Raw genomic sequence first — 57,671 nt, forward strand, 5'->3', positions numbered from 1 at the left:
GAGCGACGTCCGGACATTCTGGAAAGATTGAAAGCTGACGGTTTCAAAATAGAAAATGTAGAAGATTATTCGCATTATGAAAATGAAAACAAGTTTCTGGAGGCAACCGGAAGCATCATTTTCGACCACGACTACAAGATTGCCTACGGGTCAGTTTCTATGCGGCTTGACGAAGGGCTCTTCCGTGAACTTTGTGATAAAATGGGATACACGCCGGTGGTTTTTCATTCTTACCAAAATGCCGATGGCGAAAGATTACCGATTTATCACACCAATGTCATGATGTGCGTTGCTGACGGTTTTGTGGTGATTTGCCTGGACTGTATCGACAGCGAGCTGGAACGTGAAAAAGTGCAGGAAGTCATTAAATCTACCAATAAGGAAATCATTGAAATTTCCGAAGACCAGCTGCAGCAATTCGCGGGAAACATGCTGCAGGTGCAAAGTGAGGACGGGAAAAAATATTTGGTAATGAGCCAGACCGCCCACCAGTCGCTGAACGCCGAGCAAATTGAAAAAATCAGGAAATATTGCGAAATCTTATCAGCCGATTTAGCAACAATCGAAACCAACGGTGGCGGAAGCGCGCGATGCATGCTTGCAGAAGTGTTCTTGCCAAAAGTTTAAAAACAAATATCGTTTTACAACCACAAAATCCACGGCGCAAACCGTGGATTTTGTTTTATGAAAAATTTAGAAAAAATAACTTAGCGCGTCCTGCTTTTTACATCCTTGCTTGCATCTTCGATATCGCGGACTTTCTTCACTTTTTTGTTACCGAAATTATAGACAATTGTAGCTCCAAAATTCTGGCGGTAAGTGTCATTCAGGATGTAATTGAAGTTTCCGTTGGCCTGACGGTCATTTACCTCAACGACGTTGGTGCGGAACACATCATTTACATTTACGCTGAAGGTCCAGTCATTCCAGATCTTTTTAAGGTTAAGGTCCAGACTCATCATATTTTTGAGTAAACCGAGCTCGATTTGCTGTTTGTCAACATAGAAATAATTGAGACCCAGGAACCAGGTTTTCTTTTTGTCGAGCCTAATGGTATTGTTTGACTGGATGAACAGGCTGGTGGATTCGGTTTCGTTTGTATAAGTCACAAAATCACCATTGGCGTTGAGGAAACGGTCGCCTGTCGTAGGATCTACGCTTAGCGATCCACGGTTGATATTGTGCTGCATACCGATATTAAAATTCACCGAAACGGCCTGTTTAAAAAAGGATTTGTTCACTCCAAGTGCAGCGGACATCTCCTGCTGATCGCCAAAATTGGTTCGGATGTATCTCAGCTCGTTCACCGCTCCCACCGTACCATCGGGGCTAACCGGATAACCCTGAAGCGGAACCTGTGTGATGACATCTTTAAGGTAAGAATGATTCAGGACTATGAAATAAGAATTTTTGTACATATACGTCAGTTCCTGATTGTAGGTTGCAGAAGCCTTCACGAAAGGGTTGTTCTGCGTATAGTTGTATTCGGTCAACAGGTTTTTCACAGGATTCAGTTCCCAAAAACTTGGTCTGCGCATACGGCTTGAGAACGCGTAGGAAAGATTCTGGTTATCATTTATGGCATAATTAAGACTTAAATAGGGCAGGAAATTGCTGTACTCGCGCTCTATCCTGCGCAGCGCCGGATCCTTACTGTTATCCGAAGTTCCGAGGCTGCCTGTAATTTCATATCTGGCGCCCGCTTTCCCCGAAAATTTATCGGAAAACTTTTTCTCAAGTGTCAGATAAAAGCCATAAATGCTTTCATCATAGATAAAATGATTGGGTGTGGCGGTGGGATCTTTATCAATTAACTGACCCGTGCTGTCGTATATGAAATCTGTGGTTATACTCTGTATGTCGTTGTCTGTATTGGTCTTGTTGAAATTTGCGCCAACAGAAGCACTGAAATCATTTTCAAATTTCCGGTTATAATCTGCGGTTGCTGCAAAACTGTTGATGATCTGCGGTTGACTTTGCAAAACATTCTTCGTTGCATGCACGTCTGTACCGTCCGCATTGGCCAGAATAGTGTTATTGTCTCCGTGCTGGAAGCGTTTGTAATTGAGGTAAGCTGCATTCAGGTTCAGTTTACTGCCTAGCGAATCGGTTTTCACTTCATAGTTCAGATTCACATTGTTGTTGTACGATCTCGCATCTTCGCGGTTGCGGGAATTTGTGTATTCCGTGGACAAAAGATTGCCCTCATTGTCAAACGTTTTCAATGTGTTGAAGAGATTAATCGTGGCGCCATAGCTCTTGTTTGCCCAAGTATTCCAGCTCAGTGCGATATTGCTGTTATCATTCAGCTGATAATCTATGTTCAGATAACCGCCGAGATTCTGGTTGGGATCGTCTATGAAACCTACGCTGCGGTTCGTAGCAAGGCTGTTACCGTTCTGAAGATCGAAATATTGAGGTTGGATGTTCGCCGAACCGCTGAGGTTTGCGCTGATCCCAAGCTTGTCTTTGCGGTAGTTTCCGGAGAAAGATGATGAATTATTCGTGTACTTGTTGGCGGTACTGCTCATACGCATGTTCCCGTTGAAGCCGTCAGTTGATTTTTTCTTCAAAATGATATTAATAATGCCATCTGAAGACTCTACCTGATACTCGCTGCCCGGCATTGTGATCACTTCGATTTTCTGGATATTTTCCGCCGGTGTATTTTTAAGGAACTGCACGAGCGAAGCGGCATCCATATTAGATTTCCGGCCGTTGATATAGATTACCGCATTGTTTTTCCCGGCAATTTTCAATGTGCTTTCGTCACTGGAAGAAACCATCGGGGTCTGTTTTAGGATATCAAAAGTGGAACTTCCTTTCGCCAACGGTGCATTTGAAATGTCATACACAAAACGGTCACTTTCTTTTTTAAATACTTTTTTGCTGATCAGCACTTCCTGTACGCTGTGGATTTTAAGACTGTCGTTTTTTACGCTTTGCTGTGCCGAGACTGCCGAAAAAGTAATCAATGCCAATGTTACGGTGAATTTTTTCATGATGTTTAAGTTTTAAAAAAGCAGGATTTCAATATTTGAAAAGTGATTTGGTGAACGGGTTTTGAGACCCTGCGTTATGTATTGTTATTAGTTTATGATTGCATTGCAAAGATATATCAATTATTTAGTATCATGCAATACAAAGTAGTAAAATAAAAATACAGATATATCTAAAGTACTGGTTATCAGCAGCATAAATTTTTATGTGAATATTGGAACTATGGAACAGACTATTGAAAGATGCGTTTCATTACATCCAAAAACAAAAAAAAGTGACCGAAGCCACTTCAAAATATTTATTAAATAATAGGTCACTCCCGATCGAAGCGGGCGAGTTTTTTGTCGATCCACATGGTGGCGAACGGAAAGAATGCCGCGATCAGCGCGAAAATGAAATCTTCATCATCCCACCTGAAAATTTTCTTGGCCGGCCACACCATCAGCAAGTAAAGTGTGAAAAAAAGCCCGTGGATATTCCCCATGATGATGATGTATATGGTAGGCATGAGTCCTTCCCTGTCATATCTGATCCATATCATTGCGGAGAAAAGCAAAAGCCACGAAATTGCTTCCGCTACACAAATTTTCTTAAACCAGCGGATGATTTGCTCATCGTCGTACTTGGCGAAAAAATTATCTAAAATCTTCATCTCAATCAATTAAAATTAACGGTAAAAAGCACTTCCGTCAAGATATTCGAAAACTTCCGGCGGAAGCATCGGGCGCACATTTTTGCCTGCTTTTATCATATTCCGGATTTCGGTGGCGGAGATTTCTATTACCGGAGCACTTACCAATGAAATGTTTGGATGTTGCAGGAGTTCCGAAGCTGGTTTTTGATCCTCGAACAGACGCGGATATACGATGATCTGATGGCTTTCAATCAGTTTTTCCGAATTTTTCCATTTGTGCAAACCGCTCAGATTATCTTCTCCCATGATCAGCGCAAAAGAAATATCGGGATATTTTTCTTTCAGGTACGTGAGTGTATCAATAGTGTAGCTGGGCGTGGGAAGCGAAAACTCTACGTTGGAGGCGCGCATCTTCGGGTAATTTTGGATCGCAAGCTGAACCATATCCAATCTGTTGTGATCACTCAGCAGCGACTTTTTTTCTTTAAATGGATTATGCGGGCTCACCACGAACCAAAGTTCGTGCATATCAGAATTTTCGAGAATATAATTGGCCAATATCAGGTGACCGATATGAATAGGATTGAAACTGCCGAAAAAAAGTCCAACTTTCTTCATAAAACGCGGGAAATCATCATTAGCAGACGCTTTTTGTCCGCGATAAAGATAGTGATTAAAGGCGGAAATATGGACACAACCATGCAATTGCAGTTTAAAGTTAACATTAAACAAAATATTCTTGCGTATATTGAGTTCAGAATTCCAAAGTCTTTACTATTGAAATATATTGCCGCGCTTATAGCCCTGTTTTGTTGCGTTTCGCTCTGGTCGCAGCAGAAAGAGTATTGGCTTACCGATGTTGCGAACGGACAGCGGAAAGTGGTGAAAGATTCTGCCACTGCGGCGAAATTCCTGGATTCGCTTTCACAGAACAACTTTTATCTGACCGAACTGAAAAGTGTGAAAGCATCAGAGAAAACCATCGAGATTTTCTACGATAAAGGGAAAAATTTCAATGAAGGTCACATAAAATTAACGGAGGAGGTCGCATTAAATCTAAATTTACCGCGCGAACTGTACTCGCAAAACGTAGATTCATTAAAAAAGGCCGTCAGCGAAAACTACCGTTTGCGCGGTTTCGCATTCAACAGGGTGAAGACGAAATTCTTGGGTCTGCAAAACGGAGAGCCACAACTTGAATTAAGTGTGGCTGAAGGCGAACGCCGAAAGCTGGACGCCATTGTGGTACGCGGATATGAGAAGGTACCGAAACGGTTTATTAAAAACATCGAGCGCGATTTCAAAGGTCAGGTCTACGATGATAAAAATCTTTCAAAACTGAACCAAACACTTCAAAACCATCCTTTTGTAGTCCTCGAAAAACCACCACAAACGCTCTTCACACGCGATTCCACACAGATTTACCTGTTTCTGCAGAAAAAAAAATCGAATACATTCGATGGCATCGTGGGATTCGGGAATGATAAGAACGAAAAATTCAGCTTTAATGGTAGTCTGAATGTAAACTTCCGGAATATGTTTAACAGTTTCGAGACGGTAAACATATTCTGGCAGCGAAACCCAGACCGCGGACAGACCTTCGACCTTAAAACGGATATACCCTACGTGGCGGGTTCGAACATCGGAATGGCACTGAACGTGAATGTTTTCAGGCAGGATTCTACTTTTGCCACCTTTAAATTCTTACCCGGAATTTATCTGAATCTTGGCATTCGGCAGAAAATAGGTCTTCGCGGAAACTTTGAAACCTCTGCAGTAACCGATTCGCTGTTCGTAGGTGGGCGTGATTTTAATAAAAAAGGTGTCGGAGTTTGGTATGATTACATGGAGCCGACAGAAATTGCCCTGTTTCAGTACAAAACACGACTAAGAGCCGAGGCTGACCTCATCAGTACACGATATGCAACTGATCCACAAAGCATTCAGCAAAACAATTTCTTCTTTTCCGCTGAACGGAATCTTGCTATAAAAGGAAACCATTATTTGAATTTGCGAGCCGAAACAGCCCTGATGAATTCGGAAGAAGAACCAGCTGTAAACGAACTTCTCCGATTTGGCGGCTGGGATTCGCTTCGTGGCTTCAATGAAGATACACTGCTCGCAGATTTCTATTATTTCGGCACTGCCGAATACCGTTATCTGGTTGGAGAGCAGGCTTTTTTCGATATTTTCGGGCAATATGGCGGACTGAACAACAGTTCCCTCGCTGAAAAACCTAAACTCTACAGTTTTGGTTTGGGTTTTAATTTCTTTCTGCCAATCGGTTTGATGAGTTTTCAGATCTCAAACGGAAACCAGTTTGGAAATCCGATCAGATTTGGTGATACTAAAATCCACTGGGGTGTAATCAGCAGGTTCTGATCAGGTGATTTCACGCAATTTTCGCACTACTTAAAGGAATATTTACAACGTATTACCTAAAACACCTAACTTTGTTTCAAAGATATATAACAATTTATATATCAATGCTTTATGACGGCCACAAGTTCCTGCTTGCAGTGAGGTGAACGGCTTGCAACGTTCGCGCACCAAGATCCACGATCTGAAACTATTAACCACAAAAACTGAAAAAAATGCCAGATCCTGTAAAATCTGCAACACTATTGTTGCAGGATTTAGACTTGGCTGCTGCGAAGCAAAACCAGCCTAAACATCTTGAGTTTCTGCTCGAAACCATCGAAAAATCAAATCTTTCCCCGACTAACTTCCAGGAAATACGGGCGTCCAAGCTACCGTTCAGCACGAACCGACTGCGCGACTTCATAACGGTTCCGAACCCAAATCGCGCTGCGTCAACTGCCAAACCAGTGTTCGAAATTGAAAAACTACCCGAAAACTCCATGCGTTTCGGTGCACACCAAATCTTCGATGCCAACCAAGTCTTTACCGTTCCCGATAAAATTCTCGGTCCCTTCCCCACGCTGGACGGTCCACCTATTTTGTACAATCTTTATAAACTCATAGATGACTTTAAAGTTTTTTTCCCGGGCGAGGCACGAGCCGCATTCATAATTCCGGTTAAAATTCCGCGTTTGCTGGCTGCTAACCCGCGAGCAAGTACATTAACATTGGTTGCAGGAAATGTGTGGATCCGTGCAGACTTGCTGGATCCTGCCGCGCCGGTCACAACTTATGTCGGCTTACGGATACTTTCGGGGACGCTGGGCTTAGGAGGATCTCATATTTTAGACAATAATAGCATCCAGGTACCACGTGCCTCGATATTTGATGCTGATTTTATGCTGGACAATTCCTATTCACCGCCGGAGGAATCCGTGGGAATAGACGGAAAAAACTCCACGTTTCTGCCTACCGACAGGTTGCATTTAAAAACAAACTTCGCGAGGCTGTTAGTGCTGGAAACCCGAAATTTCACGGTAAAAACTTTGGATTGGGAATGCGGATTCACCTCAACAGACCACTCGCTGGCCTGGGATCCGGTTCACAAATATTTAGGTCTTACGCTTACGCCAAACCAGGAAAAATTTACTGTTCGGAAATCAGATTCAGAATTGTACTCCCTCTCTGGACAAGCACGTATCGAAACTGCAACGTGGCTTTTGCCGACGCGCGTTCTCCAGAATAACCAATCCATTGAAGTGAAGTTCAACGGCTTTCTTTCATTAGGTTTAAAGAAAGGCCTCACTGCGACATGGGACGGTGTTCGAAACCAAAATTCAGAGGCACAACTGAACAACTGCACTTTAATGGTTTTGAATGGACTTATTTATTTCTCCTCTGAAAATGCTGATTTTGCTTACCTGCGCGACGATCTCACGTTATGGCAAAAATCTGTGGAGAACAAAGACCGGATGACACTTGATGTTCGGCTGATGAATTATAAAACCCTCAATATTGCCTCCCAGAGCGATATGGGAGATGTTTTAAGCAGCTTTGCAGATACCGAATTTTTTATAGACAAACCACTCCGCGCAGATAATACGCCGGTTCATCCGGTCTCAAAAAAAAGTCTATACAGCAAAATTCAGAGTAAAAACGCCAAAAACATTCTGATCATCGACAGTGATATGCTCACGGAAAATCTTCAGAATACAACTGTCAATACAAACCAGGCCAATAATAAACTTGAAAAATATCAGTTTGCCCTGCAGAATGCATATTTCACCACAACTAAAGAAAGCGGGCTGTATCTGACTGGCAAATACACGGATGAAAACGAAATCTACGAAGCTACTTTGCTTCTCAATTTTTACATCCTGTCGCTACTTCCCACGCTGCCACACCCTTACACAACCAATCTGAAAAACGACCGCCAAGGTCGGGATCAGATTGTAGGTTCTCTGCAGGCCATCACCAATTGGAATACCATCGACAGGACTGCATTGGCAGAAGTTACGTTTAAAATGAACTATACATTTGCGGAGCCTACCAACACTGCCTTTTCGGCAACCGCTGAACGTTCGTTTATCCGTGGAGTTCCGGCAATACAGAACAACTTCATGCTGTTTGACGTAAGTACACAGGCTGACCATTGGGGTGTTGCGCTCTCACTTCAAAACCGTGAGGAGATGCGTAAACTTTACCGTGATGATGTAACGGTGACGGGCGAAAATGTAGTTACTGTCAACCGAAATTATCTGCAGGCTCCGATGGGTTTTCTGCAGGGACTCACCTTACCGAATGTGAGTTGGGAACCTGTAAACAATATCACCCCAAGACCAGCACCAATTAATCCGGGTGATCCGCCAGTTCCGGATCCGGATCTCGGCATATTAAACCAAACCCCGAATACTTTACCCACCGTTTTCAGCCAAACAGATAATCACTGGGTGCGGATTCATCCGGCGGATTATATGCGTCAGTTCAAAGCCAATCTCAACGGTTCGGGCATGATGAACCAACAGCTGGTCGGAAAAGTGCTGTTTACTCTACCGAACGCCAAATATTCGTTTGCTACGCTGTATCCTTATAAAAATGAACCGATGCACAGCAACGGTCATCTTGAATTTATTCAGCCCGATTTTAAGTTCCAAAACCAAAAACTTCGTGGTGGAATACAGTTTAGGATCGCTGCATATAAAGATCCCAATCCTGAAGCGCCGCCGCGTATGGAAGGCCTTACGAAACAGCTTGAGGCAATCACCAATCAGCCGGGAATCAGCATACTGGGAAAAACCGTTACCGAAATTTTCAACAGCGTATTTACCCCACAGAAGCCGCGCGGAGTTCCGCTCACCCATTTCGATTTTTCCGGCTATGGCGCGAGTACCTTCAGCAACTGGAAAAATCCTGCAGTAAAGTTCGCGTCAATCTCACAGGCCAAATTTGACGTCATGAAAGGGCGTACGGCACACGAAATAGTGCAGGCCGTGAGCGTCATCTACCCCTGGGGAATCTGCGTAACGCGTACGGTCACCTTCCTGCGCAACAATAATGCAGTGATTTTCCGTGAAGACAGTGGCTGGTTAGCACAAAGCGAAGGCCTCTTCGATTTCAGTTTTACGTGGCCGACCGCGACAGAAACTTTAGCATTTAATAATCCTTACGACATCTATCCGGGAATTGTGGAAGGATTGTATAAAGTGAAAAACATCCGGGAAGATTATACGGACGTCATCAGCGGACAATACACCACGCTGGGCAACGAATATTTTCTGGATGAAAGTGTGCCGATTGTGTTAGCTTCTGCACCAGGCCGCAAGGTTGATTATGAATTTGTGGCCGTTTATTTTGACTGTGAAGTAGACTTGCAGCCATTAAACGAAAATATTACAGGAACCCAGTTCAAAGGTTATCTGCAGATCAAACCACAGGGAGTTCCGGTTCCGGCGCGTATACTTAAAGCTATTTTAAATAAAAGCCAAAACCCGGTCAGTGGCAGAGTTGACGCTATTTTACCTGTAGAAAAAACGCTGCAAAAGTTTAAAACAACAGCCGTGGAAATGTCCGCATCCTACCAAAACGATAATACTTCCCAGCCTGCCTTCGTGGCATCGGTAAAAGGATCGCCGGTTCTGCCGGCAGACGGAAGCTGGAGTGTGGTGGATGTTGATAAAAATTCGGGTTCGGTACAAAATCTGGCGCCCGGAACCTCCGTTGGTTTGATAAAAGACGGCCTTCGGCCGAAAAACAGCGGTGCACCATTCAGCCTGAATACCACAAAAACATTCTTAGCCTATCCTGATTCATTAAAAAATACGGCTGCAACATTTAGTAAAACCTACGGCTTTCTTCAAAATACCGATACACAGAAATTGCTGCTGAATTCCATTGAGTATACAAAAGGTGAAATCGAAAAATACACTTCAGACCCGGCATTGCTAGCTGATTGTTTCCGGCTGATGAATTCAAAAGGACCGTTTCCGAACCTTACCGATGCTATTAAAATCGATAATCTGGCCAAAACCACAATGACACTTTTGCCGGATGGCGTGCAAAAAGTTTTCAAGTATACCGTCCCGACGAATTTCGGTTTTGATATCGTTGGCGAGCCAGGTGACGCTTTCAGGATTTATATTAAATATACCGCAATTGACGAAGAGGGGGCTAACACCAATGAATCTATAATCGATTATGTTACAGATTCCAAATCCATCGAAAAATGGGCTAACCAGATGCATAACATCACGATTGCAGTTGATCTGGCAGGTTTTGCACCGCTGATGTACATTTCCGGAAACTTCAGCAACGCGAAAAAGAAAAATGCCGGAATGGTCATTGGAAGCGGACCTCAGCTTAAACTTGACAAAACCCTGCAGAAGATTTACGACATTTTGGAATTCCTGAATAATCTTGATCCTACGCAGCCGTCGGAAGCCGTGAAAAAAGCATTGAAAATCGCGATGAGTAATTCCGCGGACAGTTGGGAATATAAATTTAAAGCCGACAAAGAGATTCCACTGGTGAAATTTCCTTTTGATCCCATCAATTACAACTCCCCGACAACACCTCTGAAAATGGACGCGTACTTCAAAGTAGGTGTCTATTTTAACCAGCCAATTAAAATTCCAAAAACTATCGACCAAATAAAGCCGTCGGTCGGTGCGTATCTGGAGCTTGGCGCAGATATACGCGTGATGTGCGTGAGTGTGGCGGCCGCAACTATCTACGCGATTGGACGTGCAGAAGTAGGTTTGGCAGCAGACCTATCATCACCACCGGCTCTCTATTTTAAATTTGGCTTCGGGGTAGAACTGGCTGTAGGTCTTCCGGTGATTGGTTCAGTAGCCGTCACTTTTATCGTGGGAATAGACATGAAGATTTCGGGCGATATTGTGGTAGGTGCATTCATCTATTTCCGTGGTCGTGCAGAGATTTTAGGTGGCATCGTAACAATCACTATTTCAATTGAAGCTGCGGGCGAGGTTCAGAAAAAAATCGGTGGCGGACCTACAAACTGTATCGCAAGGTGCACCTTCGCGCTTGATATTTCCATTGCGTTTGTGGTGAACATCAGCTTCACTGAAACCTGGGAAGAAACACGTCAGATCAGCTAACTGAAGTTTTTATTAAAATCAATTACCATGGAACCAATTTATAGCATTCTCACTTTTCCGCAACATTTCAGTGAAGGCCGGCTTCATTTCAACATTGTAGTACTTCCGAGAAATATCAACCTTCGGAACCCTTTGCCCTCCGGCGCACCGGCTTTTGTTGACGCAACTTTTCAGTTCGACACCCAAATAATAAATCAGCTTGACGGGCTGCCCTTATTTTCCACCGTCACGCATACGGAAACGCCACAGATAGCCATTCTTCCGGTTAATAAAAAAGCGGTGATAGATGAAGTGATTGCCCAGATGGAAGCTAATGACGGGCTGCAAATAAGTGAAAACCAAGCATTAAATAAAGATTCAGGGGCACGCGCGCAAGCGCAGAAATATGCGACAAAGAATGTAGCAATCAAAAAATACCTGCCCCAAACCTACCGCAATTCGTTCAATTTTACGAGTTCGCGAACAAGATTTGCCGTAACAGACGATTCTTATGAATGTATAATTAAAAACAAAGATAGACACCTAACCGACGAACTGACGGACCGCCGGTACATCTCGTGGGGAAAATTAGTTGGGTTTATCCTCCGAAATTCAGTTCTAGCCGAAAAAGCCGGGCTTATATACAAAGCCAGCATCCCGGTTTCCGGTGATGTCTTCAAAAAAGGCGGATGGCTTTTCACCAGATTTGGTTCAGGCTCTGAATTTGGAACAACGCATTGCGCGATTTACGCTGCGCGGCTACCCGCGTTGAAAAACGACCGTACGCTTTTTGCGCCAGTTCTTTTTCCGGTTACGGAAATTGCGGCCAATAATGCAACCTATGATGCGGTGATGCAGGAGGCGATTTTGTACAATGACGGTTTTGCTAAAATCGTGCATGCCAACCAACCTGTAAACCAGGATTTGCTGCAGGAATCAGATACCACTAATCCGCCGCTTAAAGATTTAGGTCTGCAATTAGGTTGGGATGATGAGCAGCTGACCATCTGGGGGAACCGGCAACTGCGGCAGAAAGATGAACTTACAGATTTGCCGATAGATGCGCCGCTCGGCGTTTTCGGATATAAAGTCGATATAAGGAAACTTGGAGATTCCACCTGGTTTTCGCAAAACCGAGTGATGGCATCTCAGGATATCAAAATGCAGAATGGCGAAGTGCTTTTTGCACAGAACAGGCCTTTTGAACTTCCCACCGAAGTGCATCCGTCCTCGCACGGCAACACAATGGAAGAAGGATTTTGGCTGCCTATGTATTTTGCCGCCTGGAATGGTAAGTGCATGGTGATTCCGGACCGTGAGGCACAGGAAATTCACCTTTTGGAAAAGCCGCGTGTTGCGGTTTCTGGCCTAGCCAGCACAAACGCGGTAAACCTTCAGCCTAAAAAAAATTTCCATCCATTCCATCAGGATCCCACGCAAACCGTAGCGCTTCGCTATGGACATGATTATGAAGTTCGGATACGCCTCATGGACATTTCCGGAGGTTCACCAAAGCTTGAAAGCGAGCCGCTGAATGGGGGTCAAAAATCTGTTGCACAAGCACATTTCCGCAGAAATATCAAAGCTGGCGCGGTGAAAATATCGAACATCAATGAATTTTTCCGAATGCAGACATCGTCCCTGGTAAGGGATACCAGTGTCCTGGAAAATATTTTGGACGAAGACAACATACTCAGGATAAAAAGACCAGACCTCAGCTATCCGAGTGTGGCGTATACAGGAAAATATGAAGATGCAGGTGAGCTTCTTAAAAATAAGATCAATGGAATTTCGGTGCCGGCAGACCCAGCAGACCGTTCTCAGCAGACAATTGGTCTGCCAGATCCTGACGTAAACAGTTTTAAAGTTTTAGTGGAAGTGAAATCATTGGAAATGGACAACGTGCTTTCGGAAAACGGCCGTGAAGCTTATATTTTGTGGCAGGAAAAAACATTTACGCTACCAAAAGATCTTGCCGCGGAAAACTATGATTTAGCAGCGAGTATCAAAATCGTTTACCAGGATTTCCACCAACTTGATTTACTTAACAACTATACAGGCGACGAAGATGCAGATGAACTGTTACTGCCGACATCACGGCACTTAAGGCTAACTTTCATTCCGATCGTAGATTTTGCGGATGACGATTATGCAGCCAAATTCGTGGCATCCGGAACACCGCTATCTCTGAACGCGTATAAAGCAGCTGAGGAAGAGCCGGAACTGCTTTCACCCATCAAAGGCGGCCTGCGGGCATTTTACCTGCAGCCTGAAAGCAAACCTGAAGTTTCAGAACATAACAAGCTAAAACTTGCCTCCACCAAAACCATGGTGAATGTCACCGCACCCGAATTAAAAAGATTAGCGGAAGCATTGGATTTAAGTTCACATAACTTAACACTTCAGGGCGAGCCCGGCCAGCGCGTGCAGTTTGGGGTGAGTAATGAAATCCGGCATTCTTTGGCACCCGAAAGTGGCTCTGTAACTCTATCTTCTGTAAATGAACTCTTTAACCGATGGATCATTGCTGTAGATTTCAGCGTACTGCGCGACTGGTCATGGCAGGGATTCGAACCCGACAGCATCACAGTAATGCGAAAAGTGCATGCCGCGGATACTGAATTAATGGAAATCGGCAGCGTACAGCTAAAAGATACGGCAAACATGCAGATGCTGCAGGATGCTGATAGAACCACTACCCGCGTGATGTTTTTAGATTCAATAGATCCTAAAAAATATCAAAAGAATTTTCCGCGTGAACTTTTTGCCGAGTACAGCCTTAAGCTCAACTTTAAAAATGAAGAAACAGTGACAGATGAATTTGAGACTTTAAACATTCAACTGCCTGTAACGGTAATTCCGCATCAGGTACCAAAACTGGTTTCTGCCGGCGTGGCGCTTACACCTTACCAATATGACCGGGAAAACTACCGGTATTCGGACGAAAGGCAAAAATACCTTTGGCTTGAATTTGATAAAGCTCCGGAAAATCCACGCACTACTTACTACGCACGAATACTTGCCTATTCACCCGATCCGTATCTGTGCCGCGTAGACAGGGAACTTATCTCAAATATTTCCGAAGATCAACGGTTCAACATTAATGATGAAAAGATCCGTGAAATAATTCCGAGAATGACTAATGATTTTGCCGGAATAGGCGTGATGCAGGAACTGATTCCGGAGGAAGAAGAGAACGCCACCCGTTATTTGCTGCCACTGCCACCCGGTCTACACTCCGCCAGCGACGAGCTTTTCGGTTTCTTTACATATGAAATCCGCGTTGGTCACCGGAAAGAAGTTTGGGCCACCGCACAGGGACGCTATGGCAGACCGCTGAAGGTGAACGGAGTTCAGCATCCCGCACCTGAACTGGCTTGCCACGCCGTGCGAAGTGAAATAAAAACGCCAATTGGCAAAAACAAATACGTGGAACTTTCCGCGCCACACGCAAGCGCAGTCTTGAATGGAGAAAATATCACCGCATTTCCACCCAACACTTCACTGTGGTATTCACTTTATACACAGGTGATGCAGGCAGATGGTGAATCTTTTCGAAATATTTTAATTGATTCCGGTCCGATGCCTTACCACCCTAAAAAATCTAAAATAAATGACGGTGGATACATAAAGGAAAACGGAAACCGAATGGGCACAGCGAAATTATCTGTACGCGAAATCGGTGACAAGCTTGAAGCACTTGGTTTGCCGCGCAGCAACAGTATAAGCGCAATAGCGGTGGAAATTTTCCCGATGGATAACAAATGGCAACTCGACAAAGGCGCAAAACGCGGGTCAGAGGCCTCATACATCGAAGAATATCTGGCCACACGAAGTACATTAAATCCGTTAACTGACCTACTTGGCCAACACCGGATTTACCGCTCAAGCAAGTTGACGGGCATCACGGAAGTGTGCTGTGAGGATTGCTGAGCTTTAAATCAAACTTTTGAACACATTTAAATATTAAGCCAACTTGCATCCGGCATTTTTACACAAAAAAACTGCGAACACTGCCCGCAGTTTTTTTTTATTTTAAATGTTTATTGCTCTTGACGCTGCTGTGCATCGAGCACTGCGATTGTAGCCAGATTCACAATCTCATCGACGCTCGCGCGCATCTGCAGAACATGGACAGGATGCTGAAGTCCCATCAGAATTGGGCCTACTACCTGTGCAACCTTCATCCCGCGAATGATTTTATACGAGAGATTCGCACTTTCAAGATTTGGAAACACGAAAACGTTCGCCGGCGTAGTACCGAGTTTCGAGAACGGATAATCTGAAAGGTGATCCGCATCCATCGCGAAATCAGGCTGAATTTCTCCGTCCACGATCATATTTGGATATTTCTCGTGGAGAATTGAAACGGCTTTTGCCACCTTTTTGCTGGTATCGGAAATCGCTGCGAAGTTTTCAAACGAAAGCATCGCAATGCGCGGTTCGATAGCAAAACTTTTCACGACAGTTTCAGCCATTTTTGCAATATTTACAAGATCTTCCGCTGTAGGATTCTGAATGATCGACGCATCAGCGAAGAAAATTGGCTTCTTTTCGGTGAGAATCATCATCATCGACGAAACTTTATCTACACCTTTTACTTTACCGATGGTCTCCAGAAGAGGTCTTAATGTCGATGAATAATTTTTCGAAAAACCAACAATCAGCGCATCTGTATCACCATTTCTCAACATCATTGGCCCGAAATAATCTCGCTGACGCACAAATTTTTTCGCTTTGTACTCATTCATTCCTTTGCGCTGGCGCAGTTTCCACAAGTCATCGCGGTAAATTTTGCGCTTTTCTTCCTGCTCATCGCTGGCAGGATCTACGATGGGAACATTAAGCTCAATGCCGAATTTCCGCATCTGCTCCTGAATATATTTCTTATCGCCTAAGAGAATTGGCTGTGCAATACCTTCTTCATAGAGGATCTGCGCCGCTTTCAATACATTATATTCTTCTGCGTTGCCGAGCGTAACCCTTTTAGGATTGGCTTTCGCACGGTTTTGCATCATTCGGATCAGTTTCTCATCACGGCCCATCCTGTCGAGCAAAGCGGTTTCGTAATCGTCAAAATTTTCGATTGGTTTGCCGGCTATTCCGCTTTCCATCGCAGCTTTAGCAACGGCCATTGAAACTTTAGTAATGAGTCTGTTATCAAACGGTTTTGGAATAAAATATTCACGTCCGAAATTCAAACTCTTCAGATTATACGTTAAAATTACCGCTTCCGGTACAGGTTCTTTGGCCAATTCAGCAATGGCATACACAGCAGCCAGCTTCATCGCTTCATTAATTCCTGTTGCCTGCACATCCAGCGCACCACGGAAGATGTAAGGGAATCCAAGTACGTTGTTCACCTGGTTAGGATAATCGCTTCGGCCTGTCGCCATGATGGTATCCGGACGTGTGGCCATTGCGAGGTCGTATTCTATCTCCGGATCCGGATTGGCCAACCCGAACACCACCGGATTGTCCGCCATTGACAAGAGCATCTCCGGCGTGAGTACATTACCTTTGCTGAGCCCGATAAACACATCGGCACCACGCGTAGCTTCTTCAAGGGTTTTCAATTCGGTTTCGCGAACAAAATCTAATTTTTCCGGCGTAAGATTTTCTCTGGTGTGGCTGATGACACCTTTGGAATCACACATCAGCACATGTTCCTTTTTAAGGCCAAGTTCCAGATACAGTTTCGTACAGGCGATGGCAGCCGCACCGGCACCATTAACCACCATTTTAACGTCACCGATATTTTTGCCGGCAATTTCCAGTGCGTTGATGAGCGCTGCTGCAGAAATGATCGCGGTTCCGTGCTGATCATCATGCATCAAGGGAATAGTAAGCTCTTCTTTCAGGCGTTGCTCAATGTAGAACGCTTCGGGCGCTTTGATATCTTCAAGGTTGATTCCACCAAAAGTTGGCGCGATTCCTTTAACGATCTCAATGAATTTGTCAGGATCTTTTTCATCGATTTCAATATCAAAAACGTTGATATCGGCAAAGATTTTAAATAAAAGTCCTTTACCTTCCATCACAGGTTTTGATGCTTCGGCACCGATGTCGCCTAAACCTAAAACAGCTGTTCCGTTCGAAATTACCGCTACAAGATTGCCTTTTCCTGTATATTCGTAAGCAAGCTTTGGGTCTTTTTCTATCTCGAGGCACGGAATCGCCACACCTGGAGAGTACGCAAGCGAAAGATCACGCTGTGAAGTATGCGGTTTCGAGGGTATGACCTCAATTTTTCCTTTGGGTTGCTGACGATGATAATCAAGCGCTGCCTGATTGAACGCTTTTTCGTCGCGGTTGTTTTGATTTGACATAATTAATTAAAAAAAACCGGCACATAAAATTGCCGAAGGCGCTTGGGCCTGATTAAATTTGAACTGAGATCTCTTAAAGATTCAGCATGTACTTTTTATGGTAATTCACAAGGCTTTCAATGGGTTTCTGCACTACATTCCCTATTTTAAGATTGAGTTCTGCGGCGGCTGAGCGCAGAATATCTTCATAAATGAAGGCAATATACCCAATGAAGTTCACCTCTACTTCCCTCGCTTCCGGATATGGGAGAACCTGATAATCAAGGAAATTCTTCATTTCATCAAACACCATATTCTGAAAATACGGGTGCTTCCTGCGGTTGGCAATAAACTGGTTAAATTCACCAAGATATGCATTCGCTCTCGGGTTGTGATACATTTTTTGGATGGCCTCCTCTATCGTCAGATTATACGTCTGTTTAAAATCCTCTTCCAGGTCCTTAGGCAGTTTTTTCATAAAGAAACGGCGAAGCAACTGTTTTCCGAGCGCGCTCCCGCTGCCTTCGTCTCCAATAAGAAAACCGAGTGAAGGCAGATCAACCCGGATTCTTTCACCATCAAAAAAACACGAGTTCGAGCCGGTGCCTAATATACAAACTATAGCGGGTGATCCGTTGTAGGCGGCATACGCTGCAGCCGTCATATCTTCCCGAACTGAAACCTCTGCATTCGGAAAAATTTCAGCAAACTCCTTATGCACTTTCTTGCAGTTGTGCGAAGTTCCGCAGCCTGAACCGTAGAAAAACACTTTTTCGATATGATTTTTCAGAAAAAACAGATCCTGATTGCGGTTGATTTCCTGTGGAATAAAATCCGGATTTATAATATTCGGATTAAAGCCCAGCGTGGTGGTTCGAAGGCTGAGTTTGCCTGAATTTTCCAGAATAACCCAGTCACATTTTGTAGAGCCGCCGTCTATAATGGCAATCATATATCAGTGAGGTTTAGTGCGCTAAAATATCAATTATATCGCGAAAAACCCGCAGGTTTCCGCCATTTTTGTCCGTTGTGGCGTCCTAAAAAACTTCAGTGCCAAAAAAAAGCAATTCAAAGTTACGAATTGCTTTTGAGTAAGGTTCTGAAGAGATTTTACTCCACATTTACAACTTCCTGGATCTCAGGAGCATGTTGTTTTATGGTATTCTCTACGCCAAGTTTCATGGTAGAGAAACTCATCGGGCAGCCATTGCAGTTTCCCTGCAGTTTTACATAAACTATGCTGTCCCGCACATCTACAAGCTCTATATCGCCACCGTCCTTGTTCAGGAAAGGCCGAATTTTTTCGAGGGCGTACATCACATTATTTACAGTTTGTTCGTGCATAGAGACTCTATTTTTGCTGAGCAAAATGTTGCTTTGCGCATTTTTTTAATTATTTCTTCGGAGAGCAGCCAGCCATGGTAGTGATTTTCACCGCTTCTGTCGCCGGCAGGTTTTTATTCCTTTCCACAAGACTTTCTATCATATTCTGCGCAACCTTCTTGTACACATCACCGATAAGTGTCCCTTCCTGCAATGATGCCGGACGACCTACATCGCTGGCTTCACGGATACTCTGTACGATTGGAATTTCACCCAAAACCGGGATGCCGAGGTCCTCAGCAAGATACTGCGCGCCCTGTTTGCCAAAAATATAATATTTGTTTTCCGGAAGTTCTTCAGGGGTAAAATAAGACATATTTTCGATGAGTCCAAGCACCGGAATGTTGATGCTTTCCATCTGGAACATCGCAATACCTTTACGTACATCGGCTAAAGCAATATGCTGAGGTGTACTCACAATCACGGCGCCGGTAACCGGAACTTCCTGAATGATGGAAAGGTGAATGTCACCCGTCCCCGGAGGAAGGTCGATCAACAGAAAATCAAGTTCGCCCCAAGCCGCATCACGAATCATTTGATTCAATGCTTTGCTCGCCATAGGACCACGCCAAACCACTGCTTGGTTCGCGCCGGAAAAATAGCCAATCGACAACATTTTCACGCCATAATTTTCGATTGGTTTCATCAGATTCTTCCCGTCGATCTCTACAGAAAGAGGTTTTGCACCTTCTGTATCAAACATAGTCGGGACAGACGGACCGTAAATATCGGCATCTAAAATTCCTACTTTAAAGCCCATTTTGGATAATGTAACCGCGAGATTAGCAGCTACCGTAGATTTACCCACGCCGCCTTTGCCGGACGCAACTGCGATAATATTCTGGATTCCCGGAATCTGCTTGCCTTTGATCTGGCTTTGTTGAATTTCCGACGGTTCCGGTGAAGCTATTTTAAGTTTTAAGACAACATCTTCACCGAACTGGGAAGAAAAAGCCTGTTTCATTGCGGCTTCAAGTTTCTTTTTTTCATGCATGGCCGGTGAATGCGCGGTCATATCAATATACACATCATTGCCCATTACCTGGAAATTGTGCACTAAATCATCAACTTCAATTTCTTTTAAAAAGGCCTGAACTTTATCTTTGGTCAACATAATTTTTGCTCTGATTGAAAGGCAAATTTACGTAATTTAATCTGTAATTTAGAATGAATAAAAAGTAAGTTAACCTGACATCAATCAGGAAGGAGACATATTCCGGGACTTTCGCAGGCCACGGTTTAAGCCAGCAGTAATGAAGAATGCGAGGAAGGAAGGCAAAACCCAGCCAAGTTCATGCTCAGACAGTGGCAACCAGGTGTTCAGAACAGCAATCTGTTCACTGAACAGACCGAAATGTTTGAACACCGTTAGCGAGGCCACGACGCCCGCTGTCGCAATTGCTGCGATATAAGGTGATTTCGAAAAAATTATTTTGCCGAAGAATAAAAGTGTCAGTATAAGCGCGAATGTGATCGGATAGACAAAACTTAAGATCACCACCGCATATTCAATGATTTCATCTACACTTTTCACCGAAAAATAGCCCGAAACGATGCATGTAAGTATTACAGCAACACGGTAGCTGATTTTCCCTTTCGTCAACTTATCGATAAAACTGCCCATCGCGGCCGTGAGTGCAATCGCTGTTGTGAGGCAAGCGAGTGCGACCGCCATAGAAATTACAACTGTACCATTAGTTCCCATCACCGCTCTCGAAATAGAGAGCAGCAGATCCACGCGTGAAATCTCCTCTGACACCGAAATCCCTGAATGTGCACCAAGATAGATGAGGCCGCCGTAGATGAAAAGCAGGGCCAACATAGAAATAAGACCGGCGAAAACTGTTATTTTAAACCGCTCATTAGCGTTGGTAAAACCTTTATCAATGGCGGCGGAAATGATGATGCCCGCGAAAATGACAGAAGCCAGTACGTCTAAAGTCTGATAGCCTTGATGGAATGCGTAAACATAAGACTCCTGCGCGCTCAGATCCGTTTCAAGGGCAATTGCAGGTGGATTTATAAGTCCTAAAATAACCAGTATCCCCAGACTGATGATCAGAAAAGGCGTAAGGAAATTGCCTATGATATCTACGATCTTTGACTGTGAAACCGACAAAAAGAACACAACCGAAAAAAATAAAACCGAAAAGACAACCGGATTAAAATGCGTGAAAGCAGGCTGGATGCCGATTTCAAATGTCGCAGCGGCAGTACGCGGTATCGCCACAAAAGGTCCGATACAGAGCATAATCAGCAGCGCGAGCACGGTTACAATTGTAGGGTTCACTTTTTTGCCAAGATCGGTAAAAGAAGTTCCGAACAGCACTACGGTGAGCACACCTAAAAATGGTGCGATGATACCTGTAGTGAAGAAACCCGAAACGGCAGCAAACCATTCATCTCCGGATTGCAGGCCTATAAAGGGCGGCAATACAAGATTGCCCGCGCCAAAGAACATTGCAAACAGCGCGAAACCCAATGTTACCGCTGTACCCAGTTTGTTTTTCAAGGCTGACTTATTAAATTTTAAACCTAAATAAATGTATTAAAGATCCCCGCCGTGGTTATCAAGCTGACCTTCCCACTTAGAAACAGCGGAGGTAGCGAGCGCATTTCCTAAAACATTAGTCATACTTCTACCCATATCGCAGAAGTGATCGATTGGAAGAATTAGCGCGATTCCTTCAGGCGGAATGCCGAACATTGTGCATGTTGCCACAATGATCACGAGGCTGGCCCGCGGAACGCCCGCGATCCCCTTCGAGGTAAGCATCAAAACCAACAGCATGATTATCTGCTGCCCGAGCGACATATCAATTCCGTAGATCTGTGCAATGAATATCGCGGCGAACGTCATGTACATCATACTTCCGTCGAGGTTGAAAGAGTAACCCAGCGGTAGAATAAAGGAAACGATACGGTTGTTACAGCCAAATCTTTCGAGTTCTTCCACGAGTTTCGGGAAAACCGCTTCTGAACTTGTGGTGGAAAACGCGATAAGCAACGGCTCTTTTATTCTTCTTAATAGTTCAAAAAGTCTGTTTCCAAGAATTAAATAGCCGACAATACACAGAACTAGCCACAGGATGGCCAACGCGAAGAAGAAGTCGCGGAGGTAAATTGCGTATACTTTGAATATATCAAATCCGTTCGTTGCAACTACTGCGGCAATAGCTCCTAAAACACCAAAAGGTGCAAACCACATGATATAGCCTACCATTTTCAGGATGGCGTGAGCAAGGATATCGAGCGCGCGAACGATCGGTTTTGTATAATCTTCACCCATGTTAGCGAGGGCAACGCCAAACATAATGGAAAACACGACGATCTGCAGGACCTCGTTGGTCGCGAAAGCTTCGAACAAACTTTTCGGGATGATGTGTTTTACGAACTGTTCCAATGAAAGTCCCTGGCTGTTTGCCACCACATCTCCAGCTGCATCCGCCGCGGGTTTTTCTAGTTGCATTACGTAACCCGGTTCGAGCCAGTTTACAAAAATAAGTCCGATCATCAGGGAAACCAAAGACGCTGTGATAAACCACAGCATGGCTTTCGTGCCCACACGGCCTATCATCCGCATATCACTCATCTTAGCGATACCTACAACAAGCGTGGTGAAAACAAGCGGCGCGATGATCATCTGCACCAGACGGATGAATATCGTTCCCAAAAGTTTGATGTTGGTGGAAAATCCTTCTGCATTTTCGGGAAACTGTGTGTGTACCACCCCACCCATGATCACTCCTATGATGAGCGCCACTACGATGGCAATAAAAAGCTTGTTTTGACCTTTCATGTTAATTTTTTTTGTGTGTAAGGTTACAAATATAGTTTTTTTTAACATACATAAATTTGGGAAACTGCGCCGGACAAGCGATCGCAGTGAAAATCCTCCGCGGCCTGAAAAGACCGCGGAGATTGTAACGGAGAGCGCGGTCCCGAAAATTGGCGCGGACAAGACCGCAGACAATTTTTCGGGATGGCCCATAAAAAAACCTCTGAAACAAATCCAGAGGTTACCAAATATATAACGAAAAGACTTTCTATGAACGGAGATAGCGCGAGTAAGCATAACCTTCCACGCCATCTGCGGTGCGTACTTTCCACCAGTCATCGGAGGTTTGCTCCACCAGCGTTACGCTGTCGCCTTTGCCTGCTTTGCCCACGATTGCGGCGTCGGTAGAAGCTTCCTGGCGGATATTCAGGTTTGAATTATCTGTAGCCACGGTAAGTGATGAGCCTGCCGAAAGGCCTGAAACCTGCACATTTAAATTAATATCTGATGCAGAATACGTTGTATCGATCGCGCCTAAAGCATTCCAGACACTGTCTTTCGCGGCGCTGGAAGCGGCATCGCCTGAAACGTATAAAATACCGTCCTGCTCGGCAATCTGAAGATTCCGGATTCCCGCAGACTGTGCTGCAGAAATTACTCCTGCGTATTTATCTTGTAAGGTACTCATAGCTATTATTTTACGGTATAATTATAATTTACTTTGCCGGCCTGAAGGGCATCTACAGACATCTTGATTTTTCTTGCCTGCTCCGGTGAAACGTTTCCGGTAAGGGTGAGTTCGCCATTTACAACTTCTACAGAAACTGAAGGGAAGTCTTTCACGGCATCAGTCACTTTTTGCTGAACAGCCGGATCTACTGCGGACACAGTTTCCACTACCACAGGCGCCTCTATTTTGGACATGTCCATCACGTCTTTGATTCCTGGAATTGCCTTTAAAGATGCAATCATCTGATCACGTGAGGCTTCATCTTCAAAAGTACCGCTAAGATGTGCCGTACCGTCTTTCACTTCCACAGTTGCCTGAGGATTCGCAGTAACCACGGTAGTTGCCTGCGTCTGAAGATCGGCATCCGTCACCTTCTTCTTACACGCTACAGATGTAAATGAAACCGCCAATACGAGAGTTGAGGCTGCAATTAGTTTTTTCATAGTTTGATGATTTTATGATTTAGTAATTTCAAATTTAGCCATTAAAATTGATGCCAAATTGCCAATAAGTATTAAACTTTTCACAATTTTTAAGGGTATTTTTCCTCAACCGACATATTTTAAGCTTTTTACTTCTTACGTTTAAGAGTTATTTCGAATGGTGCGGAAAGTAAGGTTGATTCTCGGTTCGCTCACCTTCTTCGTGGGCGGCAGCCGATGCAGCCAGAACGTTTGGGTTTCGTCTTTCATCACGAGCAAACTGCCGTGTTCCAGCATCAGCTCAATTTTTTCACCGGTTGATTTATGTTTAAATGCAAACTTTCTTTCAGCACCCAGACTCATGGATCCGATGGCGCCATTTTTCATTAGATCTTTCTCCGCATCGCTGTGCCAAGCCATTCCCTCCTCGCCGGAATGATAGAGATTGAGCAAACACGAATTGAATATCGCACCTGTTTCTGCCTCGCAAATTTTCTTTAGCTCCAGCAGTTCAGCAGTCCAGGGAAGTGCGGTTTTGGTCGTTTTAGAGTAGGTATATTTAAATTCTTCATCGCCGTACCAAGCTACTTTGCGCTTCGTGAGGATTTTTTTACCGAAAATCACGGCCTCATCATTGCGCCATTGGATGGTATTCAAAAGTGCCTGTTGAAATCGGTCGGCCTCATCTTTAGTTAAAATCTTCCCATAGTAATTTACGGTACCGTCGTGTGGCAAAAGATTGATGTTTGGATCCGAATTATTATCAAATAAGCTCATTATTCCCGTTTTTACGTCTTAAATTTATCATGTTTTTTTATACTTTCGGACAAAATTATCATTCATGAAAAAATTCCTGCACTTTGCGCTGATGTTCTGCGTACTCTCCACATTCGCGCAGACGCGTCCCGACAATACATTTGTAAAAGATAATTACACTAAAAAGGAAGTCTACATCCCAATGCGTGATGGCGTTAAGCTTTTCACTGCCATTTATATTCCAAAAGACATTTCGAAGTCCCAGAAATACCCATTCATCATGCAGCGTACCTGCTACAGCATTGCGCCATACGGTGCAAATGAATACCGTGCATCGCTGGGCCCCAACAAGTTCCTGATGAATGACAAATATATTTTCGTTTATCAGGATGTGCGCGGCCGGTACATGAGCGAAGGCACCTTCACCAATATGACGCCACAGGTAGAACGCAAAACTAAGAAAGATGTGGATGAAAGCACGGATACTTACGATACGATCGAATGGTTGCTTAAAAATGTTAAAAACAATAACGGCAAAGTGGGTCAATACGGCACTTCTTATCCCGGATTTTACACCGCTGCGGGGATATTGGCGGACCATCCGGCGCTGGTAGCTTCTTCGCCCCAGGCTCCAATTTCAGATTTCTGGAATGACGATTTTCTGCACAATGGCAAGTTTATGCTGGGTTACTTCAAGACTTTTCCGGTTTTCGGCGTCCAAAAGACAAAAGCTGAAAATAAGGCTTGGTACAGCGACAGTATGATAAAATCCACTTCAGAGGACGGCTTAAAGTTTTACCGCGATATGGGAACGCTGAAGGACGGCTATGATAAATATTACAAAGACAACTTCTTTATGACCGAAATTATGAATCATCCGAACTACGATGAATTCTGGCAAAAAAGAAGTCTGCTACCCCACCTGAAAAACGTGAAACACGCGGTGATGACCGTTGGCGGCTGGTTTGATGCGGAAGATTTGTTCGGACCTTTAAATATTTATAAAACCATTGAAAAAACCAGTCCGAAAGCGAAGAATACCATAGTGATGGGACCTTTCTCGCATGGCGCCTGGGGACGCGAAACCGGAAAACATTTCCACAACGAGATCTATTTCGGAGACAGTATCGCGACCTATTATCAGAAAAATCTGGAAACGAAATTTTTCAGTCATTATCTTAAAGGGTATTCCAAAGCTGACGCCGGTTTGCCCGAAGCGATGATGTATGATACCGGAAAGAAAGAATGGAAAGAATTCGATGTTTATCCGCCCAAGAACGCGCAGAAAGTCAATTTTTTCCTCGCAGACGGAACCCTGAAACCTGCCGCTTCCAACTCAGCCTCGGAATATTACAGTGATCCGAACAATCCGGTTTTAAGTTCAGATAATCTGAAAGACTTCAATGGTTTCACGCCACGAAATTATATGAGCGAAGACCAGCGTTTTGCTGTGGGAAGGCCGGATGTGATCACATTCACAACCAATGTACTCACGGAAGACCTCACTTTTGTAGGCGAAATTTTAGCCAAACTTAATATTTCCTCTACTTCTACCGATGCAGATTTTGCGGTGAAACTTATCGATGTCTATCCGGAAGATTTCAAACCGACAGAAAAGAAGGAAGGCGTCATTTACGGATATTATCATCAGATGGTACGCAGCGAAATAATGCCGGCAAGGTTCCGCAACTCCCGCGAGAAGCCGGAAGCATTGATTCCAAATCAAAAAACAGCCGTGAATTTCAGGTTGCAGGACGTGGTGCATACCTTCAAAAAAGGTCACAGAATCCAGGTTCAGATTTCAAGCACGTGGTTTCCGCTGTTTTCTGTAAATCCTCAGAAATTTTTGGACAATCCGAACTTCGCTACTAAAGATGATTACACAAAAGCCTTTATAAACGTTTTTGGCGACAGTTCTTTGGAAGTTGATGTTTTGAAATAAAGACAACACAACATTGAATTGCATTACCCAATTTCCCGAAAGTTTGTCGCACGAGTGTTTGGACTTTTCGGGTCTTCCGGAAAGTTTGTTGAACATGTGTTTGGGACTTTCCGGTGAAAAAACATTAAAAAGGTCTCTTTTTTAAATACAATACAAAAAATGCTTTCCAAAAATTATGGAAAGCATTTTTTTTTTGATTCTAGATTCCTGGCTCTTCTTACCTGGCTCTTTTTACTTGGCTCTTCCCAAATGATAATAAGCCAGCATTTTATAATACAATTTCGCGGCTAAGAACGCGCTTGGTTTCGGCATCGGCGAATCCATTAATTCTACAATATCAAAAGCAACAACATTGCACTTTTCGAATACTTTTTTCAATAATTCTAAAGTTGGGTACCACTGCAGACCGCCCGGCTCCGGCGTTCCGGTTGACGGTGCGAGTGATGGATCGAACGCATCTAGATCGATGGTGATATAGACATTCCCGGAAACTTTTGCCAGCACATCGTCGATCCAGTTCGGGTTTACCGCAATTTCGTGAGCCCAGAAGCACTGCTCTTCATTCACGTGCTCCATTTCTTCCGCGTCCATCGAACGGATACCAACCTGAACCAGATTGTGTTTTTTGCTGGCCTCATACACCGCGCACGCGTGGTTTGAAGTGGAGCCGTGAAAATCAGGTCTTAAATCTGTATGCGCATCAAGCTGAAGAACCGTGAGGGTTTCATACTTTTCACCCACCGCGCGGATCGAACCAATTGAAACCGAATGTTCACCGCCGAACAGCGTGAAAAGTTTATCATCATGATTCAGCAGTTCTTTTGTCTTTTGGTAAACCGCCTCGGTCATCGCTTCAGGAGTAGAATCTTCCGAAATTTCCCCAGCCAGATAAACGCCTTCCAGATAAGGTTCGGTGCGGGTTTCAATATCGAAAAGCTCCATATTTTCAGACGCGTCCAAGAAAAGTTCCGGGCCTTTATCGGCACCTTTTCCCCAAGTTGAAGTTCCGTCATAAGGAACCGTCACGAGCATCACTTTCGAATTTTCCAGGGTGGCGTTTTCTTCGGGTATTCCTGCGTATGTCTTCATTTGAATTGTCAGTTTAATATTTAATTTTTCTTTGAATGCCAAAGGTAAAAAATTCCGGTTGTAAACCGAAGCCATCTTCAGTTCCCCAATTATCACAAAAAAAACGTAACTTTAAGTCAAACCTTACAAGATGAAAACCGATAAGTATGGAAACGACGCCAGCAACTGGATATGGGGCGTTTTCTATTATAACAAAAATGACCGGCGGATCTTTCCACCGAAACGCCATCCGTGGATGGGCTGGACAGTGAATTTCGCCAACTGGAAATCAGTACTTGCGTTGGTGCTGATGATCGCTTCTTTCTTCCTATTGATTTATATCATCGAAGAAAGCGTATAAAATTTTCCACTCTCTGAGCTTTGTACGCTTTTTCTACCTTTGCGCAAATTCCAGATATGCCATTAAAAGCTGTACTTTTCGATATGGACGGTGTGATTGTAGATACCGAACCACTGCACCGTAAAGCGTATTTTAAATTATTTGCTGAGCTCAACATCGAGGTTTCTGAAGAGCTTTACACGAGTTTCACCGGTGCCTCTACACAGAAAGTCTGCACCACTTTGGTGGAAAAATTTGGTATAAAGTTGCCGCACGAAGAATTAGCTTCGGTTAAGCGCCTCTATTTCAAGCATTATTTTGATAACGATGCGGATTTCGATTTACTTCCGGGCGTAAAAGATCTGATTGAAAACTATCATCAAAACGGCCTGAAACTTATCCTGGCTTCTTCCGCTCACATGAACACCATCAACTGGGTTTTTGAGAAATTCGGACTTGAAAAATATTTTTCCGGAAAGATCAGTGGCGCAAGTTTGAAAGAATCTAAACCTCATCCCGAGATATTTCAGTTAGCCGCGAAAATGGCTGGAGAACCTACGCCAAACTGCCTTGTTATCGAAGATTCAACGAACGGGATTTTGGCTGCACACGCGGCGGGAATCTTCTGTGTGGCCTATAAAAGTGAGCATTCCGTGAATCAGGATTACAGTAAGGCCAATCTGGTAATTTCAGATTTTTCGGAGATTGAGGCGGAGAAGATTAAAAGTTTATTTGGGGAATAATGGGCGCGAGCGTAGCGAGCGCCGAAAAGCCTATTTGTAGAACCCAGCGGTGGGAAATGCAAATACCCGACATCCTAGCCCCGATTGCAGTGGAAATCCTTTTTTGCGGCGGCAAAGCCGCCGCAAAAAGATTGCAACGGAAAGCGGGAACGCAAATGAAAAGGAGCAACTAGTTTGTTGCTCCTCAATTTTAATATCCTAATAACTTCAGCACGTCTTCCGGCCGCTGTTCTTCGCGGAAAACCTCGTATGTGAAGTTACCATCTTCGTCTTTATTGATCAGAATATGTTTTGGCTGCGGCATCAGACAGTGGTGAACGCCGCCGTAGCCGCCGATGGTTTCCTGATACGCGCCGGTGTGGAAAAAACCGATATAAAGCGGTTTTGTATCACTGAAAACCGGCAGATAAATCGCGTTGGTATGCTGTTCTGAATTATAGTAATCATCTGAATCACACGTCAAGCCACCAAGAAATACCCGTTCATACGTATCTTCCCAACGGTTCAGCGGCAACATGATGAAATGTCGCGAAATCGCCCAGGTATCTGGCAGCGTCGTCATGAAAGACGAGTCGATCATGTTCCATTTTTCCCTGTCGTTCTGGCGTTTTTGGGAGATGATCTTGTAAAGGTTTCCGCCGCTTTCGCCAACGGTGAAACTACCGAATTCGGTATAGATGTTTGGTTCTTCCACGCCTTCTTCTTCACAGAATTTCTTGATCTGCGACACGATTTCATTCACCATATACTGGTAATCATAGTCGAAATTCAGAGAGGTTTTGATCGGAAAACCGCCACCAATATTCAGGGAATCCACTTCCGGAGCGATTTTTTTAAGTCTCGCATACACGCGGAGACATTTGTAAAGTTCGTTCCAGTAATACGCGGTGTCCTTGATTCCCGTGTTAATGAAGAAATGCAGCATTTTGAGGCGCGCATTCGGATGTTCCGCAATTTTCTGGCTGTAATATGGGATGATATCTTTGTACCCAATTCCAAGTCTGGAGGTATAGAATTCGAATTTTGGCTCTTCTTCAGAGGCAATTCTGATCCCAATATTGAACGTAGTGTCAATGCTTTCGGTAAGTTTATCGAGTTCCCGGTAGTTATCAAGCACCGGAATGATATTTTCAAATCCACTGTTGATGAGGTCTGAAATTTTTGCCAGATAATCGTCGGTTTTGAAACCGTTGCAGATCACCTCCACATCCTTCTCATATTTTCCTTTGTCGTAAAGCGACTTTACGATGTCCATGTCGTAAGCAGACGATGTTTCGATCGAAATATCATTTTTCAGCGCTTCTTCAAGTACAAACGCAAATTGGCTCGACTTCGTGCAATAGCAGTAACGGTAACCTTTCTTGTAGTCGTTTTTCTCGATGGCTTCTTTGAACCACGCCTTTGCGCGCTGAATATTCATCGAGATCTTTGGCAGATAATTAAACTTCAGGGGCGTGCCAAACTGCTCTACCACGTCCATCAGAGGGATATCGTGAAACAGAAGCGTATTCTCCGAAACATTGAACTCTTCTGTCGGGAAATACAAAGTCTGGTCGATAAGTTCTGAATATTTAATCTTCATTCTTTAGAAATATTTGGAATTTTAAGTGTGTGACATTTTGCCGAAAACAAACTGCAAAATTGCGTAAAAAAGTTGGTTTTTCGCGATCTAAATTTTATTTAAATCACCTGTACCTTTCCCTGCCCACAAAAACCACCAGATCGCCATCGCCATACCTTATTTCTACAGTATCTTGCACTGCAAAATTGCGGCTTCCTATTCGCGATGTAATTGAAAGTTCCTCACCACTGAGTTCCCAGTTCAAACCTTGAGTAATGACATTTGACGTGATGGGAAATGGAATGAGCGACACCAAAAGACCTTCCACATCTGACAAAACTATCTTTTTAGGCGCAAAGAAATATTTAGAATGCTCATCAAAAAATGTAATTTTTAATTCATTTTTAAACATAAAAGCCGTGTGCAGATTCCCTAGAAAGTGATCCATTTCGCCACCGCTGCCACCGTAAACGTCGACTTCTTTAATGCCTTTTTCATTCAGAATTTCCAGTGATTTATAGAAATCAGTTTTGTCCTGATCCGGCGTGTAGATGAATTTTTCCGCATAAAGCATTTCATCTGAGCCAGAATGGGAATCGAAATCACCAGAAATAAAGTCGAGTTGATCGAGCGGAAAACCATTGCTTGTTAAATAATGAAAAGCGCCGTCCGAGCACGCGATTACGGAATAACCGTCCGTGTCTGGAAGTTTTTTCGGCGGAACTCCGTTGATGAACAAAAGCGCTTTCTGCATTTATAACTGAAATTATCGGTTATTGGGATTCCAGTATTCTTCCGTTTCGCCGTTGATTTTTGAAACGTAACGCGCCAGCACAAACAAATAATCGGAAAGTCGGTTCAGATATTTAATCAGTTCCGGCCGAACTTCTTCGGTTTCATTAAGAAAAACCAAGCTGCGTTCAGCTCTACGGCATACGGTACGGCAAATATGTAATGATGTCGCAGATTTTCCGCCTCCCGGCAAGATAAAATACTGCAAAGGTTCCAGTTCAGTTTCAAATTCATCCATCCACTGCTCTAACTCCTCGATTTCAGTTTCAGAAATCATCAAAGTCAGCCGTGATTTACCGTTTGCCAGCGTGAGTTTGTCGGTTGGCGTTGCCGATTCTGAACCAAGCGTGAACAAATCAAACTGAATTTTGCGCAGCTGATCCAGTACTTTTTCATTATTTATTTCAGTTTTAGCAAACCCGATAAAAGAATTTAATTCGTCAATTGTGCCGTAAGATTCAACTCTTGCTGAAGCTTTCGAAACGCGCGTTCCGCCATACAATGCGGTTTCTCCCCTATCGCCGGTTTTGGTGTAAATTTTCATTTCTAATTTCTTTGACGTAAAAATAACGATTTTAAAATAGGCCCAAAGCCGCTGCAGCACGATCCTTTCAAAACAATTTTTAATTTTTTTGTAATAATTTCAGCATATCTTCATCCAATGAGCAGAACTGAAAAGCCGAAACATTTTAGATTCTTTTAAATGAAAATATTGAAGAAGATTAAATTCACCTGATGACACACGATTTCGACCAACTTTATAAGGAGTTTTCCGGCCGCATTTACAAACTCTGCCTGAGTTACTCCGGAGACCGGCTAGCAGCGGACGACCTGCATCAGGAAACCTGGATTGCCGTGTGGAACAGTCTGCCACGCTTCCGGAATGAAAGCCAGATCGGCACCTGGATTTACCGCATCGCTATCAACACCTGTCTGGTAGGTTTAAAAAAAGAAAAAAAGAAAGCCGACAATTCAGAAGCAGTTCTTTCAAAATTGATACACGAGGAAACAAGGGACAATTCTGCAGAAATCAATCGGCTTTACGAATGTATCAGCCAGCTGAAAGAAAATGAACGAATCATTATTACGCTGGTTTTAGAAGAGAAACCTTACGAAGAAATCGCAGAGATAACGGGCATTACCGAAAATAATCTGCGTGTGAAAATTCACCGAATCAAAAAAGAACTCCACCAAATTTACAGCAGCTATGGACAATTTTAACGAACTGCACGACGTCTGGAAACAAGCCAAAACACCAGCACCAAACAGAAAAAACAACCTTTCACAAATAAAAACCAATAAGATGAAACTAAAACAAAAAGAAATTAAGCACGCCTCTGTCCTCATATTTACAGGAATCTTCATCCTCGGTTTGATGTTGTCTTTTGACGGAAAACTTCAAACTTTGCCCATCATGTCCGCGATGATCATCATTTCACTTGCGTGCTTTCTTCAGGCAGCGGTGATGTTTTTCAATGCAAGAAAAATCAGTCAAATAGATGATTCAAACACACCAGCGGTGCATCTTCAGCAGTGGCTGGACTTCCGCGAATTCCAGAAAAAACAAAGGCGGTGGAATATGCCGGTTTACTATATCCTGCTCAGCGTTTCCCTCGCCGTGTACCTTTACGAGTTGCTGAAAGCGGTAGAATTTTGGAAAATGGCGCTGGCTTTTGTCCTCACCTACAGTTGGATGCTGATCGCTTATTTCTACTTCGGCAAGCGCGAACTGAAAAAACAGGATGCAAAAATGGATGGAATAATCGCCGAATTAAAAGAACTTGAAACCCAGTTTCAGTAAAAAAATCCGGAGGCTTTTGCTTCTGGATTTTGTTTTTAAAGTTCATCGAGAACTATGCGCCACAGCACACGGTTATAACTTCGGAAAAAGTTTACATGTCCAATTTCCTTTTTAGGCGATTCTGAAATTTTTATTTCGTAATATTTCTTTTCTAAATGCGGATAAACTGTATTCATAAGGCTTTCCATGCCTTTCAAAGTCACCCAGGAATCATCTTCAGCATGAATAATCAAGGTTTTTTGTGTTAAATGTTTCGAGAAATCGTTGCTTATCTTTTCTAAAAGTCGACTGGTGGATTTGCGGTGAAGGATCAGTGTACGCCAATCAAGCGCCACGCCGGATGGCAGAGATTCCCCCAACCCAAACCTATCCGCCGGGAAATAGCCGAAAAACCTGGTGATTATTGGTACGGCAATTCCAAATCCAAAAAATCCCAGTGCCGCAATTTTGAGATTCAAATGTCCGTAATATGCATCCTGTGTGGCTACAAAAACAAACTTTTCAAAAATCTGGGAACCTTCGTTCATGCCTAAAATCAACGCACCGACCGAATGGCCGAGGCAATATTTGGTATGATCACTGTAATGTTGCTTAACATAATCGGTGATGGTTTTAAAATCTACAGTTCCCCAAGTCCGCATCGTAGCTTTTGATGAAGCCAAATTTTTCGGCTTAGATTGGCCAATCCCGCTGTAATCATAAGTGACCACTGTAAATCCGTATTCAGCGAAATATTTAGCAAAAGAATAATAGACCTGCTGCTTTACGCCTGTTGCAGAATTGATAACCAAAAGTTTATTACGAGGACTTGAAGGTTCAAACACGGTGACCGCGATTTGCGAGTAACCGTCCGTCTCCAGGAAAAATTCTTTCATACCTGAAAAATAAAAAATTCACCCGGTTAAAAGTGAATTGTTGTCTTTAATTACAAAGGTTTGCGTAGTAATTCCCGGTCTTAAATCATTCGCCGCTAAAATCTTTCAGGTAAGGTAAACCGCTCTGAGAACCGCAGTTTTTGGTAACTTTCAATGACACGTCGTTGCCGAACTGCACACAATCGTCCACGGGGTTTCCATGGCACAATGCGACTGCAAAACCGCTGGTGAACGCATCGCCCATTCCCATTTTGTGAAGTACAGAATCGTGGTCGTTGCGGTAATATTTCATTTCAGAGCCGTTGTAATAGGTTGTGGAATTGGAGTCATCACGCACAAACAGTTTATTGGCATATTTTCTTAAAATGTCCTCACGCTGATCTTCGCCAAATACGATAGAAAGCTCGCTGCTTTTCGCCACGATGAATGTACTGGCTTCAATAACACTTTCAGAAAGTTTCTTTGGCGGCGAGGCGTAAACACCGATTTTAATGTTATTTTTCCGCGCTAACTCTACCGAAAACTCCACGGTTTCCATCGGAATTTCGAGCTGGATGAGCAGCAGGTCTGAGCTAGAAAAAAGCCGTTCTGCCTCGGCGACATGCGATGATTTCAAACAATAATTGGATGCAGGAACCACCACGATCGAGTTTACCCCTGCAGATGAAGTGACAAAGGCTGAACCAGTGGCTGCATCTTCGGTTTCCGTGACATAACTTACGTCAACACCCTCGTCTACAAGGTTTCGCATTATTTGCTGCCCAAAAGGATCCATCCCCACACACCCGACAAACGAGACATCCGCGCCAAGTCTAGCAGCACCCACCGCCTGATTCGCACCTTTACCGCCAAAAAAACTCTCGGATTTTTCAGCCAACACAGTTTCGTTCGGTTTTGGCAAATGTTCGGTAGAAAGCACCAAATCGATAGACGAGCTTCCTACTACGATAATCTTGGGTTGTTCCGTGGATACTTTCATGGATCAAAAAATATTAAGCGACAATACTTCAAAAGTACTTCCGACGCGATTACAAATCTATTGATTTTATCAGAGTTTCACTTTCAAAAGTAAAATTACTTTTCAGCCAGAACTTCGATGAATTCAGTGATAATTTTCACCGGCTCACCTTTCGGGCCAAAACCGATGTAACTTCCGTAGAAACCTTCACCATAGCCGGTTTCAAAAGCGAAAATATTTCCTTTTGCCTCGTCATCGGGTTTTAAAAGTGCAAACTGATCGATTGCACCATCTTCATTAAAGAAGTGTTCATGGAAAAACTCTTCGTAAATACCCATAAAATCCGCACCCTTCCGGTGAAAAAGCCTGAGTTCGAGCTTTTCGAGGCTTACCTGCGTATCCAGGTCCATGAAGCAGCCCATGCCACTTTCTACCGGATAACCAAAGATCTCATCTCCTTTCAAATCGTGAACTTTTTGCGACTCGGTTGTCGCGAGTTCCCAGTGAACAGCCGGTGAATCTGCAAAGACAATCTCGGTATAGGCGATGCAGTTGCTTTCGCGCTCTTTATGCACCAACACGGGAAATTCGCCCACGGGAAAAACCGTAGTAAATGGCGGCATATCGTTGGTCAATACGGGATCGCAAGCAACCAATTTACCGCTAGAGAGATGTATCTTACCTGCTTCGAAAGTTTCAAGCACGGGATTTTCCACAAAATTTTTGCTGAAAAGCTTAGCAATGTTTTCGAGGTGCGTCATTTTTTGTTGTTAATTTTTATAAAGTCTTCAGTTTCGCTTCCAAAAGCGCAATCTTTTCCTGCGCATCACTTTGTTTTTTGCGCTCTGCATCTACGATTTCGGGCTTTGCATTAGCCACAAACTTCTCATTCGATAATTTTTTGTCGACTGAAATAAGAAAGCCTTTCAGATACTTGATTTCTTCTTCGGTCTTCGTCTTTTCTTCGGAAAGATCAAGTTTTTCACTTAGTGGAATGGAGATTTCACTGGAACCAATCAAGAATGTAAAACTTGGTTTGTCCGTTTTTTGGGCATAATGAATATCTGAAATATTGGCTAATTTCTTTACCAAATCTTCATTTTTAAAATATTCAGCATTGGTGAAAATTTCAGCTGTTTCGCGTGGAGAAATTCCTTTGCTCTGGCGATAATTCCGAACACCCGAAATCATTTCCTTGGCAAACTCAAAATTATTCAGAACATCTTTACCAAATTCTCCGCCTTTACTTTGCTGGGTAATTACGAGGGCGTTTTCAGTAGTTCTTGGTGTAATGTTCTGCCAAAGTTCCTCCGATAAAAACGGCATGAAAGGGTGAAGAAGTTTCATCAGTTCTTCGAAATAGAGGATGGTCTTATCGTAGACCTCCTGCGAAATTGGCTGGCCGTAAGTTGGCTTCACCGCTTCAAGATACCACGCGCAGAAATCGTCCCAAATCAATTTATAGACAAGATGCAGCGCATCAGAAATCCGGAATTTCTCGAACTGGTCAGCAATTTCCGCGATAGTTTTATTCATTTGCTGCCCAAACCATTCGATCGCCTGTGCGTCAGATTTATTCGGTTTTATACTTTCATCTTTATTCCAGCCCTGAATTAGGCGATATGCGTTCCAGATCTTGGTAGCGAAATTTCTGCCCTGCAACATCAGTTCTTCATCGAAAAGCAAGTCGTTTCCTGCAGCGGAACTCAACAAAATTCCTACACGCACACCATCAGCGCCATATTTTTCGATAAGTTCGATTGGATCCGGCGAATTGCCCAGTGATTTCGACATCTTGCGGCGCTGCTTATCACGCACGATTCCCGTGAAATACACATTTTTGAACGGAACTTCATTTCGGTATTCCAAACCTGCCATAATCATTCGGGCTACCCAGAAGAAAATAATATCCGGACCCGTCACCAGATCGGAAGTTGGATAAAAATAATCGATTTCTTTATTGTCCGTTTCCAGCATACCGTCAAACACAGACATTGGCCACAACCACGAAGAAAACCACGTATCGAGCGCATCTTCGTCCTGTTTAAGGTCCGAAATATTTAAATCTGAATTTTGAGACTGCTGTTTAGCAAGTTCCAGGGCTTCCTCAATGGTTTCCGCGACCACAAAATCGTTTTCACCTTCCCCATAAAAGTAAGCCGGAATCTGCTGTCCCCACCAAAGCTGGCGCGAGATATTCCAGTCACGAATGTTTTCCATCCAATGTTTATAGGTATTCTTGAATTTTTCCGGATGGAATTTTATCTCATCATTCATCACCACATCCAGCGCAGGCTTGGCGATTTCCGACATTTTCAGGAACCACTGCACCGAAACTTTCGGTTCTATTACGGCGCCAGTCCTTTCGGAAGTCCCTACTTTGTTCACATAATCTTCAGCTTTAAGCAAAAGTCCTTTCTCCTCCAGTTCCTTTGCGATCATCTTGCGCACTTCAAAACGGTTTTTGCCCTCGTAGTGAAGACCGTGAGCGTTCAGATTGGCGTCATCATCCAGGGAATCAATCAGCTGCAACTGATGTCGTTGGCCGATTTCGTAATCGTTCAGGTCGTGTGCCGGCGTAATCTTCAACGCGCCCGTGCCGAATTCGATATCAACATATTCGTCTTCAATAATAGGAACTACACGGTTCACCACAGGTACGATGACCTTTTTACCTCTTAAATGCGCATATCTTTCATCATTTGGATTGATGCAGACTGCGGTATCGCCAAAAATGGTTTCCGGACGCGTGGTTGCTACCGATAGAAACTCTTCGGTACCTTCAATTTTATATTTTAAGTAATAGAGTTTTCCGTTTTGCTCTTTAAAGATCACCTCTTCATCGGAAATATTCGTTTTAGCTTCCGGATCCCAGTTTACCATGCGGTAGCCGCGGTAGATCAACCCTTTATTATACAGATCGACAAAAGATTTGATGACCTGCTGAGACATCTTGGGCTCCATTGTGAAGCGCGTACGCTCCCAGTCACATGAGCAACCGAGTTTTTTAAGCTGCTCTAGAATGGTTCCGCCATAATTATCTGTCCAGTCCCACGCATGTTTTAGAAACTCTTCACGCGAAATATCTGCTTTGTTGATGCCTTCTTCCTTGAGTTTGGCAACCACTTTCGCTTCCGTAGCGATAGATGCATGATCGGTCCCGGGAACCCAACATGCGTTGAAACCCTGCATCCTGGCGCGCCTCACCAATACATCCTGAATCGTATTGTTCAGCATGTGGCCCATGTGAAGAATTCCGGTCACATTTGGTGGCGGAATGACGATGGTATAAGGCGGTTTCTCGTTTGGTTCGGAATGAAAATAGTTATTGTCCAGCCAGTAACTGTACCACTTTTTTTCGGTTTCTGTCGGGCTGTACTTCTCGGAAAGCTGCATAGAATCTGTGTGTTTACTCGGTATTAGGTGCAAAAGTACTCAAATAAAAAAAATTATCCCGATGTGGAAATAATTTTTAACTTTGTCTCTCATAATATAAGAAACCCGAACCAAAAAACAATTAAAAATATGAAAAAGATTTTCGCAGGTTTATTTCTCACTGCATCTTTCGCATTCGCAACAGCACAAACAATTTCTTTCGATAAAACCACTTTTGATTACGGAACCGTGAAAGCGGGATCTGAAGGTCACAGAATGTTCACCGTAAAAAATACAGGTGATAAACCTTTAATCATTTCTAAAGTTCAGGCATCTTGTGGATGCACAACTCCTGAATGGAGCCAGGAACCGATTATGCCAGGAAAAACGGCTCAGCTGAAAGTAGGTTACGACACAAAAATCGTAGGTCCATTCGCTAAAATCATCGAGGTATATTCAAACGATCCGGCAAGCAGCCGTTCAGTAATCAACATTAAAGGAACCGTAGAGCCAGCCGTTACCGCAACGGTAGCGACTGATGTAGCTGTAGCAGCTCCGGCTTCTGCAGAACTTTCTGCAAAACCAGCACCTGCCACTGCAACTAAAGCAGAAAGAAAAAGAACAAAATAGGCTACGCACAAAACAAAAAATCACATAAATCACTTCTTCTGAAGTGATTTTTTTTATTTTTAATAAAAATACCGGATTATGGATCTTGATTTCAGCCACGACTATATCGTAAAAGGGAAAATTGAAATTGGAAAAGCAGACACTGAGTACAAAGGCAAGCTCACTAAAAGCGACGGCAAGGAACTGCTGGCCAATGAAAAAAGCAAACTGTACGAACTGCAGGAAAAACTGTATGCCGATGGAAGCCAATCTTTACTCGTTGTGCTGCAGGCGATGGATGCAGCCGGAAAAGATTCACTGATTGAGCATGTTTTCGGAGGTGTGAATCCGCAGGGATGCGAGGTGCACAGTTTTAAATCTCCGAGTTCGAAAGAATATTCGCATGACTTTTTGTGGCGTCATTATATCGCGCTGCCGGAGAAAGGTAAAATCGGGATTTTCAACCGAAGTCATTATGAAAGTGTTTTGGTCTGTAAAGTTCATCCGGAATATAACCTCAATGAAAAAGTATGGAATACTGTTTCGGATTTCGATGAAAAGTTCTGGGAAGAGCGATATGAAAGCATCCGGAATTTTGAAAGACATCTGGCGCAGAACGGAACCAGAATCATCAAGATCTTCCTGAACGTTTCAAAGAAAGAACAGAAAAAACGTTTCCTGGACCGCATCAACGAACCCGAAAAAAACTGGAAGTTTGCGATGGGTGATATCGAGGAGCGAAAACTTTGGGATGAATATATGGAAGCCTATGAAAGAGCCATCAACGAAACCTCAAAAGACCACGCGCCATGGTTCGTGATTCCGGCGGATGACAAATGGTTTGCGCGCGTGGCGGCCATTCAGATCATCATTGATGCGCTGGAAAACATGAATTTGAAATTCCCGAAATTGGCCAAAGAAGAGCAACAGAAGTTGGATGATGCAGAATCTCAATTGGAAAACGAATAAATAAGAAAAGCAGAAACCTAAATTTCTGCTTTTTTGTTTCTATTAAAAACCACAAGAAAAACTGTAAGCCGGATTCTGTAAATTCGCCGAAGCGAAAGTGCCTGTTATTTATCTGCGTTTTACATTGCTGCAAAACTTTAGCTGTTTACCCCTCGGTTTTTGGAGCGAGCCACTCCTATCCCGGCGAACCGGGAAATCCGATATACTTAACATTGCACCGCAAAGAGTTTACCTGATTTCACTATAAATTAATATACATCCTTTCTGTTGCACTTGTCCTGATCTCACGACCGACGGGTGTTACCCGCTTTGCTGCCCTGTGGTGTCCGGACTTTCCTACCCCGACCGAAATCGGAATCAACAGGCCGTTCTTCTTGTGGAGGGCAAAGATAGTGTTTTTGCAAAAAAAAGTATCTGGGGGCTTCGTGATCTCTTAGCCCGGATCGCAGCGGCATCCCCCGGGCGGCGCGCCAGCGCCGAACGGGGATACAGTGGAGAGCCGGAAACAGCTCCAAAAAAAAATCCACTCAAACTGAATTGAACGGAATATTATAAGTTTATCTAAAATCTTAGTGTCCTAAAACTTCTTTTACTTTGTTAGCAGCTTCTTCCAGCGTGATAGCCGAGTGCACAGGAAGTCCTGAGTTGTCGATCAATTGCTTGGCTTCTACTGCGTTGGTACCCTGAAGTCTCACGATCAATGGAACCGGAAGGCTGCCCATCGCTTTGTAAGCATCTACCACACCCTGCGCTACACGGTCGCAACGAACGATACCACCAAAAATATTTATCAGGATCGCTTTTACGTTTGGATCTTTCAGGATGATACCGAAAGCTTTCTGTACTCTTTCAGCATCTGCCGTACCACCTACATCAAGGAAGTTAGCCGGGTTACCGCCTGAAAGTTTGATGATGTCCATCGTCGCCATTGCAAGACCGGCACCGTTTACCATACAAGCTACGTCACCGTCAAGCTTTACGAAGTTAAGACCTGCTTCACCAGCTTCTACATCTGTAGGGTCTTCTTCGCGTGTATCTCTTAGTTCTGCAAGATCTTTGTGACGGAACAATGCGTTGCCATCCAAAGTTACTTTAGCATCTACAGCGATGATTCTGTTGTCAGATGTCTTAAGTACCGGGTTGATTTCAAAAAGTGATGCATCAATACCTACGTAAGCATTGTAAAGTGCCGTGATGAATTTCACGAAATCCTTGAACGCGTTACCTTCCAAACCTAAGTTGAAAGCGATTTTACGCGCCTGGAAGCCCTGAAGACCTACCGTAGGATCAATAACTTCTTTGTGGATAAGGTGCGGAGTAACTTCAGCAACGTGCTCGATATCCATACCACCTTCAGTAGAATAAACTACCGTGTTTTTGCCCAAAGCTCTGTCCAATAGGATAGAAACGTAGAATTCCTTCGTTTCCGTTTCGCCCGGGTAGTATACATCTTCGGCAACCAGTACGCTGTGTACTTTCTTACCTTCAGCAGAAGTTTGTGGAGTCACAAGCTGCATACCGATGATGTTCTGTGCGTTTTCTTTCAGTTTATCCAAGTTCGGTGAGAACTTCACGCCACCGCCTTTTCCGCGTCCACCTGCGTGTACCTGAGCTTTTACCACCCATCCTTCGGCACCGCCGGTTAATTCCTTGAGTTTTTCAGCTGCTTCTGCGGCTTCTTCCACATTGTTTGCCACAAAACCGCGCTGAATATTAACGCCATATTTTGCTAAAATCTCTTTTGACTGATACTCGTGAAGATTCATACTATTGAATTAAATTTATTGTTTTTTTTAAAGATTTACAAATTTAAGAAAAAAGGACTAAGTAGGAAGTGATGAAGCAATTAAGTTTGCACTGCACTTGGTTTTGGAGCCTACAGGTATGTGTTTTTCGCAACTTTGCGGTAAATTTGGGCGCCATTTCCGGCTTTCACTACTCGCTTTTTTCTGCGCCGCTGCGCGCGGCGCAGAAAAAGAGCTCAGACAGGCCGTTCAATCCGGGGCGCGAAGATGGTTTTTATCAACGAAAATCAGTTTATCAATACAGTCTGCCGACATCTTTGCAAACCTCCATATATTCTTCCGGAATCGTGGAGCGGAAACCCTGCTCGTAATACTCGTCTGTGTGCGGAATGTAAATGCTGTAGCGTTTCCCAAGCGGAATGAGCGGAATAAAAAACAGTTCAATGTACATTTTGTAAACAGTCACGACTGCGTTTACACTCAAGCCATTCTTGCGGATGCTTCGTGTCTCCCTGCCCACCGGTTTTTTGTTGTAGCCGAAGATGAAAAACATGTGGTTTAGTTTAAATTTGTGAAATTTCCCAAAGTAAAAAGCAGCTTATTTATATCTATCGGTTTGAAAATTGTGACATTAGCACCAGCTGATCTTGCTTCGCCAATGCTTGAACCCGAAGCCGTTAAATAAATAATTGCGGTATGCCTGCCGAAAGGGCTCCTTCGAATTAATTCTATTGCTTTAACCACGCCAAGTTCAGGAATTCTTCTTGCTATCAATATCCCTGCGGGACGAAACTGCAACAATAGTTCCGGTAGTCCCTGCGAAGTCTCCCGGACTATACACTGATATCCCTCATCCTTTAAAATTGACGCCAATACACTAGATACTGCTATCTCAGTTTCAAGAATCAGAACGCGTTTTTTATGCATAGTAACCGCCTTTTTGATATCCTGTCTTCAAAAATATCAGATCTTTGTCCGCAGGAAATAAAAAATCAGCATCGCCCATGAAATAATCATCATCAGGCCACCCAGCGGTGTGATCGGTCCAAGAAACTTGAAGTTTAAACCATTTACTCCGTTGAACGCCAAGACATAAATGCTGAATGAAAAGATAAAGGTTCCGGCAATCATCAAAATGGAAATCCATTTTTCAGCCGGCGTCTCGAATTTCAAAATATATCCCACGATTAATAAAAACAGCGCTGAATACATTTGATAGCGCACGCCGGTCTCAAAACTGGTGAGTTTTTCCACAGACAACACTTTTTTCAAAGCATGCGCACCAAAAGCGCCTAATATTACCGAAAGCAGTCCGTAAACGGCACCTACAACCAATGTGAATGTTTTCATATTTTAAAATTCTCCTTTTTGATACATTATAAATATTCTGCCGATGAGCGTGATGATGCCGGTTGCAATCAGCAGCCACGCCATCCGTTTTGAGCGCGCAAAGCCTGGATTTTGGGTCATTTTGAGAAAAATCCCAAAAGCTAAAATCGCCACTGACAAAATTAATCCGAACATAATTGATTCATTTTTTACCGTATTTTTCTACTAATTCAAGCTTTTTAATTCGGGAACGGATAGCACCTTCATTACGCCCAAAAATCTCACTGAGTTCTTTCACGTTTTTCCCACAATAATATAGGATTTCAAGTTGTTCATCATCCTCTGAGCTCCAAGGCAAATATGCATTTCCCTGATGCCCAACTGTGGTTCTGGCGCCAGGTGAACTTTGACGAGGCCTCGATATTTTGATGTCAAACTTTTTTGCTATCTGCAATAGCAAATCAAGATTTTCTTCAGATCCTTCAGCTACCACACATATCTTCATGACTATATTATTTTTCTCTCAATTTATTAAACTCCGAAATCACCTCATGGTGCGTCACCGTTTTATCTTTGAAGTAAGTCACGAAATGATTTTTCTCCTCTTCCGTGGCGCCCATCTGATTCAGGATATTCAAAAGGTGCATCTTCATGTGACCTTTCTGGATGCCGGTTGTCACCAAAGAACGCAGCGCCCCGAAATTCTGTGCTAAACCTGAAACCGCCAGAATACTCATGAGTTCCTGCGCGGAAGGTTTTCCTAAAAGTGCCAGTGAGAATTTCACAAGCGGGTGAAGATTTGTCAGACCACCAACAACGCCAACCGAAATCGGCAGGTCAATCCAGAACCTAAAAATCCCGTTATCAATTGTACAGTGCGTCAAACTCGAATATTTTCCGTCTTTCGCGGCGTAGGCATGGGCACAGGCTTCTGTCGCACGGAAATCGTTTCCGGTTGCGATCACCACCGCATCCACGCCGTTCATGATTCCTTTGTTATGCGTTGTCGCGCGGAAAGGTTCAATTTCAGCGATTGTTACCGCACGTTTGAACTTCGTGGCAAATTCTTCGTTAGAAATTCCGCTGTCGTCTTTCAGGTCTTCAATTTTGCACGAAACCTCAGCACGAACGATACAGTCCGGCGTGAAATTGGACAGGATGTTCATCACAATTTGCAGCGAATCTTTCTCTTCCTGCGTGAAACTTTCTTCCTTCGCTACTTCTTCTTTCAAAGTTTTGCCGAATTGTTCCAGACAAGAATTGATGAAATTCGCGCCCATGGAATCTACCGTGTCAAAGCTCGCTTTTAACTGAAAATAATTTTCAAGGTCTGCGGTTTTGTCGATAAGCCGGATGTTCAGGATTCCGCCGCCGCGGTTGCGCATGTTTTTGGTGATATCCTCAGTCGCTTCAAAAAGCTTTTTCTTCAGTTTGAAATTAAAGAAATGCTGAAGCTTATGCGGTTCCACATTTAGGATAAAATGCGTGTGACCCAATTTTTTAGTATTGATGATGGTCGTCTTGAAACCACCTTTGTCAAGCCAGAATTTGGCAGCTTTTGAGGCCGCGGCCACCACCGAACTTTCTTCCACGGCCATTGGCAACGCCAGCAGTTTCCCGTCAATCAGGAAGTTGGGAGCAATACCGTAAGGCATATAAAAATTGGAAATGGTATTCTCGGAAAATTCTTCGTGAAGCTTCTGAAGATCAGGATTATCGTTCCAGTATTGCTTCAGGACGGTTTCGTATTCTGAGTTTCCTTCCAGATATTCGTTGACGATCCAGTCAATTTTTCCCTGCTTCGACAGTTTGGAGAAACCTTCTACCGGCTGATGATTCATAGCATTTGATTAAGCTTCAAATATAGGGAAAATCGCGCAAGCTAAGGGCTTGGTACGGCATTATTTAAGTTTGTAAAACTGCACAATAATGAAATATCGTGACTAATAAAATATAAGCGCCGCCAGTTTGCCGATCAATTTATAATGATATTTCCTGCCGAATCGTAATTAAATTCCCACTCTTGCACAGACGCTGTAGAAGTGCCGTTCTGTGTAAGAATTTCACGGTAAGTCCTGAAATTATTTTTAGAAATAGAGCGGTAGAAGTACTCATCCAACAATGTAAAACGCTTAAATGGATTATAAGAATTATCAAAGTTTTCAAACAGTCTTACACGCTTATAATGCGGTGAAGGCACGCCATCTTGCAATTCCACATACTCTGTTCTTATTAAGTTGCCTGCGGAATTAAAAAAAAAATTTTCCGAGAATGAGTATATATAATCATTTGGATCTGTAGGATCGTAGGGCATATTTGGAAATGTAGTCTCTATCTCGTCTAGCTTGCCACCTTTGTAAATGTAAGTCTCCCGTTTGAATAAATAAACATTTGCATTTGAAATTTCGCGGGTTTCTATTTGCTGATGAGGGTTAAGGGTAAGGTTGCGGGTATTTTTCGGTACTGTAAACTCAGTGGAAGTTGAAAAATTCTCGACAACCACTTTATTTCCGGTGTACGCAAGGGAAGTTCCAAGCAACTTTGTAAAAGGGCCATAATTGTAACCCGTAGAACCAGAAATCGGTAGAAATCCGCCAGTGCGTCTGATTAATTTATTTTGGTGGTCATAAGAGAAATCTATAGTCAATTCTTCATTGTTGTAAGGCACCGCACCCGGTGACAAAACACGGACGGCTATTTTTGCCACTAATGGATCCTCCGGAGGAGTCTGAACAGCTTGCTCGCGCTCGCAAGACAGTACCACAAAAAGTAACAGCAGCGGTAAACGACTTATTTTCATTATTCTTTAAAAGATTAAATATACGCCATTTTACCCTTGCAACTGCGTTCCCAGGAACTCCCATTCCTGCAAGGCTAAATCAAGCTCTTCTTTCTTCGCTGTATATTGCTGCATTAATTCTTCGCTTGGATTTTCTTTGGCGAATCCGGCTTCCATCCCTTCGATTTTCAGTTCGAGTTCAGAGATTTTTTCCTCGACTTTCTTTATTTTATTCTGAATGTTTTTCTGGTCTTTGCTTACGAAAACCTCTTTTTTCTCCGGCGCTTTTTCTACAGGTTTCTCTACCACAGGTTCGTTGCGCAGTTCCTGAAGTTTTGATTTCTCTGCAGAAATCTCGCGGATGCTTTCTTTCTGGCGGAATTCAAGATATTCATTCACATCGCCCAAAAATTCCTTCATCCTGCCATCGCGGAATTCGAAAATCTTGTCGCTCAAACCTTGCAGGAATTCCCTGTCGTGGGAAATGACGATTAAAGTTCCTTCAAATTTCTGAAGCGCCAGTTTGATAATTTCTTTCGACTGGATATCAAGGTGGTTCGTCGGCTCATCCATGATCAGCGTGTTGAACGGACGAAGCAAAAGCTTACACAAAGCCAAGCGGTTACGCTCACCCCCGGAAAGCACTTTTGTCTTCTTCTGAACATCTTCACCTTGGAAAAGGAAGCTTCCCAACAAGTCGCGCACGCGCGGGCGAGTTTCTTCGGTAGCCGCATCTTCAGCTTCTTCCAGAACGGTTTTATTTGGCGTAAGCACTTCTTCCTGATTCTGCGCAAAATAGCCGATGTTCACATTATGACCCAGGTTCCATTCACCTGAATAATCTTTGATTTCACCGGAAAGGATTTTGGCTAAAGTTGTCTTCCCCTGACCATTTTGGCCAAGTAAAGCGATACGGTCGCCGCGCTCCACAAAGAAATCCACTTTATCGAAAACCTGCTTGTTGCCGTAGCTTTTACCTAAGTTTTTAGCTTCAAAAATAACTTTACCCGGAACTACTGACTGAACGAATCGGATATTGAACTTCGAAACGTCTTCATTATCGATTTCAATACGGTCGATTTTTTCCAGCTTTTTGATCAAAGACTGCGCGAAAGAAGCTTTCGTCGCACTTGCACGGAAACGGTTGATGTTATCTTCCATCTGCTTGATTTCCGCATCCTGGTTTTTCTTCGCCTGCGTCAGTTTTTCCTTTCGCTCCTTACTTAACTCAAGGTATTTGGTGTAATTCGCTTTGTAATCGTCAACTTTTCGGTTGTTGATATCAAAAGTTCGGTTGCAGACCGAAGTCATAAACTGTTTATCGTGACTCACCAGGACAATTGCACCGGGATAATCTTTCAGAAATTCTTCCAGCCAAATAATCGACTCCATATCGAGGTGGTTCGTCGGCTCATCCAGTAGCATTAAATCATTCTTTTGAAGAAGCAACTTTGCCAATTCAATTCGCATTCGCCATCCACCTGAAAATTCATCGGTGATTTTGTGGAAATCATCCGCTTTAAAACCAAGACCCAACAATACTTTTTCTACGTCACCTTCCAGATTATACGCATCGTGATGCATCAAAAGATCGTTGAGTTCTGTCATTTTGTGAATCAGATTCTCATACGCGTCACTTTCATAATCAGTGCGTGTTGCCAACTGATGATTCACCTCATCCAGCTCGTTTTTCATCGCATTGATCTGTTCAAAAGCCTGCAAAGTTTCGTTCCAAACCGTGCGGCCTTTCACAAAATCAAGGTCCTGCTTCAGGAATCCGATAGTGATATTTCCTTCGGGAACGATGTTGCCTTCGTAAAAATTGATTTCGCCCGTAAGCATTTTGAGCAAGGTCGATTTACCGGCACCATTTTTACCGACGAGGCCAATTTTATCATCTTTCTTGATGGTAAAATTTACATTTTGGAAAAGATAATTTCCGGAGTGATGAAGGCCTAAACCCTGTACTGAAAGCATATTTTATAATCTATTAGGAACGAGTGAATTTCGAGGTGCAAAAGTAAGGAAACAAATCGGAAATCTGTTAGCACCAATTTAGCAAGCTAAAAACGGGAAAACGTTTAAAATCATAACTTTGAAAAGTAAAAATTCAACCTTATGAAGAAGCTGACCGGCATATTTGTATTTATTTTCTGTTTAAATATGAGCGCTCAGGATCTGAAAGTGATGACTTTCAATATCCGCCTGGCGCTCGATTCGGATAAAGAAAACGCGTGGCAGTACCGCAAAGAGGACGTGCTTAAACTTCTCAACTATTACGAAACAGATGTGTTGGGCGTTCAGGAAGCCGTACCGCAGCAGATGAAAGACATTAAATCTGGTTTAGAAAACTATGATTATGTCGGCGTAGGGCGCGATGACGGAAAGAATAAAGGCGAATATTCAGCAATATTTTACAATAACGAAAAACTTAAAGTGCTTCAGAGCGGTACTTTCTGGCTCAGCGAAACACCGGACAGACCATCGAAAGGTTGGGATGCAGCCTACAACCGTGTCTGCACCTATGCTTTATTTAAAACTAAAAAAGGCGGTAAGAAATTTTGGGCGTTTAATGTTCATTTTGATCATGTGGGAAATACAGCGCGCGCCAATTCTGCCAAAATTATTTTAGACAAAATTAAAATATTAAATTCCAAACAATTACCAGTGGTACTGACAGGTGATTTTAATTTAACCGATGATACCTTACCTATTAAACTATTAGCGAATAACCTTCAGGACACTTATAAAAATTGCGAAAAACCATCCTACGGACCGCGGGGAACTTTTACGGCATTCGATATTACAAAGATTTCCACAGAACGGATAGATTATATTTTCACGCAAAAATTGCGCTGCATAGATCACCGAACGATAAATGACCGTCGCGAAAACCTTCTTTATCCTTCCGATCATTTCCCTGTGATGGCGACGCTGAGTTTCCGCTAAAAACAAAAAACCCACCGGTGATGAAGCCGGTGGATAAACACAAATGATGAAAAAAAATTTATTCTTCAGCTGATGAAAGCATTAGAACAGCGCAAAGGAATGTATTAATCCTGACATCTGCAAATAAAAAATTATTTATTTTCTCACTTTGATGGAATAGGATTGACAATCAGCGCGATATATTATGTCTGCAATAGCATTTTTATTCAGTTGGCCGGAAAACCAGTCCGCTTTCGTCGAAATAATCAAGCGTGATCCGATCACCATCTTTCACGTTTCCGGCAAGGATTTCTTTAGACAGCCTGTTCAGCACTTCCTGCTGCAAAACTCTCTTCAGCGGGCGCGCACCAAAACTCGGATCGTAACCTTTATTCATGATATAATCTACTGCGTCTTCGGTTGCCGTCATGAAAATTCCTTTTTTCTCCAGCATTTTATTGAAGCCACGAAGCTGATACTGCACAATCTTGCCGATTTCTTTTCGGTTCAAAGGCTGGAAGAGCACCGTTTCATCAATTCTGTTCAAAAATTCGGGTCTCAGCGTCTGTCTCAGCAGCGCGAAAACTTCATCTTTGGTCTTTGAAACAATTTCGGTTACATTCTCATCGGTGATATTCTCAAAATTTTCCTGAATCAGATGCGACCCGAGATTAGACGTCATTATAATGATGGAATTTTTAAAATTCACCACGCGGCCTTTATTGTCCGTCAGTCTACCATCGTCTAAAACCTGAAGCAGCGTATTGAATACGTCCGGATGCGCTTTTTCTATTTCGTCTAAAAGCACCACCGAATAAGGTCTGCGGCGCACAGCCTCAGTCAGCTGGCCACCCTCGTCATAGCCTACGTACCCCGGAGGCGCACCTACCAGACGCGACACCGAATGCCGTTCCTGATACTCACTCATATCAATCCGCGTCATGTTATTCTCGTCATTGAAAAGATACTCTGCGAGTGCTTTCGCCAGTTCTGTCTTACCAACACCGGTAGTTCCGAGGAAAAGGAAGGAGCCGATTGGTTTTCTTTCATCGTTCAGACCCGCGCGGTTTCTTCGGATAGCATCAGCGATTGATTCAATAGCTTCATTTTGCCCGACTACTCTTTTGTGCAGTTCGTCTTCAAGGTGCAGAAGTTTCTCGCGCTCGCTCTGCAGCAGTTTCGTCACGGGGATTCCAGTCCATTTTGAGATGACCTCTGAGATGTTTTCAGCAGTTACTTCCTCTTTGATAAGCTCATTCTGATGGTTCTGCATCTCCAGTTCAAGTTGCTGTAGCTCAGATTCTTTTTCTTTAATCTTTCCGTACTGTATCTCGGCCACTTTCGCATAGTCGCCTACCCGTGATGCACGCTCCGCTTCGAGTTTCAGTGCCTCAATGTCTTTTTTGATCGCGGTAAGATCCTCAGATTTCTGTTTTTCTTTAAGCCACTTTGCGTTTATTTCGTTTCGTTGCTCAGAAACCTTCGCAATATCTTCCTTTAAATGATTGATTTTAATTTCATTGCCTTCACGTGAAATCGCGGCAAGTTCTATTTCCAGCTGCATCAGTCTGCGATCGAGTACATCCAGTTCTTCAGGTTTGGAATTGATTTCCATCCGTAATTTTGCAGAAGCTTCATCAATCAGGTCAATTGCTTTGTCCGGCAAAAAACGGTCGCTGATATATCGCTGAGACTGTTCCACCGCCGCGATGATGGCTTCATCTTTAATACGGACTTTATGGTGCGCCTCATATTTATCTTTGATTCCGCGCAGAATGGAGATCGCCGACTCCGTATCCGGCTCTTCCACCATCACTTTCTGGAAGCGTCTCTCAAGCGCCTTATCTTTCTCGAAATATTTTTGATATTCATTTAATGTAGTGGCGCCCACCGCACGAAGTTCGCCCCGCGCCAAAGCAGGTTTCAGGATATTCGCTGCATCCATCGCACCTTCGCCACCGCCAGCTCCCACCAATGTGTGAATCTCGTCAATGAAAAGGATGATTTGGCCTTCAGATTTAATAACTTCATTCACTACTGATTTCAGGCGCTCTTCGAATTCCCCTTTGTATTTCGCACCTGCGATCAGCGCGCCCATATCGAGAGAATAAAGCGTTTTATCCATCAGGTTTTCCGGAATATCGCCGGAGATGATGCGGTGCGCGATTCCTTCCGCGATCGCCGTCTTTCCTACACCCGGTTCTCCGATAAGAATCGGGTTATTTTTGGTTCGGCGGGAAAGGATCTGAAGCACACGGCGGATTTCCTCATCACGTCCGATTACGGGATCAAGTTTACCTTCTGCGGCTAAAACATTGAAATTCTTCGCATATTTATTTAAACTCTGATAAGTTTCTTCCGAACTCGCCGAAGTTGCTTTGGATCCTTTACGCAGCTCGCCAATCGCAGTTTCGAGCCCTTTTTTGGTTACGCCCATGTCTTTGAGCATTTTTGAAACCTCCGAATTCACATCGAGCAGCGAAAGCCAGAGGTGCTCTATCGTCACATACTCGTCACCCATTTTCTTCGCTACATTGGGCGCATCAAGAAGGATTCTGTTTGACGGTTGGGAAAGATAAATGTTTCCACCTTCTACTTTAGGCAATTTTTCGAGGTTTTCACGGTTGCGTTCGCGAACAAGACCCACTTCTGCTTCAGACTTTTTCATCAGAAATTCAGAAATGTTTTCATCAACCTGCAGAATTCCTTCGAGCAGGTGCTGTGGCTCAATGATTTGGTGGCCAAACTCCATCGCGATCTGCTGCGCTTTCTGGATAGCCTCCTGAGATTTTACGGTATATTGGTTTAGGTTCATATTAATAGTTTTGTATCTGAATTGATATTGGAATATTTTGAATTCGTGGCAGCAAAAACCATACTTTGAGCCCAAAACATAACGATTTACAGACATAATTTCCGTTTTAATCAACTGAACACGAATGTTTTAAGACAATTTTTCCGAATAAACAATCATTGAATGTCAAATTATTAAACAGCATGGATTCAATTTAAAAACTCGAATTACAAAAAAGATTATATTTGTTTCTCATCACATTAATAATGTAGTCAGATTAATATATGCACCATTTTCATCTTTTAAAAACAACGAAAGTTGCGAAGGAAACCAACGATTCGGTAAATATCGCATTTGAGATACCGGCCGCACTGAAGCAGGAATTTTCATTCAAACAGGGCCAATATCTCAATGTACGTTTCCTGGCAGGCGACGAAGATTTGCGCAGGTCATATTCTATCGTCAATGCGCCTTCAGAAGAAAATGGCGAGCTTGAAATCCTGGTAAAACACCTGAAAGACGGGCGGGTTTCCACAATTTTAAACCAACAGCTTGCGGCCGGTGAAACGATTGAAGTTTCTGCGCCCGCAGGACATTTCTATACGAACCATCATGCTTCCAACGAGAAAACATACGTTGGTTTGGCGGCCGGAAGCGGTATCTCGCCGGTGCTGTCCAATTTAAAAGAAGCCCTATATCAGGAGCCTAAAAGTGAGGCTTATTTGTTCTACAGTAACAAAAGCTTGCACGATATCATTTTTAAGGACGAAATAGACGCGCTTGTAGAAAGATTTGCGGGCAGACTGAAGGTAGTTTATTTGCTTTCGCGCGAAAAACATTTTGAGGATGAACTTTTTGAAGGCAGGATCTGTGCACCCAAGCTGGATGAACTACTCGAGAGATTTACAGATATACCGGTGCGTGAAGCCACTTACTTTATTTGCGGACCGTCTGAAATGATTAAAAGCGTGTCGGGTTATCTTAAAAATGAGAAGAAAGTCCCGTCTTTACAGATTTTGTACGAATATTATGCGGCACCGGATGACGAAGAGAATGCCGAGATGAGTGATGAATTCAAGGCAATTCCAAACCTTGAAAGTATGGTGACCCTGATCATTGACGATGATGAATACTCATTCCATCTCAATTCAAAGAAAAACAGCATTTTGGATCAGGCACTTAACGAAAAATTACCGGTACCTTTTGCCTGCAAAGGCGGCGTTTGCTGTACCTGCAAAGCACAGGTGATGGAGGGCGAAGTTTTTATGGAGAAAAACTTTGCACTTACCGAGGATGAAGTGGAACGCGGCTTCGTACTTACCTGCCAATGCCACCCGACAACGAATGTGGTGATGCTGAACTATGATGTCTAATTAAACTAATAACTGTAAGATGAGCCACTGGAAATTTGCAAAAGCTATTCGTGAAAATGAGGAATTCCGAATCGAAGGACTCAACATTTGGAACCACTACTGGCATTGCGTAGATAAAAAAGTAGAAGTCGCAGGTCCTGATGGTGGCAATATTTATTATTTTAAAGAGTATCAAATCGCTGACAGCGACAAAACGGTGAATTTCGTCGCCGGCGAATTCAGTGATGCAAAAGTTGGCGTATATATAAAGGACGAACTTCGCGAGGGGAAACTCTAACTTTTTCGTTTAAAGGAAATATTAAAGACAAAAAAGATGGATCGAGATAAATTTTTAGCCTATGTTCAAGCCGAAAACAAGGTAGAACCAAAAGATGTGATGCCCGATGATTACCGAAAATTATTGGTAAGACAGATCTCACAGCACGCACATTCCGAAGTAGTAGGCATGCTTCCCGAAGCAAACTGGATTACGCGCGCGCCGTCATTACGCCGTAAAATGGCTTTAATGGCAAAAATACAGGATGAAGCCGGACACGGACTCTACCTGTACGCGGCTGCAGAGACACTGAACAACGGAGAAGTGCCCGCAGACAGGGATACTACCTACCACGACATGCTTTCCGGAAAAGCAAAATATTCGAGTATTTTTAATTATCCTGCACTTTCGTGGGCAGATATCGGTGCAATCGGCTGGCTGGTAGACGGCGCAGCAATCATGAACCAGGTGATGCTGATGGGTAATTCTTACGGACCTTATTCGCGGGCAATGGTGAGAATCTGCAAAGAAGAATCCTTTCACCAGCGTCAGGGTTATGAAATCCTGATGACGCTTTGCAGAGGAACCAAAGAGCAGAAAGAAATGGCACAGAATGCGCTGAACCGCTTCTGGTGGCCAGCTTTAATGATGTTTGGCCCAAACGACGATGCGTCACCAAATACTCAAAAATCTATGGCTTACCGGGTGAAACGTGAAAGCAATGATGCCCTTCGGCAAAGATTTGTAGACGTAACTGTGGAGCAGGCAGAATTTTTAGGTTTGAAAATTCCGGATGATAAGCTTAAATGGAACGAGGAAACCAAACATTATGAATTTGGCGAGCTTCCGTGGGATGAATTCATGGAAGTACTGCAAGGAAACGGGCCGTGCAACAAAAAACGGCTTGAAACCAAACGCAAAGCACAGCGCGAACATGCCTGGGTGAAGGAAGCTGCGATGGCTTACGCAGCGAAACAGCGCTTAGCGGTGTAAATATCTTAACCTTCAAAACAGAATTCCCAGATGATTTGGCAAGGTAGGTTTGATGGAGAAGATCCGCTTCATCACAGGATTTTTCAGCGTGTACAGCTGGACACGGATTACGCTTCAATCAAACCTAAAGATTTCGTTTTGCACGGATTCGCGGTTGATGAAGGCGTTCGCCGGAATAAAGGCCGCGTGGGCGCCAAAGACGCGCCGGACATCATCCGTCAAAACATGACCAACTTCCCGGTTATCCAGCCTGAATTTGTATTGCGCGATTTCGGGAATGTATACTGTGAAGACCAAAACCTTGAGAAAGCGCAAGCAGAACTCGCGCAGAAAGTGGGCCAGGCATTGATGTCAGGAGGAAAATCGGTGGTTTTGGGAGGCGGTCACGAGGTGATGTATGCACATTATCAAGGACTGAAAAACGCGTTTCCCGATCGAAGAATAGGCATCATCAACATTGATGCGCACTTTGACAACCGCGAACCTGATCCCGCGGTTGGGCCTAGTTCGGGGACAGGTTTTTGCCAGATCGCGCAGGAGGGTGAACTTAATTCGCTTCACATGGGCATTCAAAAAAATTCGAACACGCTTAAACTGTTCGATACCGCACACCAGTTTGGGATGCAATACATCCTCGCTGACGAACTGTACTTTGAAAATTTACCGAAACTTTATGAACAGCTTGACGCATTCATGTCCGCCGTTGATATTCTGTATCTGACGGTCTGTATGGATACCTTCAACGCCGCTATTGCACCCGGCGTTTCAGCAGCATCTCATAACGGTATTTTTGCTGACGCAGCCTTCATGCACCTTTATCGACGAATTCTAGACAGTGTCAAACTCCGTGCATTGGACGTAGCGGAAGTAAATCCGGGTTATGACCAGGACAATCGAACAGCGCGGCTGGCAGCAAGTCTCTTCAACGAATGGTTTCAGGTATCATAAGCGATTTGAGTCATTTATTAACACTGCATTAATATTAGCAAGTTCATATTAAATTCTTGTATTTTTTCATTTAAAATACCGATTCTGCAACAAAAGTCTTTTTTATTTAAATTTTTTTTCTAACTTAGGGGAGTCCAAAATCATTCATTAATTAATTTAAATTTTTAAAAATGAGAAAAAAACTACCTGTGTTGGCGGTCCTGATGCTGCCATTTCTGTGTTTTTCGCAAAATGCGCGGAACACCCAAAATGCAAAAGAATCAGTACACCCAAAAAATCCTCAACTGATTACCAGCCCATCTTTGAGCACCGCTACAGCGAAGATGCCGTCTGCGTACTGTCTCCCTTCTTCAGACTGCGCCGATGGAGACTTAATTACAAACGTTACTGTAGCCGGAATTAATAATACCACTACCTGCAGTACTAACGGTTATGGTGATTATACAGCAATGGTCGGTACTATAGTTGCGGGACAGTCGTACCCAATCTCGGTTACCGTAGGAGACGGCTGGTTCGAGCGCGTTTCTGTGTGGGTTGATTTTAACAACAATGAAACATTTGAGAGTTCCGAATTTTTGGGAGAGATAGGTGCGGGTTCTAATAATACTGTATCTACGCTTACCGGAAACATCGCAATTCCATCTACACTTGCTCCCGGTTCTTACAGAATGAGAGTAATGGTAGCTGCAACAGGCTCCTCGAACCCGGCTGTAACTGACCCGTGCGCACCTGGTGTATATGGTGAAACCGAGGATTACACGTTGAAAATTGCTCCTGTAGGATGTACAACTGCACCAAACGGCCAGTATCCAACAACAACCGTTACCCCGAACTGTAATGGTAGCATGTATACGATAACTGCAGAGGGCTGGACAGGAGAATATTCATCACTCAACGTTACAAGTGGCGTAAACTATACATTTAAAGTTTCAAATGCTGCTTATTATATCACCATTACTGACAACGCCGCTACACCCACGATCTTAGCAGGGGGCACTGGTCAGATATCCTGGACTTCTAATATTACAGGTGTTATAAGATTCTACTCTCACACCAGCGTGGCATGTGGCAGCGGTACATCTGCTACTGCGCATACAAGATCTGTACAGTGCGGCACTCCGCCAGTGGAGCCGGATTACGGTTGCGACCAAACGTATAGCGGCACACCAGACCTTGCCAGCAACATCATTAAAAATACTACTTTGAACTATGCGGTTGCTAACGATTTCTTTGTACCAATGGAAAGCGCAGCCTATAAACTCGAAAGCGTTACCGCTGATATTGTACCATTATCAGCAGCGGGTGGAGCAGATATATCAGGATTCAACATCCAGATTATGAGCAACTCCGCGACTGACACACCTGGAACAGTGATACATACCATCACGAATGCAGCTCCGGCAAGTGTTACAGCGCTACCTAATACATTCGCAGGTTATCCAACATTCGCGGTTAAGGTGAACCTTGGTGGCTACACGCTACCTGTGAATGCAGCCGCAGACACAAGATACTGGATCTCACTTCAGGCAATATCTGCAAGCAATACCAGCATGTACTGGATCGGTCATCAGTATACTGAAGGCTGGAATACCAAGTCTAACTACATTTCTACAGACGGTGGCGCAACATGGGCACAGGTTACAAGTGACACCGCGCCGGGTCAGCATTATGACAGCAATATGATGATTGATGCAGACTGTACCGTAGCAGCAGTAAGCGAATCTGGGGCAAGAAACGTATCTTTCTATCCAAACCCGGTAAAAGACTACCTGAACATCGATTCTAAGATCAAAGTGGAGACTGTTCACATCTATAATGCCAACGGCCAGAAAATGCCGGTTTCCGCTAAACTTGTTAATGGCAGAGTTGACATGAGCAGACTGGCGCCAGGCATGTACATCGTAAGTACTATTCTAGAGAACGGTAAAAACGAATCATTCAAGGTTGTAAAAAAATAACTCATATCAAACCTTCAGAGCCCGATGAAAATCGGGCTTTTTTTGGTCAAAAAACAAGCGGTTAAAGGCTAAAATGGCCCGGCTATTGCGGCTATATTTTCGTAAAATAATTCCGATTGCCAAAGAATTTTATATATTTGCAGCTATTAACAACTAATAAAAATAAATTACTATGTCAGACATTGCATCAAGAGTAAAAGCTATTATTGCTGATAAACTCGACGTTGAGGAAACAGAAGTAACACCAGAGGCTAGCTTTACCAATGACCTAGGCGCAGACTCCCTGGATACTGTAGAACTTATCATGGAATTTGAAAAAGAATTCAACATTCAGATCCCAGATGATCAAGCAGAAAAAATTACAACTGTTGGTCACGCTATTACCTATATCGAAGAGGTAGTAAACAAATAATAGCATTTTTTAGAAATTAAAATTTATGGAATTAAAAAGAGTAGTTGTTACCGGTTTTGGCGCTATTACGCCTATTGGAAATAATGCCAAAGATTACTGGGAAAACCTTGTAAAAGGTGTGAGCGGTGCCGCTCCAATTACTCTTTTTGATGCCACTCAGTTTAAAACCAAGTTTGCCTGCGAGGTAAAGGACTTTAATCCATTGGATCATTTCGAAAAGAAAGAATCCAAAAAAATGGACCGAAACACGCAGCTTGGCATTGTAGCAGCCCGGGAAGCTATTGAACATTCCGGCATTATGGGTTCTGATATCGACAAAAACCGTGTCGGTGTAATCTGGGGTTCCGGTATCGGAGGTTTAGAAACCTTTGAAAACGAAGTTTTAGGCTGGGCCAACACTGATATTCCAAGATTCAACCCGTTTTTTATACCTAAAATGATTGCCGACATCACAGGCGGTCAGATTTCCATTGAGTACGGCTTCCATGGCCCAAACTACACAACAGTTTCCGCATGCGCATCATCTGCAAACGCACTCATAGACGCTAAGATGCTTATCCAGCTTGGCAAAGCGGACGTCATTGTTTGCGGAGGCTCCGAAGCGGCTGTTACTGCGAGCGGTGTAGGAGGTTTCAATGCGATGATGGCCCTGTCA

Annotated in this window: 49 protein-coding genes and 1 other RNA gene (2 of these 50 cut by a window edge); 19 read left to right on the forward strand and 31 right to left on the reverse strand. The window is 43.5% G+C overall.

The window, feature by feature from the left end:
- On the forward strand, positions 1-627 hold the 3' portion of the coding sequence (ctlX, locus tag QEP06_RS05500; RefSeq protein ID WP_251832856.1) for a citrulline utilization hydrolase CtlX. Its footprint begins 297 nt before the window's first position; only the last 627 of its 924 coding nucleotides appear in the window; the start codon falls outside the window, past its left edge; its stop codon occupies positions 625-627.
- Between the two features lie 80 nt (positions 628-707).
- On the opposite strand, the gene QEP06_RS05505 is transcribed toward ctlX, so the two are convergent.
- The 3 genes from QEP06_RS05505 to nadD all read right to left on the reverse strand — a co-directional run bounded on the left by QEP06_RS05505 (position 708) and on the right by nadD (position 4,252).
- The gene (locus QEP06_RS05505) at positions 708-3,002 is read right to left on the reverse strand and encodes a TonB-dependent receptor domain-containing protein (RefSeq protein WP_285269417.1); all 2,295 of its coding nucleotides are present in this window, start codon (positions 3,000-3,002) and stop codon (positions 708-710) included.
- Between the two features lie 311 nt (positions 3,003-3,313).
- Positions 3,314-3,652 (reverse strand): DUF3817 domain-containing protein, encoded by a 339-nt coding sequence (locus tag QEP06_RS05510; protein WP_285269418.1) that lies wholly within the window; start codon positions 3,650-3,652, stop codon positions 3,314-3,316.
- 15 nt (positions 3,653-3,667) lie between these two features.
- Positions 3,668-4,252, reverse strand: coding sequence for a nicotinate (nicotinamide) nucleotide adenylyltransferase (nadD, locus tag QEP06_RS05515; RefSeq protein ID WP_285269419.1), 585 nt, complete (start codon positions 4,250-4,252; stop codon positions 3,668-3,670).
- A 69-nt stretch (positions 4,253-4,321) separates the two neighbouring features.
- On the opposite strand from nadD, the gene QEP06_RS05520 reads away from it, so the two are divergent.
- The 3 genes from QEP06_RS05520 to QEP06_RS05530 all read left to right on the forward strand — a co-directional run bounded on the left by QEP06_RS05520 (position 4,322) and on the right by QEP06_RS05530 (position 15,024).
- Entirely contained in the window at positions 4,322-6,016 is a 1,695-nt protein-coding gene (locus tag QEP06_RS05520) for a BamA/TamA family outer membrane protein (protein ID WP_285269420.1), read from the forward strand.
- Between the two features lie 212 nt (positions 6,017-6,228).
- The gene (locus QEP06_RS05525) at positions 6,229-11,112 is read left to right on the forward strand and encodes a hypothetical protein (protein WP_285269421.1); all 4,884 of its coding nucleotides are present in this window, start codon (positions 6,229-6,231) and stop codon (positions 11,110-11,112) included.
- Positions 11,113-11,139: 27 nt separating this feature from the next.
- A complete protein-coding gene (locus QEP06_RS05530; protein WP_285269422.1) occupies positions 11,140-15,024 on the forward strand; it encodes a hypothetical protein in 3,885 nt (1,294 codons plus the stop codon).
- Positions 15,025-15,134: 110 nt separating this feature from the next.
- Here QEP06_RS05530 and QEP06_RS05535 read toward each other — a convergent pair whose 3' ends face one another.
- From QEP06_RS05535 to QEP06_RS05575, 9 genes are all read right to left on the reverse strand, one after another.
- Positions 15,135-17,420 (reverse strand): NADP-dependent malic enzyme, encoded by a 2,286-nt coding sequence (locus QEP06_RS05535; RefSeq protein ID WP_285269423.1) that lies wholly within the window; start codon positions 17,418-17,420, stop codon positions 15,135-15,137.
- A 73-nt stretch (positions 17,421-17,493) separates the two neighbouring features.
- A complete protein-coding gene (locus QEP06_RS05540) occupies positions 17,494-18,351 on the reverse strand; it encodes a BadF/BadG/BcrA/BcrD ATPase family protein (RefSeq protein WP_285269424.1) in 858 nt (285 codons plus the stop codon).
- 158 nt (positions 18,352-18,509) lie between these two features.
- Entirely contained in the window at positions 18,510-18,743 is a 234-nt protein-coding gene (locus tag QEP06_RS05545; RefSeq protein ID WP_251832847.1) for a NifU family protein, read from the reverse strand.
- Positions 18,744-18,792: 49 nt separating this feature from the next.
- The gene (locus QEP06_RS05550) at positions 18,793-19,896 is read right to left on the reverse strand and encodes an Mrp/NBP35 family ATP-binding protein (protein ID WP_285269425.1); all 1,104 of its coding nucleotides are present in this window, start codon (positions 19,894-19,896) and stop codon (positions 18,793-18,795) included.
- 84 nt (positions 19,897-19,980) lie between these two features.
- Positions 19,981-21,294, reverse strand: coding sequence for a branched-chain amino acid transport system II carrier protein (gene brnQ / locus QEP06_RS05555; protein ID WP_285269426.1), 1,314 nt, complete (start codon positions 21,292-21,294; stop codon positions 19,981-19,983).
- Positions 21,295-21,330: 36 nt separating this feature from the next.
- On the reverse strand, positions 21,331-22,581 hold the full coding sequence (locus QEP06_RS05560; protein WP_251832845.1) for a dicarboxylate/amino acid:cation symporter: 1,251 nt from the start codon (positions 22,579-22,581) through the stop codon (positions 21,331-21,333).
- Positions 22,582-22,828: 247 nt separating this feature from the next.
- Positions 22,829-23,248, reverse strand: coding sequence for an SH3 domain-containing protein (locus QEP06_RS05565; protein WP_285269427.1), 420 nt, complete (start codon positions 23,246-23,248; stop codon positions 22,829-22,831).
- Positions 23,249-23,253: 5 nt separating this feature from the next.
- Entirely contained in the window at positions 23,254-23,733 is a 480-nt protein-coding gene (locus tag QEP06_RS05570; protein WP_251832843.1) for a BON domain-containing protein, read from the reverse strand.
- Positions 23,734-23,874: 141 nt separating this feature from the next.
- Positions 23,875-24,489: an alpha-ketoglutarate-dependent dioxygenase AlkB family protein gene (locus QEP06_RS05575; RefSeq protein WP_285269428.1), complete on the reverse strand. Its 615-nt coding sequence runs from the start codon at positions 24,487-24,489 to the stop codon at positions 23,875-23,877.
- 64 nt (positions 24,490-24,553) lie between these two features.
- Between QEP06_RS05575 and QEP06_RS05580 the strand changes: the two genes are divergently transcribed.
- Entirely contained in the window at positions 24,554-26,410 is a 1,857-nt protein-coding gene (locus QEP06_RS05580) for a CocE/NonD family hydrolase (protein WP_285269429.1), read from the forward strand.
- Positions 26,411-26,641: 231 nt separating this feature from the next.
- Here QEP06_RS05580 and speB read toward each other — a convergent pair whose 3' ends face one another.
- Positions 26,642-27,499: an agmatinase gene (gene speB, locus QEP06_RS05585; RefSeq protein WP_285269430.1), complete on the reverse strand. Its 858-nt coding sequence runs from the start codon at positions 27,497-27,499 to the stop codon at positions 26,642-26,644.
- A gap of 130 nt (positions 27,500-27,629) precedes the next feature.
- Here speB and QEP06_RS05590 point away from each other — a divergent pair, with 130 nt between their 5' ends.
- Both QEP06_RS05590 and QEP06_RS05595 read left to right on the forward strand, forming a co-directional pair.
- The gene (locus QEP06_RS05590) at positions 27,630-27,839 is read left to right on the forward strand and encodes a DUF5808 domain-containing protein (protein WP_251832839.1); all 210 of its coding nucleotides are present in this window, start codon (positions 27,630-27,632) and stop codon (positions 27,837-27,839) included.
- A gap of 56 nt (positions 27,840-27,895) precedes the next feature.
- Entirely contained in the window at positions 27,896-28,561 is a 666-nt protein-coding gene (locus tag QEP06_RS05595) for an HAD family hydrolase (RefSeq protein WP_285269431.1), read from the forward strand.
- A 190-nt stretch (positions 28,562-28,751) separates the two neighbouring features.
- On the opposite strand, the gene QEP06_RS05600 is transcribed toward QEP06_RS05595, so the two are convergent.
- The 3 genes from QEP06_RS05600 to QEP06_RS05610 form a co-directional block, all read right to left on the reverse strand.
- The gene (locus QEP06_RS05600) at positions 28,752-30,143 is read right to left on the reverse strand and encodes a type III PLP-dependent enzyme domain-containing protein (protein ID WP_251832837.1); all 1,392 of its coding nucleotides are present in this window, start codon (positions 30,141-30,143) and stop codon (positions 28,752-28,754) included.
- Positions 30,144-30,246: 103 nt separating this feature from the next.
- The gene (locus QEP06_RS05605) at positions 30,247-30,876 is read right to left on the reverse strand and encodes a thiamine diphosphokinase (protein WP_285269432.1); all 630 of its coding nucleotides are present in this window, start codon (positions 30,874-30,876) and stop codon (positions 30,247-30,249) included.
- 12 nt (positions 30,877-30,888) lie between these two features.
- On the reverse strand, positions 30,889-31,458 hold the full coding sequence (locus QEP06_RS05610; protein WP_285269433.1) for a cob(I)yrinic acid a,c-diamide adenosyltransferase: 570 nt from the start codon (positions 31,456-31,458) through the stop codon (positions 30,889-30,891).
- A gap of 191 nt (positions 31,459-31,649) precedes the next feature.
- Between QEP06_RS05610 and QEP06_RS05615 the strand changes: the two genes are divergently transcribed.
- On the forward strand, positions 31,650-32,135 hold the full coding sequence (locus tag QEP06_RS05615; RefSeq protein WP_285269434.1) for an RNA polymerase sigma factor: 486 nt from the start codon (positions 31,650-31,652) through the stop codon (positions 32,133-32,135).
- Entirely contained in the window at positions 32,122-32,715 is a 594-nt protein-coding gene (locus QEP06_RS05620; protein WP_285269435.1) for a hypothetical protein, read from the forward strand. The genes QEP06_RS05615 and QEP06_RS05620 overlap by 14 nt, the downstream gene beginning before the upstream one ends.
- 35 nt (positions 32,716-32,750) lie before the next feature.
- On the opposite strand, the gene QEP06_RS05625 is transcribed toward QEP06_RS05620, so the two are convergent.
- From QEP06_RS05625 to QEP06_RS05640, 4 genes are all read right to left on the reverse strand, one after another.
- Complete coding sequence (locus QEP06_RS05625; RefSeq protein WP_285269436.1) at positions 32,751-33,590, reverse strand: alpha/beta hydrolase family protein; 840 nt, start codon at positions 33,588-33,590, stop codon at positions 32,751-32,753.
- Between the two features lie 85 nt (positions 33,591-33,675).
- The gene (locus QEP06_RS05630) at positions 33,676-34,569 is read right to left on the reverse strand and encodes a ribokinase (RefSeq protein WP_285269437.1); all 894 of its coding nucleotides are present in this window, start codon (positions 34,567-34,569) and stop codon (positions 33,676-33,678) included.
- Positions 34,570-34,664: 95 nt separating this feature from the next.
- On the reverse strand, positions 34,665-35,309 hold the full coding sequence (locus tag QEP06_RS05635) for a DUF4241 domain-containing protein (protein ID WP_285269438.1): 645 nt from the start codon (positions 35,307-35,309) through the stop codon (positions 34,665-34,667).
- Between the two features lie 16 nt (positions 35,310-35,325).
- The gene (locus QEP06_RS05640; RefSeq protein WP_285269439.1) at positions 35,326-37,944 is read right to left on the reverse strand and encodes a valine--tRNA ligase; all 2,619 of its coding nucleotides are present in this window, start codon (positions 37,942-37,944) and stop codon (positions 35,326-35,328) included.
- A 129-nt stretch (positions 37,945-38,073) separates the two neighbouring features.
- Here QEP06_RS05640 and QEP06_RS05645 point away from each other — a divergent pair, with 129 nt between their 5' ends.
- Positions 38,074-38,553 (forward strand): DUF1573 domain-containing protein, encoded by a 480-nt coding sequence (locus QEP06_RS05645; protein ID WP_251832828.1) that lies wholly within the window; start codon positions 38,074-38,076, stop codon positions 38,551-38,553.
- A gap of 78 nt (positions 38,554-38,631) precedes the next feature.
- A complete protein-coding gene (locus tag QEP06_RS05650; RefSeq protein ID WP_251832827.1) occupies positions 38,632-39,501 on the forward strand; it encodes a polyphosphate kinase 2 family protein in 870 nt (289 codons plus the stop codon).
- 48 nt (positions 39,502-39,549) lie between these two features.
- Here the strand turns inward: QEP06_RS05650 and rnpB are convergent.
- The 10 genes from rnpB to QEP06_RS05700 form a co-directional block, all read right to left on the reverse strand.
- An RNA gene (gene rnpB, locus QEP06_RS05655) (RNase P RNA component class A) lies at positions 39,550-39,878 on the reverse strand.
- A gap of 192 nt (positions 39,879-40,070) precedes the next feature.
- On the reverse strand, positions 40,071-41,267 hold the full coding sequence (gene sucC, locus QEP06_RS05660; RefSeq protein WP_285269440.1) for an ADP-forming succinate--CoA ligase subunit beta: 1,197 nt from the start codon (positions 41,265-41,267) through the stop codon (positions 40,071-40,073).
- 274 nt (positions 41,268-41,541) lie between these two features.
- The gene (locus tag QEP06_RS05665; RefSeq protein WP_285269441.1) at positions 41,542-41,799 is read right to left on the reverse strand and encodes a hypothetical protein; all 258 of its coding nucleotides are present in this window, start codon (positions 41,797-41,799) and stop codon (positions 41,542-41,544) included.
- 5 nt (positions 41,800-41,804) lie between these two features.
- Positions 41,805-42,173: a response regulator gene (locus QEP06_RS05670; protein ID WP_285269442.1), complete on the reverse strand. Its 369-nt coding sequence runs from the start codon at positions 42,171-42,173 to the stop codon at positions 41,805-41,807.
- A gap of 36 nt (positions 42,174-42,209) precedes the next feature.
- On the reverse strand, positions 42,210-42,596 hold the full coding sequence (locus QEP06_RS05675) for a DUF423 domain-containing protein (protein WP_285269443.1): 387 nt from the start codon (positions 42,594-42,596) through the stop codon (positions 42,210-42,212).
- Positions 42,597-42,599: 3 nt separating this feature from the next.
- A complete protein-coding gene (locus tag QEP06_RS05680) occupies positions 42,600-42,770 on the reverse strand; it encodes a hypothetical protein (RefSeq protein ID WP_285269444.1) in 171 nt (56 codons plus the stop codon).
- 7 nt (positions 42,771-42,777) lie between these two features.
- On the reverse strand, positions 42,778-43,080 hold the full coding sequence (locus QEP06_RS05685; protein WP_285269445.1) for a hypothetical protein: 303 nt from the start codon (positions 43,078-43,080) through the stop codon (positions 42,778-42,780).
- Between the two features lie 7 nt (positions 43,081-43,087).
- Positions 43,088-44,416, reverse strand: a complete 1,329-nt coding sequence (locus QEP06_RS05690; protein WP_285269446.1) for a hydroxymethylglutaryl-CoA reductase, degradative — start codon at positions 44,414-44,416, stop codon at positions 43,088-43,090.
- 134 nt (positions 44,417-44,550) lie between these two features.
- Positions 44,551-45,375 (reverse strand): hypothetical protein, encoded by an 825-nt coding sequence (locus QEP06_RS05695; RefSeq protein ID WP_285269447.1) that lies wholly within the window; start codon positions 45,373-45,375, stop codon positions 44,551-44,553.
- A 30-nt stretch (positions 45,376-45,405) separates the two neighbouring features.
- On the reverse strand, positions 45,406-47,331 hold the full coding sequence (locus QEP06_RS05700) for an ABC-F family ATP-binding cassette domain-containing protein (RefSeq protein ID WP_285269448.1): 1,926 nt from the start codon (positions 47,329-47,331) through the stop codon (positions 45,406-45,408).
- A gap of 141 nt (positions 47,332-47,472) precedes the next feature.
- Here QEP06_RS05700 and QEP06_RS05705 point away from each other — a divergent pair, with 141 nt between their 5' ends.
- Positions 47,473-48,303, forward strand: coding sequence for an endonuclease/exonuclease/phosphatase family protein (locus QEP06_RS05705; protein ID WP_285269449.1), 831 nt, complete (start codon positions 47,473-47,475; stop codon positions 48,301-48,303).
- A 202-nt stretch (positions 48,304-48,505) separates the two neighbouring features.
- Here QEP06_RS05705 and clpB read toward each other — a convergent pair whose 3' ends face one another.
- Positions 48,506-51,097: an ATP-dependent chaperone ClpB gene (gene clpB, locus QEP06_RS05710; protein WP_285269450.1), complete on the reverse strand. Its 2,592-nt coding sequence runs from the start codon at positions 51,095-51,097 to the stop codon at positions 48,506-48,508.
- Positions 51,098-51,360: 263 nt separating this feature from the next.
- Here clpB and QEP06_RS05715 point away from each other — a divergent pair, with 263 nt between their 5' ends.
- From QEP06_RS05715 to fabF, 7 genes are all read left to right on the forward strand, one after another.
- Positions 51,361-52,449 carry an FAD-binding oxidoreductase gene (locus tag QEP06_RS05715; RefSeq protein ID WP_285269451.1) on the forward strand — a complete coding sequence of 363 codons (1,089 nt, stop codon included), beginning with the start codon at positions 51,361-51,363 and terminating at the stop codon, positions 52,447-52,449.
- Positions 52,450-52,468: 19 nt separating this feature from the next.
- Positions 52,469-52,726: a hypothetical protein gene (locus QEP06_RS05720; protein ID WP_285269452.1), complete on the forward strand. Its 258-nt coding sequence runs from the start codon at positions 52,469-52,471 to the stop codon at positions 52,724-52,726.
- A 36-nt stretch (positions 52,727-52,762) separates the two neighbouring features.
- A complete protein-coding gene (gene paaA, locus QEP06_RS05725) occupies positions 52,763-53,698 on the forward strand; it encodes a 1,2-phenylacetyl-CoA epoxidase subunit PaaA (RefSeq protein WP_285269453.1) in 936 nt (311 codons plus the stop codon).
- Positions 53,699-53,728: 30 nt separating this feature from the next.
- Positions 53,729-54,646 carry a formimidoylglutamase gene (gene hutG / locus QEP06_RS05730; RefSeq protein WP_285269454.1) on the forward strand — a complete coding sequence of 306 codons (918 nt, stop codon included), beginning with the start codon at positions 53,729-53,731 and terminating at the stop codon, positions 54,644-54,646.
- 170 nt (positions 54,647-54,816) lie between these two features.
- Complete coding sequence (locus tag QEP06_RS05735) at positions 54,817-56,604, forward strand: GEVED domain-containing protein (RefSeq protein WP_285269455.1); 1,788 nt, start codon at positions 54,817-54,819, stop codon at positions 56,602-56,604.
- 172 nt (positions 56,605-56,776) lie between these two features.
- Positions 56,777-57,016, forward strand: coding sequence for an acyl carrier protein (locus QEP06_RS05740; protein ID WP_015807007.1), 240 nt, complete (start codon positions 56,777-56,779; stop codon positions 57,014-57,016).
- 25 nt (positions 57,017-57,041) lie between these two features.
- Positions 57,042-57,671, forward strand: the 5' portion of a protein-coding gene (gene fabF, locus QEP06_RS05745) for a beta-ketoacyl-ACP synthase II (protein ID WP_285269456.1). 615 nt of this gene lie beyond the right edge of the window; 630 of the gene's 1,245 nt are visible here — the first part of the coding sequence; it begins with the start codon at positions 57,042-57,044; its stop codon lies beyond the right edge, outside the window.

It is taken from the genome of Kaistella rhinocerotis, from assembly GCF_030243905.1.
Taxonomy (GTDB): Bacteria; Bacteroidota; Bacteroidia; order Flavobacteriales; family Weeksellaceae; genus Kaistella; species Kaistella rhinocerotis.

Excerpts from the sequence above, each read along its gene's own strand:
- QEP06_RS05505 (WP_285269417.1), bottom strand. The coding sequence starts at position 3,002 with ATGAAAAAATTCACCGTAACATTGGCATTGATTACTTTTTCGGCAGTC.
- QEP06_RS05510 (WP_285269418.1), bottom strand. The coding sequence starts at position 3,652 with ATGAAGATTTTAGATAATTTTTTCGCCAAGTACGACGATGAGCAAATC.
- nadD (WP_285269419.1), bottom strand. The coding sequence starts at position 4,252 with ATGAAGAAAGTTGGACTTTTTTTCGGCAGTTTCAATCCTATTCATATC.
- QEP06_RS05520 (WP_285269420.1), top strand. The coding sequence starts at position 4,322 with ATGGACACAACCATGCAATTGCAGTTTAAAGTTAACATTAAACAAAAT.
- QEP06_RS05525 (WP_285269421.1), top strand. The coding sequence starts at position 6,229 with ATGCCAGATCCTGTAAAATCTGCAACACTATTGTTGCAGGATTTAGAC.
- QEP06_RS05530 (WP_285269422.1), top strand. The coding sequence starts at position 11,140 with ATGGAACCAATTTATAGCATTCTCACTTTTCCGCAACATTTCAGTGAA.
- QEP06_RS05535 (WP_285269423.1), bottom strand. The coding sequence starts at position 17,420 with ATGTCAAATCAAAACAACCGCGACGAAAAAGCGTTCAATCAGGCAGCG.
- QEP06_RS05540 (WP_285269424.1), bottom strand. The coding sequence starts at position 18,351 with ATGATTGCCATTATAGACGGCGGCTCTACAAAATGTGACTGGGTTATT.
- QEP06_RS05545 (WP_251832847.1), bottom strand. The coding sequence starts at position 18,743 with ATGCACGAACAAACTGTAAATAATGTGATGTACGCCCTCGAAAAAATT.
- QEP06_RS05550 (WP_285269425.1), bottom strand. The coding sequence starts at position 19,896 with ATGTTGACCAAAGATAAAGTTCAGGCCTTTTTAAAAGAAATTGAAGTT.
- QEP06_RS05560 (WP_251832845.1), bottom strand. The coding sequence starts at position 22,581 with ATGAAAGGTCAAAACAAGCTTTTTATTGCCATCGTAGTGGCGCTCATC.
- QEP06_RS05565 (WP_285269427.1), bottom strand. The coding sequence starts at position 23,248 with ATGAGTACCTTACAAGATAAATACGCAGGAGTAATTTCTGCAGCACAG.
- QEP06_RS05570 (WP_251832843.1), bottom strand. The coding sequence starts at position 23,733 with ATGAAAAAACTAATTGCAGCCTCAACTCTCGTATTGGCGGTTTCATTT.
- QEP06_RS05575 (WP_285269428.1), bottom strand. The coding sequence starts at position 24,489 with ATGAGCTTATTTGATAATAATTCGGATCCAAACATCAATCTTTTGCCA.
- QEP06_RS05580 (WP_285269429.1), top strand. The coding sequence starts at position 24,554 with ATGAAAAAATTCCTGCACTTTGCGCTGATGTTCTGCGTACTCTCCACA.
- speB (WP_285269430.1), bottom strand. The coding sequence starts at position 27,499 with ATGAAGACATACGCAGGAATACCCGAAGAAAACGCCACCCTGGAAAAT.
- QEP06_RS05590 (WP_251832839.1), top strand. The coding sequence starts at position 27,630 with ATGAAAACCGATAAGTATGGAAACGACGCCAGCAACTGGATATGGGGC.
- QEP06_RS05595 (WP_285269431.1), top strand. The coding sequence starts at position 27,896 with ATGCCATTAAAAGCTGTACTTTTCGATATGGACGGTGTGATTGTAGAT.
- QEP06_RS05600 (WP_251832837.1), bottom strand. The coding sequence starts at position 30,143 with ATGAAGATTAAATATTCAGAACTTATCGACCAGACTTTGTATTTCCCG.
- QEP06_RS05605 (WP_285269432.1), bottom strand. The coding sequence starts at position 30,876 with ATGCAGAAAGCGCTTTTGTTCATCAACGGAGTTCCGCCGAAAAAACTT.
- QEP06_RS05610 (WP_285269433.1), bottom strand. The coding sequence starts at position 31,458 with ATGAAAATTTACACCAAAACCGGCGATAGGGGAGAAACCGCATTGTAT.
- QEP06_RS05615 (WP_285269434.1), top strand. The coding sequence starts at position 31,650 with ATGACACACGATTTCGACCAACTTTATAAGGAGTTTTCCGGCCGCATT.
- QEP06_RS05620 (WP_285269435.1), top strand. The coding sequence starts at position 32,122 with ATGGACAATTTTAACGAACTGCACGACGTCTGGAAACAAGCCAAAACA.
- QEP06_RS05625 (WP_285269436.1), bottom strand. The coding sequence starts at position 33,590 with ATGAAAGAATTTTTCCTGGAGACGGACGGTTACTCGCAAATCGCGGTC.
- QEP06_RS05630 (WP_285269437.1), bottom strand. The coding sequence starts at position 34,569 with ATGAAAGTATCCACGGAACAACCCAAGATTATCGTAGTAGGAAGCTCG.
- QEP06_RS05635 (WP_285269438.1), bottom strand. The coding sequence starts at position 35,309 with ATGACGCACCTCGAAAACATTGCTAAGCTTTTCAGCAAAAATTTTGTG.
- QEP06_RS05640 (WP_285269439.1), bottom strand. The coding sequence starts at position 37,944 with ATGCAGCTTTCCGAGAAGTACAGCCCGACAGAAACCGAAAAAAAGTGG.
- QEP06_RS05645 (WP_251832828.1), top strand. The coding sequence starts at position 38,074 with ATGAAAAAGATTTTCGCAGGTTTATTTCTCACTGCATCTTTCGCATTC.
- QEP06_RS05650 (WP_251832827.1), top strand. The coding sequence starts at position 38,632 with ATGGATCTTGATTTCAGCCACGACTATATCGTAAAAGGGAAAATTGAA.
- sucC (WP_285269440.1), bottom strand. The coding sequence starts at position 41,267 with ATGAATCTTCACGAGTATCAGTCAAAAGAGATTTTAGCAAAATATGGC.
- QEP06_RS05665 (WP_285269441.1), bottom strand. The coding sequence starts at position 41,799 with ATGTTTTTCATCTTCGGCTACAACAAAAAACCGGTGGGCAGGGAGACA.
- QEP06_RS05670 (WP_285269442.1), bottom strand. The coding sequence starts at position 42,173 with ATGCATAAAAAACGCGTTCTGATTCTTGAAACTGAGATAGCAGTATCT.
- QEP06_RS05675 (WP_285269443.1), bottom strand. The coding sequence starts at position 42,596 with ATGAAAACATTCACATTGGTTGTAGGTGCCGTTTACGGACTGCTTTCG.
- QEP06_RS05680 (WP_285269444.1), bottom strand. The coding sequence starts at position 42,770 with ATGTTCGGATTAATTTTGTCAGTGGCGATTTTAGCTTTTGGGATTTTT.
- QEP06_RS05685 (WP_285269445.1), bottom strand. The coding sequence starts at position 43,080 with ATGAAGATATGTGTGGTAGCTGAAGGATCTGAAGAAAATCTTGATTTG.
- QEP06_RS05690 (WP_285269446.1), bottom strand. The coding sequence starts at position 44,416 with ATGAATCATCAGCCGGTAGAAGGTTTCTCCAAACTGTCGAAGCAGGGA.
- QEP06_RS05695 (WP_285269447.1), bottom strand. The coding sequence starts at position 45,375 with ATGAAAATAAGTCGTTTACCGCTGCTGTTACTTTTTGTGGTACTGTCT.
- QEP06_RS05700 (WP_285269448.1), bottom strand. The coding sequence starts at position 47,331 with ATGCTTTCAGTACAGGGTTTAGGCCTTCATCACTCCGGAAATTATCTT.
- QEP06_RS05705 (WP_285269449.1), top strand. The coding sequence starts at position 47,473 with ATGAAGAAGCTGACCGGCATATTTGTATTTATTTTCTGTTTAAATATG.
- clpB (WP_285269450.1), bottom strand. The coding sequence starts at position 51,097 with ATGAACCTAAACCAATATACCGTAAAATCTCAGGAGGCTATCCAGAAA.
- QEP06_RS05715 (WP_285269451.1), top strand. The coding sequence starts at position 51,361 with ATGCACCATTTTCATCTTTTAAAAACAACGAAAGTTGCGAAGGAAACC.
- QEP06_RS05720 (WP_285269452.1), top strand. The coding sequence starts at position 52,469 with ATGAGCCACTGGAAATTTGCAAAAGCTATTCGTGAAAATGAGGAATTC.
- paaA (WP_285269453.1), top strand. The coding sequence starts at position 52,763 with ATGGATCGAGATAAATTTTTAGCCTATGTTCAAGCCGAAAACAAGGTA.
- hutG (WP_285269454.1), top strand. The coding sequence starts at position 53,729 with ATGATTTGGCAAGGTAGGTTTGATGGAGAAGATCCGCTTCATCACAGG.
- QEP06_RS05735 (WP_285269455.1), top strand. The coding sequence starts at position 54,817 with ATGAGAAAAAAACTACCTGTGTTGGCGGTCCTGATGCTGCCATTTCTG.
- QEP06_RS05740 (WP_015807007.1), top strand. The coding sequence starts at position 56,777 with ATGTCAGACATTGCATCAAGAGTAAAAGCTATTATTGCTGATAAACTC.